Raw genomic sequence first — 57,671 nt, forward strand, 5'->3', positions numbered from 1 at the left:
TGGTGCAATTGTTACGATAGCTTCACTGCCAAGAGCAATTCCCATCGTTCATGCGTCAGGGGGATGCGCTACCATGCTGTCAGGCACATATAACCAGGCAAGCGGCTACAGAGGGTCCGGTTATTGCAGCGGCCAGATGACGCCTACTTCCAATGTTGTCGAAAAAGATATCGTTTTTGGTGGAGAGGAGCGGTTGGAAGAGCAAATTACGCATACTATCAAAGTAATTGATGGTGATCTGTACTTTGTCGTAACTGGATGTCAAGTTGAAATCATCGGTGATGATGTCGTAGGTGTGGCTAAACGTTTCAAGGATGGCAAGTATCCCGTGCTGGCTGCCAATACGCCGGGTTTTTTGGGTAATGGGTTTAAAGGCTATGAGGTGGTGCTGAGCGCCCTTGCTGCCGAGTTTATCGAACCCAAAGCCGTAAAGGCTGAAAAGACGGTCAACATTTTGGGGATTATGCCTGGACAGGATGTCTTTTATAGGGGCAATATCCGGGGAATTCAAAGGCTGTTAAAAAAATTAGGCATAAAAGCCAATACCTTTTTTGGGGATGGCGAAACCATTGAAAAAATAAAAAATTACGGGGATGCTGCTTTGACAATTGTATTCTCCGAGAAATATGGCATTGATACTGCTAAAGTTTTTGAAGAAAAGCACAATATTCCGTATGTTACTATTGATCTTCCGGTCGGTGAAACGAGAACTGATGCTTTTTTACATAAAATTGGCGAACGGCTGGGAATTGAACCGGCTATAGTTGAAGCGCTTATGGCTGAAGAAAAACAATATTATTACAGCTATATTGAGAGATTTTTAGATATTTACGGCGATATTGACCTGCAACGGTATGCGATAGTTTCGGCCGACAGCAATTATGCTTTTCCCTTGATCAGTTATTTGGCCGACGATTTGGGCTGGGTGCCGCAACTTGTGGTTATCAATGATGTTGAGGATGAGTTTAGCCAAAAGAAATATGAGAAAAAGTTTGAACAGTTAAGTTCTGAAACTAAACCCAAAGTCGTATTTGAACAACATGCCGGGCAATTGCTAAATCATATTCGGCAGAACTGGAAACCTAATAAAAACGACAAATACTATGATGCGCTTAGTCCGGCGTTTCTTGTCGGCAGCAGCCTTGAAGCCAGTACGGCGCAGAAGATTGGAGCCTCTTTCCTGCCAGTTTCTTTCCCGGTCACCAATCGGGCTATTCTGGACAGAGGCTACACTGGCTACCGGGGTGGATTAACGCTGGCCGAAGACCTTATTTCAGTACTTGTCAGCAATCGATAACAAGGAGGTATTACAATGTCTAAATTGACAGCAGATCTTACCTATGATTATTTATCAGCAGAGGCTGCTCCTACCAGAGAAGAACGAATTGAGGCCACATATGCTTTTGGTGGTTCTTGCACCACTCTTAAGCATGGCATGGGTCAGGGCTGCACCAAGTATAACAGCCGGAAGTTTGCCCAGGGCGGCGGCTGCCAGTTAAACTTAGCTTTGGGCATCGTCAGAACCTTCCAAAATTCAGTCATTATCATTCATGGTCCGCTGGGCTGCGCTTCTAATAATCTGGGTATTGCCGGCTATAGTAAAACCTTTAGAGTGCTAAAACAAAAACAAGGCACTGACAATGTCTGGATACATACCAATCTGGACGAAAATGATGTTATTGCCGGTGGTATTGATAAATTGCGTCAGGCAATATTGTATGCCGAGAAGGAATACCGTCCGGATGCCATTATCATCGGGAATAGTTGCGTACCAGGCATTATTGGTGATGATATTGATTCTTTAATAGATGAGCTTGACGGACAGCTTTCCGCCCGCGTGGTGCCTGTTCACTGCGAAGGCTTTAAAAGTAAATTTGTTGCTACCGGTTATGATTCGGCCTATCACGGTGTGTTAAAGAAATTGGTTGATCCCATAAAAAAACAAGACAGAATAAATCCTGATGATATTGCTTATACAACAGCAGAAGAGACCGAAAGGTATATCAACAGCAAGACGGTGAATTTGTTAAATGTCGGTTCTACTAGTTTTGGAGATGAATTTGAATTGTCACGGCTGCTCAAGGCACTGGGGCTCACTGTGCGGGTACTGCCGTTGTATGCAAGTATTGATGAAATCTCTCGTATCGGTGAAGCGGCGCTCAATGTCAGTATTTGTGCCACGCATGATGATTATCTGATCGGTCATCTGAAAGAACGGTTCGGTACCGATTATGTCATTGATACTCTGCCGATTGGAATTAAAAATACCAATCAGTGGCTGCGGGTTATTGCCCGTTTCTTCAAGCTTGAAGACGAAGCAGAAAAACTGATCGCCATTGAGACTGCCCAGTTGGAAGAAGCTCTTGTGCCATTTAAAAAAGAATTACAGGGCAAAACGGTATTTGTCGGTGGCGGTGAAACCCGGATTTTTACAACAGCCGAGTTTTATCAATCCTTAGGCATGAAGGTCTTGGGATTGAAACCTCATAATTTTGATCGCTTTGCTGTTCCCATGATTGATGATATTGATGACCAGGAAGCTGTCATCGACGTTGCGCCGGGACAACCGTCTGAAGAACTGGTCATACTTAACCGGCTCAAACCTGACCTCTATGTTGGACATGTGGGCGCTCCTGCCTGGGTGACAAAACTGGGTATTCCCAATATTCCTCTGTTTGGTCAGTCACTAAACTATATGGGCTATTCGGGAGCTTTTGAACTGGCAAGAAAAGCAGTGAAAAGCCTCAAAAATACAAACTTTCCTAAAAAAATAGCGGCCAATGTACCCTTGCCGTTCCGGCCAGAGTGGTATGCCAGCAATCCGTTTGACAATATCAAAGAAGCGCAACAAGGTTGATATTCTTGTACTAACTATATAAGGGGGAAGAAGAGTGTCGTATATTGTAGATAATCTAACAGAACTTATCGGCAACACGCCGCTTTTAAGGCCTAATTCTTTTTCTAGGCTGGCGAAGCTTAATGCTGAGCTGCTGCTTAAGCTCGAATATTTTAATCCGTTAGGCAGCGTAAAGGACAGAATCGCCAATTCCATGGTGGTGGATGCAGAGAAACAAGGCGCACTTAAGCCAGGCTCAGTGATTATTGAACCCACAAGCGGCAATACCGGTGTTGGATTGGCCTTCGTGGCGGCTGCCAGAGGCTATCGAATCATTCTTACTATGCCGGACACGATGAGTGTGGAACGGCGAACATTATTAAAAGCCCTTGGCGCCGAATTGGTACTGACACCTGGGGCGGATGGCATGAAAGGTGCTATCCGCAAAGCCGAAGAACTTTCCGTGCGAATTCCGGATGCGGTAATATTGCAGCAATTTAATAATCCTGCTAACCCGGCTATTCACCGGGAGACAACAGCTGAAGAAATATGGGCCGACACCAAAGGCAAAATTGACATATTTGTCGCCGGGGTGGGTACCGGCGGTACGGTTACCGGTGTGGGGGAAGCGCTAAAGGCCAAAAATCCGGCTGTTACAATTGTTGCGGTTGAACCAAATGATTCTCCAGTTTTGTCTGGCGGCAATCCTGGTCCGCATCAGATTCAGGGAATTGGCGCCGGCTTTGTGCCCAAGGTGTTTGACTATGAGGCCGTGGATGAAATCTTTAAAGTGAAAAACGAGGAAGCCATTGATACTGCCCGGGTACTGGCAAGAGTAGAGGGACTGCTTGTAGGTATTTCCTCCGGTGCTGCTGCGTTTGCCGCTGCCCAGATTGCCAGACGGCCGGAGAATGCGGGCAAAACGATTGTTGCCCTGCTGCCGGACACGGGCGAACGATATCTGTCAACTGTTCTTTTTAAAGAATTGCCTGATGAGGAAAGCAGGTACTGGCGTTAAAAAATATGTTTGGAGGGGAGTTCAGTGAGTGTTCTTGAGTTGGTAAAGCAACGGTATTCGGTGCGCAACTATGAAGCAAGGCCGGTAGAAGAAGAAAAGCTGCAAAAGATACTGGAAGCCGGGCGAGCTGCACCTTCGGCGAAAAATTTCCAACCCAGCCGTGTGATTGTTGTACGGGAAAAGGCTGGGCTGGAGAAGCTCAAAAAGGGGGCAAATGTGCATGGTGCGCCACTGGCAATCATAGTGGTTGGTGATCATGAAGCTGCCTGGAAACGGCCTTATGACAATAAAACCAGTGTAGATATTGATGCCAGTATTGTTACTGACCATATCGTATTGGCGGCAACTGAACTGGGGCTGGGAACGTTGTGGGTATGTTATTTTGATCCGGAGATTATTCGCCAAGAATTTAATATCCCGGCTCAGATTGAACCAATCAATATAATCGGAGTCGGCTATGCCGCCGGGGAAGCCAAGTCACCGGACCGGCATAACGAAACGCGCAAACCGTTAAATGAGTTTATCGTTTGGGAAAGCTATTGATCTACCCATAAGAAGCTGCGATTAAGAAAACAGAACATTATGTTTCAAAGTAACTCGCCGATTAGTCAGAAACTAAAGGCCTGTGCAGATTTGATTTGCACAGGCCGTTTGATTTAGGAGAGGGGCAGATAGCAATGAGTAAAGAAAATGAGAGAAAACATGGGTTTGACACCCTAGCGCTACATGCCGGACAAATACCTGACCCGGTGACAGGTGCTCGGGCAGTGCCCATTTATCAGAGCACCTCTTTTGTGCTAGGTGATACCGCGCGGGCTGCACGGCTTTTTTCACTTGATGAATTAGGTTATGCGTATACCCGGATGATAAATCCGACGCAAACTGTTTTTGAAGAAAGAGTAGCCGCCTTGGAAGGCGGCGTGGGGGCGTTGGCGGTTGCATCCGGACAGGCGGCCATTACGTATTCCATTCTGACCATTGCCCAGGCAGGGGATGAAATAGTATCTTCTGCGGCACTTTATGGCGGTACTTATAATTTATTTCATCATACGCTGCCCAAGCTGGGAATTAAGGTCCATTTTGTTGATCCTGGTGATCCGGAAAATTTTCGTCAGGCCATTACACCGGCAACCAAAGCGGTGTATGCTGAGATTATCGGCAATCCCAAACTGGATATTTTAGATGTGGAAAATGTCGCAAAAGTCGCTCACGAGCATACTATTCCGCTGATTATTGACAGTACGTTTGCCACACCTTATTTACATCGTCCATTTGAGTGGGGCGCCGATATTATTGTTCATTCCGCAACCAAATTCCTTGGCGGACACGGAACTTCCATCGGTGGCATTATTGTGGATTCAGGTAAATTTGACTGGAACAATGGAAAATTTCCCGGTTTAGTGGAACCTGATCCCAGCTATCATGGAATATCTTTTGTAGAAAAATTCGAGAACGCGGCATATATAACGAAAGCCCGGGTTACTTTGCTGCGCGATACCGGCGCGGCGGTTAGCCCGTTTAATGTCTTCCTATTTTTACAGGGACTGGAGACGCTGTCGGTGCGGCTGGAGCGCCATGTTGCCAATGCGAAAAAGGTGGCGGAGTTCTTGCAGGGACACAAGTATGTAACCTGGGTGAATTATCCGGGATTAGAGAGCAGTTCCTCATACCAAAAAGCGCAAAAGTATTTCCCAAAAGGCGCCGGGGCGATTCTTACGTTTGGCATTCAGGGAGGCTTGCAAGCGGGGACAAAATTCATTAATAATCTGGGGCTATTTTCTCATTTAGCCAATGTCGGCGACGCCAAGTCGCTGGTCATTCATCCCGCCAGCACTACCCATCAGCAACTAACGCCGGCACAGCAGGTGGCAAGCGGTGTCACGGAAGATCTGGTGAGGTTATCCATCGGTCTGGAAGACAGTGACGACCTGTTGTACTATCTCAATGAGGCGCTGGCAGTCAGCCAGAGAAGCTAGTGAATAAAGGGAGATGAATTGATGACTATTAATTTACAGGTTACGGCGGCAGGCAGCCGGGAAAATAGGCTGGGATCAATCACGGGCTATTCCGGGGATCTTCACGACCTCGTCCAGCAGACAAGATGCGGGACACTCAAGGAAAAGGAACGCTGCTTTAGTCAGTCAAGTTCTTGTGATGCCGGCTGCGCTCTGAATCAGCTTGCCAGCATCATCGACGTTGCGGTGATCAATCATGCACCTTCAGGCTGCACCGCCGGATCTTCCACGGTAATTGTCCATCATACACAGCTTGCGGCGAAACGGGGTATTGAATATGATACTGTTTTCCTCGGAACCGATATGGATGAATCGGATACAATCTTTGGTGCGATAACTGGCCTTAAAGAAATAATTATCGAAACCTATAACCGTTACAAACCTCAAGCCATTTTTGTGGGAACTTCCTGCGTTTCCGGCATTATCGGCGAAGATGTCGACAGTGTTATTACTGAGCTGCAAGCAGAACTGCCGATTCCGTTGGCGCCGGTTCATTGTGAAGGTTTCAAATCAAGAGTATGGGCATCCGGCTTTGATGCCGCCGATCATGCGGTGCTTACCAGCATAGTGAAGCCGCCGCAAAAAAAGAGTAATGTCATAAACTTTAAAAATTTTAATGAAAGTGCCAGAAAAGAAATTATTGAGATTTTTGCCAATTTTGGTGTTGAGCCATTTTTTTTATATGCTAATTCAACGGTGGAAGAACTTACCCACTTATCGGAAGCACTGGCTACCGTGTCAATCTGTGGAACATTGGGAACGTATTTGGGTAATGGTTTAGAACAAGAATACGGCGTACCTTATGTCAAGACCATCAATCCGTTAGGTATTGCCGGTTTCGAAGCATGGCTCAGGGAAATAGGCCGGGTAATCGGGAAAGCGGAGGAAGTAGAAGCCTATATCGAACAGGAACGAGCCTTCTATCTGCCTAAAATTGAAGCAGTAAAAAAAGAACTTACAGGACTGCGTGCCGTTCTGGGGATGGGCGCAAGCTTTGCTTTTCAGGTGTCCCGTGTTCTACAGGAGCTTGGTATCGAAGTAGTGTGGGTGGCTTCCTGGCATTTTGATGCGAAATATGATAATGGGGAGACGCCGCCCTATCTTGAACATTTGGTAAAAGAAAATCCCAATAATTTGAAAGTAAGTGTCAGCGATCAGCAAAACTTTGAAATTTTAAATATATTAAATACGCATAAACCGGATATTTATTTGGCCAGACACCCTGGCACAACCGTTTGGGCCATTAAGCAAGGGATTGCCGCTTTATTTCTTGGCGACGAATATAAGACTTTTGGCTACAGAGGGACCCTGGATTTTGCCAACACAATTCTTGATACAATCAGAAACAGAAGCTTTGAAAAAAATCTTGCCGCCCGGATTACGCTGCCCTATTCCGATTGGTGGTATAAACAGGATAATGCAGCCTTACTAAAGGAGGATGTGAAATAAATGCCGAAACTATTGGATCAACCTCGTTATAAGTGCGCCATGGCTGCGATGCAGACAGTGCAGGCAATTACCAAGGCCTTGCCCATATTGCACTCCGGTCCTGGCTGCGCTGATAAGCTGCAGGGAGGAAATTATGGAGGTTCGGGGCATTTTGCGCCCCGGATTTTTCCATGTACCAATCTTAATGAAAAAGACGTGGTTTTTGGCGGCTCTGAACGATTGCGGGAAACCATTGAAAATGCACTTAAGATTGTCAATGCCGACATGTATGTGGTAGTAAGCAGTTGTTCTTCGGAAATTATCGGCGACGATATGGAAGAAGTAATCCGCTCGTTTAAGGATGCGGAAAAGCCGGTAATTTTTGCTTCAACAGCAGGTTTTAAGGGAAATAATTTTATGGGACACGAGTGGGTTATTCAGGCCATTATTGAACAGTATTTAAAGCCGGCAGCGCATAAAACCAAAGGATTGGTGAATATCTGGGCCGGCGTTCCACAGCACGACCCCTTTTGGCATGGCAATTTAGTCGAGTTGGAAAATCTAATTGCCCAGCTTGGTTTAACTGCTAATACGATTTTTGGCTATGACCGGGGTATTAAAAATATTGATAGAATCCCGGAGGCGGAATTTAATTTGCTTGTATCCCCTTGGGTGGGCTTACATAGTGTGAAACTGTTACAGGAAAAATTCGGCACACCGTATTTGCATCTTCCCACCCTTCCTATTGGCTCTTTTGAAACCAGTAAGTTTTTACGGGCAGTCGGTGATTTTGCAGGTGTGGATAAACAAAAGGTCGAAGAGCTTATTACAGAGAATGAAAGAAAATATTACTATTATATTGAACGGTTTGCTGATGTATTTTTGGAAACCCGGGTTATGTCCAAACGGTTTGTTGTCGTGTCTGATGCTCAATATGCGCTAGCCATTACCAAATTCCTGGTCAATGATGTCGGTTTATTCCCTTCCAAACAATATATTACCGATAACACGCCAGATGAGTATCAGGAACAGATTAGAAAAGAATTTAAAGTATTAAACTATGGGATTGAAGCGGAAGTGGCATATCTTTCTGATGGTTATCTTATTCAGAATGAAATCAAAGATACCTATTTTACCGGCTATCCATTAATTATCGGTAGTTCCTGGGAAAAGAAAATAGCGCAAAAAACCCAGGCGCATTATTTGGCAGTATCCTGGCCTGTGAATGAAAGGCTGGTTATTAACAGTTCCTATGTGGGCTATGGCGGCGGACTAAAACTGCTTGAAGATATCTATTCGGTAGTGCTTACACGGTTTAATTAATAAGCTTTCTGTGGCAAGAGATGACGGCAGGTTTACTAGAGGAGTGAATGACAATGGTGCAGCAGGTATCTCCGGTTGTGTGCAAAAATTGCGCCGCCCGTCTTGCAAAATGGTGCTATGGAAAACACTGGTGGTTCCGGTTGATCCGGGAACCGTTGCTTTTAGGTATGCGGCTTTTGGCTAGGTGGCACAGGATTGATGCCCGGACTCATGTGGTACGCAATCCCGAATGCCACGGCTGCATACGTTTTATGAAAGCAGAACTGGAGGAAAAGTCGCCCCTGTTTTGTTTTCTCAATAAACATATCGGTAAAAGAGTCAATAAGCTTCGCGACTCCATGCTTGCCCCGGAAGAACTGGCTGAGGCGAAACGTTATGCCCGAGAGGCAATGGAGCAAAAAGTAAAGTGAACTCGTTTCAGCATAGCTGAAACATTGGGGATTCAGGTGGAGAGTCTATTCCACCTGAATTAACGCCGCCTGTAGAGGCGGGAGTCTTGACTCGCGTACTAAGATAAAGAAAGTATAAGTTTTTGAGAGTCGTGGAGGTCTTATAAAACAAGGGGTGCCAAATACGAAACCTGGAACAGGTGGCTGTACTGTTTGTGTCCAGTAACCCTCGTAACTCCCGTAACCCCTCGGCCTTTGCCGGAAAAAGCGTTCCGCAGGAGAAAAGCCGGGCGGTATTCCGTTAAAAAATCCGTACTGTTTGAGCGTAGCGAGTTTACGGATTTTAGGAATATCGTCCGGCTTTTCAGCTTTTGGAGGCTTAGGGGCTAGACTTTTTGTTTACTTTTGGGGCAATGCCAAAAGTAAAACCCCTCACCTTGTATTCTCCATTGACTCAACGTGAGACAATGGACCGCATTAGCGGTTTTTCTTACTTAATCACGATGCTTTGCCAGCAGCGTGGAATAAATGTCTTCAACAAGGTTGAGACCGCCGTTATAGCCTACATAGGTGTGATGCATAATCAGACGATCGATAATGGGCAAAGCGACACTAAGATGCAGTCCGCGGATATCTTTGGCAACATCAACCTCCCAAGAACTGGCGAGTAAGAGGGGAGTAGTTAAGGGGTTTATTGAACGAATTTTATCTTCGATTACGCCACTGTCTTGCGCAAAAGTAACATCAGAAGAAATTTCAGGACTAAGCTTTTTAAAATAATTTTCGACAATTCCCAGATATTCTTCCGGCACATCTTCGGTAATAAACTGGTGGATGGGAAAATAGCCAAGTTCATTTACCAGAAACTTGCTAAAAGCGAGAGCATAAGAAGCATCATTAATAGTATAGAAGCGTTTTGGTTGATTAAGCTGGTATTCTGTGAGTACATCGGACGCCCGTACCATGTAATGATAGAATTCGTTTTCATTTTGCAAAATAAATTCGTCCGTTTGCTTAGAAGCGGTACCGGCAAATTCAGCAACTGTCCGCAAAAAATTGGACGTTTCCTGGCCGCCAACCGGCAGCACCGGATAGTGGAGATACGGGGTCTGGAATTTCTCCTGTAACAATTCTGCTGTCTGAAGACCGACATAGGGTGAAATAACCAAATTGAATTCTGCCGCAGGAATGGCATTAAGGGCTTTGATGCCGCCGCTATTATAGCCAAATAGAATATTAGCTTTAAGGCCGATGCCTGCCAGCAGTTTTTTTAGTTCGTTTAGATCACCTTCCCAAAAGGGATCATGCCGCGGCACACTGGCAAATACGTTGACAAGTCCTTTTTCTTTTTTATCAGCGGGCTGTAAATGTTGCTCGATAATCGCTTGCAGCACAAGCTCATGCCCTTTGTAAGCATCCCCTTTGAAACCTGCTGTTTCCACATGGACAATAGGAACTCCCTGATCCCTGAATTCGCCTACAACACTGCTGACATCATCGCCAATGATATCAGCGGTGCATCCTGTCAGGACAACAAAGAAATCGCCATCCATAATTTTTAAGGTGCCTTCGATAACACTGCGCAGTTTATCGGTGCCGCCGAAAACTACGTCTTTCTCAATCATATTGGTGCAAGGTATGGCATCGGCACCGGCGTAGCCGGCACCCTGATGACCACCGGCATGAGAAAGGCCTCTATGCAGTTTTGAACCACAGCCCGGTCCGGCGTGTAAAATGGGGATCGCTCTTTCGATTGCTACAACAGTTTGCAGTGCGCCGAGGGCACAACCATGGCGTGGTCCTTGAATGATATCAGACATTTTTTTCTCCCCTTAAAAATGAATAGGTGTTTTGTTCGAGCCACCAGTCTGTATAAGGAAGTTTACTGTGTTTAGCCACATTTTTTATATAAGCGGGATTGGAGATGGCGTCGTCAATCGTTTGACCAAAGCGAATTAGGCCGTCATATAGCATTTCTGTTGGTTCATTACCGGCAAAAATCGAGGGAATACCCAGTTTGGCTGCCCAGACAGTTGTGATATGCCGGGAAATGGCGATGTCCGGTTTGTGTTTATTAATAGCATTAGCTACTTCAAAGGCTTGTTTGTTACAAACGCCAATATGAAAATTGCCATAATGCTTGAGGTCAAACTTAAGAAAATTCAGGCGCTCATCATCATTATCAAATTTCTGGTCATGGTGCCAGATGCAGGTTCCCGCAACCTCCATGCCCAAATCCTTAACAAGGGCAATGATGTTGTAGGCTAACGGGCCGCCTGCGGCAATAAAAGCTCTTTTACCAGTTAGCTTGCTGCGAAGCCGTTCAAGATCTTTGGCAATCTTTTCTTTTTCCGAAACGATAACTTTTTCAACTTCTGCTTCTTTATGGAACATCCGGCCAATTTCGCGCAGCATTTCATCAGAAGCCTTGATGCCAAACGGCGCAGGGGCTTTCACTTCCGGTACGCCAAAATGCTGTTCAAGGCCGGCGGCAAGATAGCTTCCCAGCGATTCGCAGTACTGTACTGTTGCTGCTGCTTCGGAGATGTGCTCAAGCTGATCAATTGTAGAAAGCGGGACAATGTGATTAGGGCGCAGGCCAAGCTGTTTAAAAACACTTTCAAAGAGAAAGCGGTGTTGAAAACTGATTACATTAATTAAATCCGGCTGCTTTTGGCGTGCCGGTTTGACGATTTTTCGGAGAATGCTGTGATTGGAGGAGTCAAAGCCTGTTGCCCAAATATTTGTCCGGAAGCCTTCACACAGAGTAGCGACAACTGGAATCCCCAGTTCTTCCTCCAGTTCGTCACAAATACCGGGAACATCGTCGCCGATAATGGCCGAAGCGCAGGTTGTTGTAACAAAAATAGCCTTAGGATTAAAGCGACGTTTGGCTTCTCGGATGGCTTTTTCCAGTTTGGCGCCACCACCGTAAATGGTATCTTTTTCATCAAGATTGGTATTGATATATTTGACATTATGGACGGGATAACCCATACGCCTGTTGCCTAGCCGGAAGGTAGCGTTACGGTAGGGAATATCACCGGCACAACCTGCAGGGCCATGCTCGACAACTGCCGCATCCTGAATCTGTGTAAACAGATTCATAACCTGGTCGGCGCTGCAAGAGCCACATTGTGTAAACGATCGCTCCCGGTTGGGAAAATCATTTCTACTGAGCAGATGGGCAGCATCTCCCTCATACCCGGTTAACGTTCGCAGTCTGGATTCCCGGAGTTCAACTGCCGGTTCATTTAAATTAATACTCATTGCTGTTCCTCCGTTTCTAATACTCATTAGTAAATCTTTTTTTATTGAACTGAAAATAAAAAAAGATCGAAAACTAAGCATATTTTAAAAATATCCTTAGCCTTCAATCTTTTAATGATCAGCTAATTTTACTATGGATGAAAACATCTGTGATTACGCCCAAAAAAAAGTCCGCAAGTGTTTTGAAATAATAGTACTACAGTAGTATTGGAACTGTCAATGGAAAATCTGGAATAAATATAACTTGAAGGAGCAGTAAGGTGTTGACTTTATGAAAAAAAGTGAAATAATTAAATAAAGTAAAAATAATCGGCTGATCAGAACAACTGAAGGCTAAGGATCTCGTTCTCTCAAACGGCTCCTTTGTCATTCAGTTGTTTTCATTTAGAATGAGTGAATATGTGCTGACTGCTTTGAATCAGTTTTATACATACATAAGCTACAGGCCTTGATAAGTACTATGCTTATGCACTAAATGAAAAAGGGAGGGTATTTAATGACTAGAAGCAACTACAAAATATTTTCCGAGGGCAGAATAGCCAACCTGCTTCTAAAAAACAGACTGGTACGTTCAGCAACCTGTGAATACAAAATGGAGGAAACCGGAAGAATTACTGACATTGTGCTTTCTGTCTATAAAAACCTGGCAGCTGGCGGTGTAGGACTGATTATTAGCAGTCTTATGGCAGTTGCGGCAAACGGTAAGGGTGTCAAAGACCAGATTTGTATTTACAGTGATGAATTTATTAATGATATAGCAAAAATTGCCGCTATTGTACATCAAATAGATACTGGTTGTGCCATTATTGCGCAGTTGTGTCATGCGGGAAGACAGGTGACTTATGACAATCAGGTTGCAGAGTGTGTCGGACCATCGGCAGTTGCATCACCCTTACTGGTGAAGACTGCACGGGAACTGACTAACCATGAGATTGAGAGAATTATTCACAATTTTGTCGAGGCAATCATTAGGGTGAAGTGCGCGGGATTTGATGGAGCACAGTTACATGCAGCGCATGGTTATTTATTGAGTTCCTTTCTTTCTCCCTATACCAATAAACGTACCGATGCCTATGGCGGTTCCATACAAAATCGCAGCCGGATCATCAAAGATATTGTGTCACTTGCAAGAAAAGAGGTGGGGAGTTTTCCCATACTCATAAAGGCAAATTGTGATGATCATGTTATGGGGGGAATTACGAAAGACGATTTTCCGGCTCTAGCAAAGGAACTTGCGTTAGCCGGTGTTGATGCTATCGAAGTGAGTGGCGGCATGTGGGATTGTCTTACCCGGTCTGAACACGAACTGGGCTTTAGATCTGTGCCATTGCCGGAATCTCGAACCGGAATTGATACCGTGGATAAGCAATCTTACTACTATGATTATATTGCACGAGTACATGCAGAGTTGCCACTGATCCTGGTCGGTGGCAACAGGAATGTTGAGTCAATGGAAAGACTGTTGCAGGCAGGAAAGGTTGACTTTTTGGCGTTAAGTCGTCCGCTAATTGCCGAGCCTGGTTTGCCCAACCGGTGGCGTGACGGAGTCGGCAGAGAGACAACCGCATGTGTCTCCTGTAATGCCTGTCTGGTTTTCAAAGAAGAGTACGGTTGTGCATTGCGAAGACTAGGACTGCAAAGAGAAGTTTTTGCTGAAAGGCTGGCAAAAGCTTGGCGTAATTCATTTAAATAAAGTAAAGCAGGGACTTGACTAACGGTTGATATCGCGATAACATAATAGAGATATGTGCTTGCTGATCAAATGAATCATTTGAAGGCCAAGAGCTTCTTTCGAGAAGAGTCTTGGCCTTTTTTAGTTATATTTTTATGTTTTAATAAAATAAATCTGAAACTGGAGGCAAAGAGAAATGACGATTAATTTAAGCACAGCTGTTGTGGAAAACCGCGAACAAAGGTTGGGCACGATTATTGCGTGGGATGGTGCAGCAAGCGACTTGTCAAAAGAATCGGCATATGCGCGTGGTTGTGAAGCAGGCTGCGGGGGACAGAGGCTTTGTGAACTTTCCGGTCCGTTTACGCAGGGGTCTGTTTGCAGTGAACAAATGGTAGAGTGTCAGGCAGGCAATGTTAGAGATGCAGTACTTATCCAGCATTCACCAATTGGCTGCGGTGCCGGACAGGTAATTTATAATTCCATATATCGCAATGGTCTGGCTATGAGAAAGCTGCCAGTGGAAAATCTACATATGCTTAGTACAAATCTCCAGGAAGGAGATATGATTTTTGGCGGTATTGAAAAATTAGAGCAGTCCATCCGTGATGCATGGGAGCGGCATCACCCCAAGGCCATTTTTATTGCTACTTCCTGCGCCACAGGAATTATCGGTGATGATGTTGAGAGTGTAGCCAAAAAGTTGGAAACGGAAATAGGTATTCCGGTAGTTCCACTGCACTGCGAGGGCTTTAAATCAAAGCATTGGAGTACCGGGTTTGATGCAACTCAGCATGGAATTATGCGGCAAATTGTTCGTAAAAAGCCGAAAAAAAGGCAGGATGATTTGGTTAATGTCATTTGTCTATGGGGATCAGATGTGTTTACTCCTATGTTGAAGGAACTGGGATTACGAGTAAATTATGTTGTTGATTTGGCGACAGTGGGAGAGCTGGAGCAGCTTTCCGAAGCCGCTGCTACCGTTGGTTTTTGCTATACATTGGCTTCTTATCTGGCAGCTGGTTTGGAACAAGAATTTGGTGTGCCGGAAGTGAAAGCGCCTCAGCCTTATGGTTTCGCCGGAACAGATGCTTGGCTAAGGGAATTGGCGCGAGTTACTCACCGGGAAGAACAGGCAGAAGCTTATATTGCCAAAGAACATGCCCGTATTGCTCCGCGGTTGGCTGAGCTGCGAGAGCAGCTAAAAGGTATAAAGGGGTATGTGGCGACAGGGTCGGCTTATGCACATGGTTTAATTGCGGTATTGCGGGAATTAGGCGTTGAGGTGAATGGGTCACTGGTTTTTCATCATGATCCTGTATATGATAGCCATGACCCCCGTCAGGATTCGCTGGCTCATCTGGTCGATCATTATGGGGAGGTCCCATCGTTTACCGTAAGTAATCGCCAGCAATATCAGTTTTTCGGATTATTGCAGCGAGTAAATCCAGATTTTATCATAATCAGGCATAATGGTTTGGCCCCGTTAGCTTCCCGACTAGGAATTCCGGCTGCTCCGCTGGGGGATGAACATCATGCGTTGGGGTATCAAGGAATCATTAATCTGGGGGAGACTATTTTGGAAATTCTGGCGCATAAGAAATTCCATCAAGATCTGGCCGCTCATGTCAAATTGCCGTATAAAAAAGAATGGCTGGATTTAAAAGATCCGTTTGCGCTGGTGAAAAAGGCAAATTCATTGGATACGGAGAGATTATAAGATGGCTAATACAGAAATAAACAATACTAAGGCAAAAACCTTTCCAATTGTGCAAAAAACTAATTCGATACAGCAAATCCGTTATGGCTGCTCGATTGCAGCCCTGCACAGTGCAGCGGCTATTCCTGGAGTCATTCCGATTACCCATTGCGGTCCCGGCTGCGTAGATAAGCAGTTTATGAATCTGGCTTTTTACAATGGCTTTCAGGGGGGCGGTTATGGCGGCGGTGCTGTTGTGCCAAGTACCAATGCGACGGAAAAAGAAGTTATTTTTGGCGGAGCTGAGCGGTTGCGAGAACTCATCGCTGCCTCGCTTAACGTGTTGGATGCTGACTTGTTTGTGGTTTTGACAGGCTGTATATCCGATTTAGTAGGGGACGATGTAGGTTCGGTAGTCAGTGAATTTCAACAACAAGGCGTTCCCATTGTGTTTGCCGAGACTGGCGGTTTTAAAGGCAATAACTTTATCGGACATGAACTGGTTACGCAGGCGATTATTGATCAGTATGTCGGGGACTATAACGGTACTCAAGAGAAAGGCACTGTCAATGTCTGGTCGCTGCTGCCGTACCACAATACATTTTGGCGCGGCGATCTTACGGAAATCAAGAGAATTCTTGAAGGGGTAGGGCTTAAGGTTAATATCCTTTTCGGCTATGAATCCGAAGGAATTTCCGAGTGGAAAAATATCCCTAAGGCGCAGTTTAATTTAGTGCTTTCACCTTGGTTGGGGCTTCAGACCGCTCAGCATTTAGAGGAAAAATATGGTCAGCCGTTTCTGCACATTCCAGTAATTCCTATTGGGGCTCAAGAGACAAGCGCCTTTCTCCGAAAAGTAGTAGGATTTTCCGGTCTTGATACTGCGCAAGCCGAACGGTTTATTGCGCAGGAAGAAAGAAGTTATTACAATTATTTAGAGAGTTTCGCCGACTTTTATGCGGAATATTGGTGGGGACTGCCAGCCAAGTTTGCTGTTGTTGGTGACAGTGCCTACAATCTTGCGTTGACTAAGTTTTTGGTTAATCAGTTAGGCATTATTCCAGGCAAACAAATTATTACGGAAAATCCGCCGGAGGAATACCGGGAGGCGATTCGTCAGCAGTATCAAACGATTGCTAAAGATGTTTCGACTGATGTTGAGTTTGAGGATGACAGTTATCTTATTCACCAGATTATCCGTCAGACTAAATTTGGTCACAAGCCACCTATTATCTTTGGTACCACGTGGGAACGTGATCTTGCCAAAGAATTGAAAGGTGCCATTGTGGAAGTAGGTTTTCCTGCCTCGTATGAAGTCGTTATATCCAGAGCCTACATCGGCTATCGTGGTGCGCTTACATTACTGGAAAAAATTTATACAACTACGGTAGGTGCCAGCGCGTGACATACTCCCCCCACCTAAGAGGTGGGGGCTTCTTGGGACGTACCAGCTAACGCTAGTATAATTGCCAAGCTATCCCCGTTTGCCCAACGGTTCTGTATCTTGGAAAAGCATCGCGGTGTTGCCTGGGTCAAGCATCCGCGTGCGGAGCACAGTCCTTATCGGACCTTGGCGGAGAAGTATTTGCCGAAAGGCGCCGGCTCATTGCTTACTTTTGGCTTCAACGGGAGCGAACAACAGCCAGCCAAGTTTATTGATGCACTAAAATTATTCAGTTATCAGGCTAAAAAATTCCACTATGATTGCGGCAGAACCGTTAAATCATAGTGGTTTGAAAAAAGGGGGGATATTACCAACCCGGACTATCGCTTTGAAATTTGGATATTGGTAATTAAGAAAAACTTCTAATGGAAGAAAGTATTGATGAATATTTCCATATGGCATAGAATTTGATTAGAACTATGAGCAACTGACTAGTCAATTACTAGAGGCTGCATTCCGAAGTTGCGGAATGCAGCCTTTGTATTTTATTTCTGTGGAAATGAGGATTGAAGATGCTTAAAGAAGTAAGGGAAGTTCGCTTTAATGAATTCGAACAACTGCTAAATCTATATAAATATTTAAATCCGGATGATCCAGAACTGCCTATTGATAAACAGCTTACACAATTGTGAAAGGAAATTTTAGATGATCCCAACCACTTTTGTTTAGTCATTGAGGAAGATAATACAATTGTTTCGACATGTGTTTTGAATATCATAAAAAATTTGACAAGGGGAGCCAGGCCTTACGCCCTTATAGAAAACGTAGTGACTCATCAGGATTATCAAAACAAAGGATACGCAACTGCGATTTTAAGAAAGGCTAATGAAATAGCCAAAGAAAAAAACTGTTATAAGGTAATGCTGATGACGAGCAGCAAAGAGGAAAGTACATTGCGCTTCTATGATAAGGTGGGGCTGGTGTTCGGTTAGGACTAAAACGTTGGATTGACATTGAACGATTCCGTTGGTATTATCCAAGGCAGAGTAGTTTGCTTATCTGCGTTCCGTACTGCTAATATGTATTTTGTTCAGGAGGTTAGTGCATGGAAGATAAAATTATAGCTGATTTGAAAAAAAGTTATGCGATAACTTCCAATGAGATTACTCCGGTAACAGGTGGATTGATGAATCTGAAATGGAAGATTACCACTGACAAAGGTGAACTATTGGTCAAACAATACAGCACTAAGCGGTTTCGAAGAGAGCAAATTGACTGGATCGAATCCTCGTTGCATCGTCAGATTATTCTTAAAAAAAGGGGAGTTCCCTGCCCGTTTCTTTGGCAGCGCGAAGGCCGTGTGATTCGTTGGCTGGATGACGAAACAGCCTATATGGTCATGGATTTTCACTCAGGAAAGACAGAAACCTCCGACACAATTACAATAATGCAAATGCGTAGTCTCGGTAGCACCTGTGCTGTAATGCACAGGGCATTTTCACAATTGCCGATGCATTCGGTTGAAAGCCTACCCGTTTTTGGTGGTTATACGATAGACTTATTATGGGAAAACTTTAACTCCCGTATGACGAACTGTTCGCCGGAAGCTCACGTTGAATACCGAAAAGCCTTGCTTGCGCAGGAGCCAATTTTGAAGCAACTTAGACCCGAATTTTTTGATAAGTTTCCCAAAGGATTTGCCCATGAGGATTTTCAACCCGGTAATATCCTATTTGATGCGGATTGCGTATCTGCCGTCATTGATTTCGACCGTAATTGCTACAGTTATATTTGGCATGACATAGGAAGGGCCATACTGTCTTTTGCTTTGGAAGGCAATACAATAAGCATTCGAAAGATATATGCTTTCCTTGAAGGCTATACACAGCATTCAGCGTTGACTTTGCATAATATAGCGGACGCTTTGCGGCTTTCATGGTGTATTGAAACACCGTGGTGGATACAGCCGAATTTTTTCGGTGAATGCGATAAAATCCCAAAGCGTTTCAAAGATGAAATGCTTTGGCTGACGGAACACTGGTTTGAGATAGATTCAATATTATGTTTATAAGCAAACTATCTCTTAGTCTCTACTTGACAGCATCTTACGAAAAAGCGGGATTTATGCGCGGCGATAAAACCGGATTTATCATAAGGCTATGAATAAAAGACGTTTGCGAGGAGAGAAACAAATGAAAATTCGCGGGATAATCTTTGACCTGGACGGTACGCTGCTTAATTCACTGCCGGTGTGCTATAGCGGTTTTCGCAGCACTTTGCGGAAGTTTCTTGGCCGTGAATACTCGGATACCGAGATACACGCATTGTTTGGACCAAGTGAAGAGGGGGTGCTGAAAAAACTGCTGCCTAATCAGTGGGAGGAAAGCCTGCAATATTATTTGGCGGCTTACGATAGCGCCCATACGGAATATGCCAAGCCCTTTCCCGGAGTGGAAGCCGCTTTAGCGCTGCTAAAAGAACGGAATGTCCGGCTGGCCATTGTTTCCGGCAAAGGGGCCGGCACGATGGCGATCTCCCTGCGGCATTCGGGCTTGGGCAAGTTTTTCGAGGTGGTGCAAACCGGCTCGGAACATGGCGCGGATAAACCGGCTCACATAAAGAAGGTGATTGACCTATGGCACTATAGACCCGAGGACGTTGCGTATATCGGAGATACCGCGTATGATATCCAAGCAGCGCAGGCGGTGGGGACGGCTGCAATTGGCGCTGTTTGGGGGAATACGGCCAGCACGCAGCAGGTTAAGGCCATGAACCCAGAACTGGTTTTTAGCTCGGTGGAGGAGTTTCTTACATGGATCGAGGCTGGCTTTCCGGAAGGCAAGAGTTAGAAGAATGGTCAGTTTGTTTTCGGCATAATAGTAGGAAAGAGTAAGATGGAGGCTACAAGTGATGACTACTATGCGGGGTGATAAGGTATCGTTGCAAGCATTGCATGTGGATGATGCGGACAAGATTGCTGAATAGTGAAGGCATTGGGAGATGGTATTGTGGATGAGAATAAATCGGAAAATCTAACAATTACTAAGCAGCAAGCCTGCCGGTTTATTCTTGCTCATCAAGGTTTATGGCCTCCTTATGAGCTCGCGGGCAAGTCCGGTATACTCAGTTATATTCGCCGTGTTGGCTGTATTCAGTTTGATCCGTTGAACATAGTCGGCCATAACCAGGAGTTGGCACTGCAGGCGCGTATTAGTGACTTTAGGCCTGCAGTGCTGCAGGAACTACTGTATAAGGATCGCAAGCTATTAGACGGCTGGGACAAGAACATGTCTATCTACTGTACAGAGGACTGGCCATATTTTTTACGTAACAGGGAAAAAGCGCAGCATAGCCGTCATAACAATTCCCAACTGATATCCGTGCTGCCTCAGGTGCGCAAAGAAATCGAGGAACGCGGACCTTTGTCTTCTAATGACCTGGATTATAATCAGACAGTGGATTGGCCCTGGGCGCCAACAAGATTATCACGGGCGGCATTAGAGAGTATGTACTTCCGGGGGGAATTGATTATTCATCATAAGTCCCACACCCGCAAAATATATGATCTAGCCAGCCGCCATCTTCCGGCAGAATTGCTTCAGGCACCTGATCCGAATGAGACCGAAGAGCAATATCACGACTGGTATGTTTTTAGGCGTATTGGGAGTATTGGACTATTATGGAACAAGTCCGGTGATGCATGGCTTGGGATTTCGGGAATCAAAAGCAGGGAGCGCAATGAAGCATTGGCGCGACTACTCAAACAGGGAAAAGTGATTGCAGTACAGGTGGAAGGTATAAAACCTGTGCTGTACATGAGAAGCATGGATAAGCCTTGGTTGGACAATATTTTGCAGCAGGAAGATTCATCGAACCGTGCTTCTGTACTTGCACCCTTGGATAATTTGCTGTGGGATCGACAACTGGTAAAGGAATTATTCAATTTTGATTATCGATGGGAAGTTTACAAGCCAGTTAGTGAACGGAATTATGGCTATTATGTGCTGCCGGTTTTATATGGCGAGCATTTTGTAGCCCGGTTTGAACCTGGCAGAGACAAACAAAGTGGAGCTCTGATTATCAAAAATTGGTGGTGGGAGCCTGGCGTATATCAATCAGATAAAATGTGCTCGGAAATACTCCATTGTTTTAAAAGATTTGCCGGTTATTTGGATGCTGATTACATTAAGGTTGATGATAGGAATTTGAAAAGTTTAGATTGGCTGAAGATTACACACTAATAAGAAAAAAGTTAGGCAATAGAATTCGCGGAAGAGAAGACCCGCTAATATAATTTTTGGATGTTTGATGAACACGCCCTGGTGACGCGAGCAAACACATGACCTAATTGTTAGTTATTGACAATACAATGATGTCCAAGTAAAATACAATTATTAATATATCCACAGATTGACAATAGCTTTATTAACATTGTAGCTGATCAGTAAAGTACTGAAGGCAAAGGCACTGCGAAACAGAACCTTTGCCTTCTTATTTTCTTTGTTTGGTTATGAGACGGAATGTAATTTGCGCTACAGAAAGAAAAGGGGGATGCTATTAATGAAGGAACAGATTGTTCGCAAAATTATTGATCTTGCCGGGTCTTTGTCATCAAACCGCTGGCGGTCCGGCGACGACTTATTAGCGTATTTTGATGAACCCTTAGTAGGTTTTGCCAGCGTTAATGACCCATTATTCCTAAAATATAAACAGGATATCGGTGAATTTTACCTTACGCCGCAAGAACTTTTTGAAGAGGAATTTGGTAGCGGCGCATTATCTGCCGGTACGATAATCAGTGTTATTCTGCCGGTCAGTGAAGTTCTGCTGCAAAGCAACCGCGGGCAAAGCGGCTTTCCGTCCCGGGAATGGGCGCAATTGAGCGCTTATGGCGGACAATATGCCGCCGAGTTAAGGAGTTCAGTTATTGCTTATATGAATCAGTTAGGGCACAGAGCCATCGCACCGGTACTAAGCCTGAAATGGAAAACCTTGCAGGTTCCTTCCAACGCACATACAACCAATTGGTCTGAACGGCACGCAGCTTATGCTGCCGGACTGGGGACCTTTAGTCTGGCAGGGGCGTTGATTAGCAAACGGGGCATTGCCCATCGCACGTTTAGCGTTATTACCGATTGGGAGCTTGAACCTGACAAAAGACCTTATACCGGACTGTATGACTACTGCTTATATTATAATTCAGACAGCTGCGGCGCCTGTGTCAGCCGCTGCTCCGGCGGCGCCATTACAGCGCGTGGGTATAACAATGAATTGTGTTACCGGCACAATCGTTCCCCTCAATATATGGCATTGCGGGCGGAATATGGCGTTGAAAAGACCGGCTGCAGCCTTTGCCAGACGAAAGTACCGTGTGAAAAATCTATACCTGTACAGAAAAGAAGTGACCGCGGGCTTGTAGGAGACTAAGGGACGGTGGTTGTGCCTTAGTCGCGTCTTGTCCTTAACTCAAATCAAGATGGTATCACTGTCCCCTAGTCTTACCTGGCGAACGATTGCGAGGAATGGTTATGTTGAAATTAGTTAAACCCTCTGTGGAGTACACAAAGCAGATTGCGGAATATAGAGCGGAATTTCCTATTGAACGCGAAAGGGTCACCTATGACCCGAGCAGAATACCCGGTACGGATTATCTTGAGAATTACGACAATGTGCTTGACTGGCTCGCATTTTGCGAAAGTATGGCTGACAAATTAACTTGGCATATGACCGTCCGTGAAAGCGACAGCAGACTTGTCGGCTTCGTTGTGTTTCGTCACAAGCTCGAATACGATGATGACGATATAGAATTTGCCTCGAACTTCGGCTATTCAATTCGTCCAAGCGAACGCGGCAAAGGATACGCAAAAGAGCAGTTGCGGCTTGGCTTACAGAAAGCAATAGCATTCGGGCTTGATAAAGTACGAATTATTTGTCGTGATATAAACATTGGCAGCAATAAAACAATTCTTGCCAATGGCGGTATTTACGTTGACACGATTCACGGCGAGGAGTCGGGCTTGCATGTTAATCGTTATGATATTCAGATGAGTATCTGATGTTGATTTGCCGTAGGAGACTAAGGACGGTGGTTGTGTCTTATTCGCGTCGTCCTTAACTCAAATCAAGATGGTACCACCGTCCCCTAGTCTTATCTAGGAGCGGTTAATATCCGGTATGAATTAAATGATTGCCTGAAAAATAGAGGAGGGCATATCTGACCTGTCCCCCTCGTATCCCCCTAACGATTACTGCCTCGCACAGGGGGGAGTTAAGGATACTCAAGCTGGAGTATCGTTCCTTTTTATTGTTGACATCGAAATAGAAAAATACTAGAATGAAAAGAAAATTAATTCGGAAAAGAAGGCAGAAAAATGAGTGATACCAATTTTAACAGAGAAACCGCATTTTCGCTTTTATCGGAATATGTTAAAAGCGAGAGCCTCATTAGGCATGCTTTGACTGTTGAAGCTGTGATGCAGCATTTTGCGGAAAAGTTTAATGAGGACGAAGAAAAATGGGGTATCGTGGGGCTGCTTCATGATATTGATTTTGAAATGTATCCTGATGAACATTGCTTTAAAACCAGAACCATTCTTGAGCCAAGAAACTTGCCGGAAGAATATATCCGGGCCATTGAAAGCCATGGTTATAAATTGGTCAACGAAGTAGAGCCAATTACAAATATGGAGAAAGTACTATATACCATTGATGAGCTGACTGGCCTGATTTCGGCTACTGCACTTATGCGCCCCAGCAAAAGTGTGCTGGATCTTACCGTTAAGTCTGTCAAGAAAAAATGGAAGCAAAGCAGTTTTGCGGCAGGGGTTAACCGTGCGGTAATTGAAGAAGGCGCAAATATGCTAGGCATGAGTTTAGAAGAAGTTATGGAAGAAACTATTTTAGCGATGCGCAAGGTTGCAGATGAAATCGATCTGCACGGGTCTGTCGCATAGGATAAGTGAATATTGACAAGCGAAGGCGCAGATAGTAAACTAATATATTACTAGTAGCTAACTTGAAAACAAGGGGCTGTCGCACTAAGATTAATTGAAGAGCAGTATCATAAGTTAAACATAGATATGTCAATAGTATATTGACAATAGTGCTATCCTAATATATAATCGGGTTAAAATAATTGCTGACTGGTTTTAGAACTAGAGGCTGTGACTCCAACATGGGGTGCAGTCTCTTTTTGTTTATTTAATAAGAGCATTGGAATGTACGGTCGGATATTGTTAATGTGGGTCATTATTGTTTATAGTGCTCGGCTGTACTGGAACCCAATGTTCTCATCGGTACAAATACCCGGTATGGACCAACAGCTAATCCTAAATGAGGGGCAAACAACAGTTAACGGGGTTTTATAAGTTTTGCGTAACGGCGAGTTTGATTAATGAAATAGGTGGATTAACAAAGTAACCCACCCCTTCCCGAACCGTACAAGCGACTTTCACCGCATACGGCTCTCCATATTCCAAATAAAATTATCGTCGGTTGAGTTGATTGAGTTGGAAGCTGTTAGCATCAACCCTGGCAAAGCAATCCCGGCACAGCGGTATCTGCCGCCGATTAATTGCAAGCATGACGGTGATAATCGGTGAATAGGGCTTGACGAGTTTCTTTTTCGTTTTCCTGTGATACATGCTGACATGATGATGCGGATTGCCGCAAATGTAGCAAGCCCGGGAAAGCGGATTTATCAAATTGTAGGCAGGTAGTTGAAAAGATTCGACAGCCGACTTAATGGTAGCAAAGAAACTCTTTTGTCGTGCAAATGATTTGTACAGAGCCAAACTGACCGAACGGGCGTAACCCTTGGCGTTTTCATAATTCACAGTGAGTGCCTTACCATAGCGAGCAAACACTTTCTTGAGGCTGATGTCAAACTTGCGAGCTAGGGTTTTAGCGATGGAAAACTGCCCAACGTATTGGATACGCCAGCCTTCAAAGAAATTGCAGCAACCGCGCTGCTGAGTTAGCAATCCTCGCAAAACTTGGTTACCATATTTGATGATATCTTCCGGAAGTTCTTGAAGTAGCCGGGTGATGCCGATAGGATAGCCAATTGCAGTGCACATACCGTTATGGCGCAGTTTGTTCAAGATACCCTCTGTATTCATATGGACACAGAGGGATGAATCAAAAGGGCGGATTTGAAACTTACTATGTTTGCCATAGCCCTTGCGGATAATATAACCCAGAAAAGCTACGTCATGATCAGCGGAATGTGTAATTTTAGTTTTCTCGTCGCTTAACCGGAGACAGAGTTTGTTTTGGAGGAAATCCTTGAGTTGTTGCTTTAAATTCACTGCATACGCTTTAGGGGTAATCAGGCCAATCAGAAAATCATCCGCATAGCGCACATACTTTATCCTGCGAAAATGAGGGTCATATCTGTCTGTAGATGGGAGGTTGTTCATTTCGTTTAACAAGGCATTAATTATCTTCGAATCGCAGCCATTGTTGACTGCTTTCTTGTACTGATACCTAGCCTTGGCGTATTGAGGATTTTGCCTGCGGTAGTCCCCCAGAGTATCACGCTTGATGACGGACTCCATAAATCGATCCAGTTTATCAAGATAGATGTTGCAGAGAATGGGGCTACAGCAAGAGCCCTGAGCGTTTCCGGTTTTATTCCTGTGATAACTATGCTGCATATCGAAATAACCGGCCTTGAGAACTTTATTAATGAGGCGGATAAAGCGTTCATCGTTAATCCGTTCTCGAAGTATGGACTCCAGTGTGCGATGGTCGATTTCATCAAAACAAGCGGTAATGTCGCCCTCAAGGAACCAAATGGTACCGTTCCAAGTTTCTACCTCGGCGATGGCACTTTGTGTAGAATGTTTTGGCCGGAATCCATGCGAGAGGTCAGAAAAGGTAGGCTCGTAGATACATTCTAAGATAATGCGGATGGCCTCCTGAACAAGCTTGTCCTTACCGTTGGGAAAACTTAGCTTGCGCATTTTCCCGTTACTCTTTGGTATCATCATGGTTTTGTTTGGCTGAGGCTGATAGGACTCAGTGCGCATGGCAGCAATCAGTTCCGTAAGCCACTCTTGGCAAAAACCGTGCAAAGAAGTGCCATCAGAGCCGGATGTCTCCGCACCATCATTAGATTTAACGGAATTGTAGGCAATGATGTACAAATCCTCATCATAAAATAGTCGATATAGATCACTGTTGACATACTCATGATTGGCGGCGTTTCGACGACGATAACCTTCCAATTTCTGCATGAGTTTCGATTGCTCCATTCAAAGCAACTCCTTTCAAAATAGGAACTTGGAATACTGCCCCCCTTCACCATATGCATTCCATTACAGAAGGCCATTAGGCTACTATTAGGGCTCTCTGCCATATACCGAAGGGTACTTAGGCAGGTCACGTTTGACAGCTCCATATAGATCCATACGTAGGTATCCAGTTGGTCGTTACCCTGCTTACCACAGGTGTGTCAATGGGCCTGCTTATTTCCAATCTTTCTTATATTGGAGATACCCATTAATACCGGTATGTCCGGCAGCGTCCTTGGCCACAGACCCGGATTCAGCCCCAAAGGCTTTACCATATATGGCCTGACTCGCCAGGCTACTCGACAGCAGGCGCTGTCTAATCCTGACTTTGCCGACATGCTGTTGTCCCCCAGAGGCTTTCGCATGAGGTTAGTCGGTTGTCTTACATCGCAACGCAGGAGCGATGATTTCTGTGAAATATATATATATGAAGCGCACAACGTGCGCACAGAAAGAAGGAGAACTATGAGCAGCTTACTGGAATTGAGAAACATTGGCAAGAGTTATGACGGCGATGTCATTTTATCAAATGTTTGGTTTACTCTGAACAGAGGAACGGCGATAGCCATTGTCGGACATTCCGGTGGTGGTAAAACTACCCTGTTATCGATAATGGGGCTGTTACAGAAACCGACCTCAGGGCAAATATTGATAGATGGTCAAGAGATTGATAGTTTTGATGCCCATAGGATGGCTAAACTGCGAGGGCAGTATTTGAGCTTTGTTTTCCAAAGAGCTAGATTAATTAATTCGTTGACTGCTTTGGAAAACGTTATGGCACCGGCTTGGTTTATTCGAAGCGGGGAAAATGTGGAGCAGCAGGCAAAAGCTTTGCTGGAGCAATTTGGTTTGTCGCATCGTCTGTACCATAAACCACAGGAACTTAGCCTTGGCCAGTTGCGCCGGATTTCGCTTGCAAGAGCACTTTTACTAAAACCTTCTATTTTATTGGCTGACGAACCAACCAATGATTTAGATCCGGCCTTAGCCAAGGAAGTTGCCCAATGCCTGTTGCAAGCGCGGCAGAGTGGGATAGGAGTGGTTATTGTTACCCACGATGTAGGTTTGGCAGCACAAGCAGATGAGATTTTTCGTCTGGAAGCAGGGACACTACAGTCGGTAGCATATCAGTAATGATAGCTAGGGCTGAATGTATTTAAACTAGCGTTAGCTGGTACGTCCCAAGAAGCCCCCGCCTCTTAGGTGGGGGGAGTATGTCACATCAATTTCCTCCCAAAAGCAGAGCCGCTTCCTTGTATTCAAGGAAACGGCTTTGTTTTTTATATAAAATCCTTTGAGTTCGAAATATGAAAGTATCTTGAATTTCCCCAATACTCAAATGAGTAGTATTCACCTGAAAAATTAAAAATAGTCTCAGACATGGGGGTTATGATACAGTCATTAGGAGAAGTTCATGAATAACCTCTGCTAGTTTGTGTGCAATTGGTGAAAGGTCGTCGTCCACATCAAAAACAGCGTTTCTCCGAAAGGGTCTGGGAGTGGTAATTGGCGCTTGGGCAGTTGCCAGGCGAGCCAAAAGCATATGTCGTCTAACTGTCGTAAGTGACCAAATTATGGGTACGTTGGCGCCGCCGGACAGATTTATTAGGGTGCCTGATGGTTGATTTTTAGTGGTGCCGGTGATAGCATGTAAGTTTATATAACCAGTACTGATATCGCCTGCTACGCGCGGTTTGCGGGTTTTTACCGGGAAGAGGACAAGGCGTGGTGTAATTGGGAGAGGCTGCATAATAGATTGGTGAGTGGCGTCGGTTATGATTCTTTTCAATGAGCTAAGGTCGATTGCTTGATAGGAGGCCAACCGGCGGAGGATTGTTGGTATACGCACTCCAGTTGTTATGCGTTCCCCCTCGGTAGTTAGAATAACGGTGCTATCACCTTCAGCGCTGTAACATGGTATTATGGCAGCAATAAGATGATGCGCCGGAAGTTGCTCAAACATGATCAACTGCAACTCCTTTTAATTAAATTTCGGAACACCTGTTCCGATTTTATTTTACTATATATAAATGTATCCGTTAACAATGGAACTTTAGCGTGCATCTGGGATATGTCAAAATGGTAAGAGCCCAGAATCTCTTGATAGGCGTAAGGCGACCCACCTGGTAGTTGTTAACTGCAGGCGTACCTTTTGTTTGACGGGGAAACGTCTCAAACTCCCATTTGTCTTGTTGGCTACCCCATGATGTATCAGGGGTTTGGCAAATCCCGTCAACGACATTTTTGCGGTATAATTTTCGAGACCATACATTCTTTTTCTAAAAGTTGTCAAAATTGTTCACCCTCTTTAGATTATTTTGGCTCCATATTTTACATGATAACTGATACAAAACTAATTATTTCATCAATAACAGATATGTAATGAATATGAATTGATGTTTTTGTTTGTTTTATATCGTTTATTATCAGGTAATACTGTATGTTTCTATATCAAAATCAATATTCCTGCTAAATTTTAGATAAATTTATATTTTTTTCCATAAATTTTATATAAAATCAATTTGTAACGAAATTTTCCGATGTATTTGTCAATCGTCTTCCGCCTCTCCCTGCTATGAATGGCAAATAAGAAAAGTCTTAGGCGTTCAATCCAGGGAAAGTTAACCTTTTCCTCTGGATAAAAATGAAGGAGGCGTGCTGAAACTTTACATTTCAACACGCCCCCGCTTAGAACTTGTGACTGAAGCCAATACCGACACCTTTAAGAGCAGACAGATCGTCTTGCTTGTAGGATTTGTAACCAACATGGAGTGAAGTCTGGTAATCCAGGTTATACTGCACGCCTGCCTGCCATTCATTGGCATAGTCGCTGTGGGTTGCAGAGAGATAACCATCAAGTTTGCGAGTCAGCTTGACATTGGCGCCAATGCCGCAAAAAAGCCTGTCAGTACCTTCCGTGTAATTTCTATTGCCGGCAATCAAGCGAATGGTTTTATCCAATCTATACTGGATATAGGCGTCAAACATGTCACCATCAGGAAAGCTTGCTGGTAACATATTTACTTCAAAACCCAGGACTACTTTAGGTGTTAGTGCGTGCTCCAGGTAGAAAGAGTGATCCTTTTGGGAGTAGGGATCCAGGTGATCCAGGTAGTAATAGTTATAGCCGACAACACTCTGCCCGTCCTGTAAATCAGTAATGGGGGCAGCAAAAGCAGTACTGGCAGTAAGCATAGTAGCGGCAATAAGCGTTACAATTTTCTTGTTCATGAGAGTTTCCCTCCTATCTTATATAGTGCCGCCTAATATCCGAATGCTATTTCTGGCATTTTCAACAAATTGGATATCTTGCGGTGCGGCATTGGCAATAAAACTGCGGTAGGTATCAATTGCCTTTTGATATAAGCGCTGCTCTTCATAGGCCTGACCTTTGTTAAAATAAGGCTTGGCATATTTGGGGTCGATTTTGATTGCGGCATCAAAATCCCCAATGGCCAAAGCATATTGTTCTTGCTTTAGATAAATCCAGCCGCGATCCAAGTAAGCGGCTGCATACTTGGGATTAAGTTCAATCGCTTTATTTAAATCGGTAATGGCCAACTCTTTTTGCTGGTTAAATAAATAGGCTTCACCGCGTCTTAAATAAGCCACCGCATCCCTAGGATCTTCTGCAATAATTTTAGTCATTTTCGTTATTGTCAGGTCCTGACTGTCGGTGCTTTGATTAGCCGCAAAGGCCACCATTGCATTGCAAAATAAAAACATACTTATCATACAAACTACCAAGCGTTTCAAGTATATTTCTCCTTCCATGGCGCTGTCCGAAGCGAGCTTGCCTAGTTTCTGTCACAACCCGGAATACAGAGCCGGCTATGAAATACTAGCGGGCTCTGTAATTTTAGAGCTGGTAAACCGAGTTGGTCACAAATACATTGCATTATCCAATGTAATTAGGACGCTTGCCGGCTTATTTGCTGTTCTTAGCCTTCAACAGCTGTTGAAGCTGCTCTTGCAGTTGTTTAATTTGCTCTTGCTGTTGGTCTTGCTGCTTTTGGGTTTGATCCTGCTGTTGTTTAACCTGGTCTTGCAGCTGCAGGATTGTTACTTGCAGAGCCGTAACACTGCTGTTATCCTCAGCGGCTGCCGCTGCTGTTTTGCCGGAATACTTCAGTTTCCAGGCAACTCCCAGCCGTCCCATTTTTTCGCTGCCGCAGGTGGCCATACCAAGATTCAGCATCAACGATTCGCTGGGATAGTAACTCGCCCCTAAGGCTACTGCGCGCTTATTGTGGTAACCGCCGCTGCTGGCGAGCAGTTGGAGGGGCGCTTTGGGGTCATAAGGCATTGGCGTTAGGCCGCTGATTGCCGCCGCCAGGGCGCCCACCTTATTGAGCCGCTGGTCAACTCGCTCCAATTGCCGCACATTTACCGCGTCGGTGTCCTCGGTACCGTCGGCGACATTGGTGATCTGCCGTTCATTTCCAGCCGAACCGACCGATACGGTGTTGGCCCGGGTAGCCTGGGAACCGTATCCCAGAGCAACACTGTTGGTGCCAGAGGCAGCAGCTCCCGCCCCAATGGCTGTGCTGTAATCAACACTAGCATTAGCCATATTTCCGAAAGCGCTGCTGCTAACGCCGCTGGCGCTCGAAGCGTAGCCCATGGTAGTACTGTTAGTCCCGGTGGCAGTAGCACTTTGCCCGACAGCAATACTCCCGTCTCCTGTGGCTGAGGCAGATAGCCCTATAGCAATAGAACCAGCGCCGGAGGCAGAGGAATTGCCGCCAATTGCGATAGCTTGACTACCACTGGCCGTGGCGCTATAGCCGATAGCCACAGATTCACTACCACTGGCAGTAGCGGTATAGCCTAGTGCAGTAGCCCCGTCAGCGGCGCTAGCCTTATAACCGATAGCTACCGCAGAAGCGCCGGCTGTGGCCGAAGAACCGACAGCGGTTGATTCTTTAGATCCGGTGCTGGCATTCTCGCCTACGGTTGTGTTGCCTACGTCTGTGGCTGTGCTGCTGTCGTAGCCGTTACTTGTGGCGCCGTCTCCGGCGATGTAATCACTGGCAGAAACCGGGACTGCGGCAGACGAAATTACGAGAAAAGTCAAAGTAATCACCATTGATTTTAAATAGTCACCCTTGTTCATCAAACATTGCCTCCTGTTGTTATTTTTTATTACAACCAGTCCGCTTTACCGAAATTAGTGAAAGCTATATTTTCAACTCGGATTTGCTTGCGTATTCAGCAGTCGTTTAATTTGGTCTTGCAGTTGTTTGATCTGGTCTTGCTGTTGGTCTTGCTGCTTTTGGTTTTGGTTTTGCTGTTGTTTAAGTTGGGCCTGCAGTTGGCGGGCTGTTGCCTGCAGCGCTGTTACCGTGGTGTCACCGCCTGTGGCAGCCGTTGCTTTTTTACTGGCACGTCCCCATTTCCATTCCAGTCCCAGCTGTCCCATTTTTTCACTGGCGCAGAAGGCCATGCCTAATTTCAACAGGAACTTTTCGTGGGCATAAAAACCCACCCCAACGGCTGCCGCCCAGCGGCCATTGTAGTTGCCGCCGCCGGCGAGCAGTTGGAGGGGCGCTTTGGGGTCATGCGGCATCGGCCTCAGGCCGCTGATTGCCGCTGACATGGCGCCCACCTTGTCGAGCTTTTGGCCGAATTGATTCAGTTGCCGCACAGTTATTACATCAGTGCTTTCAATACCGTCAGCGACATTGGTAAGCTGACGTTCATTTCCGGACGAACCGACCGATACGGTGTTGGTCCGGTCAGCAACAGATCCTGCGCCCAGCGCCACGCTGTTGGTGGCGTTGGCACTAGCTCCGGTTCCGATGGCCGTGCTTTGCGTAGCAGTAGCTGCAGCGCCGTACCCGTAAGCGGTGCTTCTATACGCAGCTTGCGCCCCGGTGCCAGCGACAGCGCTGAGACTCCCAGTGGTCTCGGCATCTTTCCCAAGCAAAGTAGTATCCGACCAGACTGTGTTGGTGCCCGCTCCTATAGTAACACTTTCGCTCCCGGAAGTGGAAGCTGATGCGCCAATTGTGACATCCTTATAGGTGGTGGAGGAATTATTACCGATAGCTACATCAAAATTACCCAAGGCAGCAGCGGAAGAGCCCAACGCTGTTGTAGTACTTTCGCTGTTAGCCTTATAGCCTACAGCCGCAGCCCATACAGCGCTGGTTGTCGAAGTACCAATAGCGGTTCCCTGCCAAAGGCTAGTGCTGGCATTCTCGCCAATGGCGGTGTTATCCCACAACCCGGAACTGGCATTGTCGCCTGCTGCGTAACTGGCGGAAACCGGGACGGCGGCAGACGAAGCTAAAAGAAAAACAAAAGTAATAACCGCTGATTTTAGATAGTTAATCTTTCTCATCAATCATTGCTCCTTATTGTTATTTTTACTGCAACCGGCCCCCTTTGTGGATTATTTACAGCTAGATGCTTAAAACCGGTCAAAATTTCAACGTTTGGCCGACCTCTATATACCGGCCGGGGGCCAGCAGGTAAGCTCCCTGGTAAAACTTCTTATCAAGCAGATTGGTGGCTTTGATATAGTACTCTCTGTTGGCGATCTCTTTGCTGACTTTCATATCCACCGTACGGTGCGCCGGTACTGTCCAGGTTGTTGCCGTTCTAAAGTCGCCGCTGCCATTGCCGTTGCCGGTGGAGTATACCGAGTAGTAGGAGCCAAGATAATTCAGTGACAAATAGGCATTAAGACCGTTTTTGCCGGTATAGATAAAGCCAAAGGAATATTTGCGATAAGGAATATCAGAAACCTGGCGCCAGGCAGCAGGGTCCCAGGCATTGGTGTAGGAATAACTAAGGAATCCTTTGACCTGTTTGCCGATGGGGTAGCTGCCTTCGATCTCAAAGCCATGCATTTGGACGTAGGGGATGTTGTAATAGAGTAGATCGCCTTGGTTACCGGCATCATCCAGATTTTCCTGTCCTTTGATCATATTGGTAATGTTTTTTCTGAAATAAGTACAGTCCAGCTTCAGGCCGAAAGGAAAGGTGTGTGTCAGTCCAATCTCCCGGTTAATGGCTTCTTCCGGCAATAGATGGTCACTGGTAGTTGTTTGATGCCAAGTTCCGTCAGGCCATAGATACCATTCTTCTGATAAAATTCTATCCCAAGGATAGTAGTAAGGATAAGGTTCGCCGGTAATCGGGTTTGCATCCAGCCAATACTGAGTGCCAAACGCACCATAAACTCCGCCGGGGTGCAGAGCTTCGGTGACATTGGGATAACGGTAGGTTTCACTGAAAGAGCCATGCAACGTTGTTCGATTAGTCATCGCATAGCTAAAACTGGCTTCCGGCTTAGTGGGGCTGTCTTTATCTGAAAAATACTGCTTCTCTGCATCGCCATAGTGATGAGTGTCTCCATTAGCGTTTAGTTGCTCGTGTCTGATCCCAAAACTGACTGCCAGTTTTGGGCCAAGATTGAGGTTATCCTGCAAATAAAGGCTTCGGTTGGTATACCTGTAAGTGGAAGTGGCATTTGACTGGGTATAGGTCTTGTTACCCTGACTATCTGTTGTAGTAGTAACTACTTCATTAGTCCATTCCTTATGGGACCTTGATTCATGGTTAAAGCCCCAGATAATGGTGTTATCCTGGCCGGTTTTGATCGTATCTTGTAATTCCAGGCCGTCTACCCAGCCGTCCGATTTCTCGTAAATCCAGGTACTGTGCGCAGTTTCCCAATTCCCATATGTGCCGTACCCTTTGAGAATAGAATATTCATTAGTGCGGTACAATTTCAGGCTCAGATTGTTGTTATCACTAAGCTTCCGATCATAGATCGCGGCGAGATACTTGCTTCGCCACGGCATATACTCAAAGTCGTGTCCATTTCTAAAAAGACCTGACTGCGTTGGACCAGTTGAATTTTTTATGGCAATAATCTCGCCGGTTTCCGGGTCAATACGGTTGGGGATTTGATTGCGCTTGACCGTATACGAACTCAAGATCGTCAGGGAAGAAAAACGGTTTAAATCAAAGTCGAACTTGGCGTTATAATGGTTTTCGTCACCCTGGGAGTGAGCGGTGTAGCCATCAGTGCGCTCTCGCTTGACATTCAATAAATAACTGAGACTGCCAATCCTGCCGGAAGTAGAGGCAGCCAGGCTCTGATCCCGGTGACTGCCGGTAGTAACAGTCACCGACGAACCGCTTGTGCTGCTGGCTTTCTTGGTGGTGATAAGGATGACCCCACCGGGCGCGTTTATGCCGTACATAACCGGTGCCGCCCCTTTGATCACCTCGATTTTCTCAATATTTTCCGCCGCAATGGTACTCAAATCCACCTTGCCGTCGACCACCGAACTGAGCGGCACGCCATCGACAAAGACCCGCGTGTTTTCGGCGTCACTGCCGCGGAACATGGCAAGGGCTTTGCCTTGCGCACTATTGCTGCTTACCGTCACCCCTGGCACATCCTTCAAAGCCTCAGCCGCGTTGCGCGCTCCCTGGGCTTGGATCTGCTCCGCGTTAATCACGGTGACCTTTGCTGGCGGCAGTTCCTTGATTTTGTCGGCGGTTACGACTACCTCTTCCACATCCACATCGCCGGTGGCCTCTTCGGCGCTGGCTGTCGGCATAAACCCGGAATATACCAGCAGGCAGCTCGCGATAACTGCAAGCTTGCTTTTATTCATTAGCTCCTCTCCCTTTTGCGTGGCAGGGCTGGCAGCAGGAGGTGATCCTTCTGCCGGTCCTGACTCACTCGCTTATTTTCCGCATTGCTTTTGGTGTCACCATTGTCCTGCTCTGGCTTGTCCGGACGGAAGACTGTCCTTCCATCAACCGGACGGGATCGGCAGGGCTCAATAACAAACCTCCTTTCACTGGGATTTATCACCTTCCAGTTTCGGATTGTGAATAAGTTAGGATACTTCTCGACTATATCATTGGTAAATATTAAGAGTATTGGTAAATGATAATATCATTGGAAATAGATTAATTATTAGGGTTAATTTGGTATATATCACATTAAAATACAATATAATACATAACTTAACAGTAGTCAACGATTTTCTACGTTTAGTTCTGTTTAATTCTGTTAATTCTGTTTATTTTATAATAGACCTCGAATTTTTCTATAAAAATCTTTGTTATCAATAAAAAGAAACAACAGGGGCATACTGCGCCGCTTTAGCGGCAGTATGCTCCTGTTGTTTAGAATCGCCTTCCTATTCACTTCACGATAGGCACTTGGGGGTATTCAATAGATTCTTTAAGGTTTTCCCTAAAACACAGATAAGGATATTTTTCTATTATCGCTTGGATATTGTGGGGAAGCGTCTGATCAATCGTAATAAAATCAAATTCAAAGGCTCTTCCTGTACGACCGTACAGATCCACTCCATTGCTGATGCAATGTTTGATGTGATCAGCCGAATAGGCATTGGCGGTTGATTCGACAATTGAATTTAATTTTTCCAGAATTCTTTCGATGCCGCCTAAATAAGAGAAATGCCAGCCGCCGTTGCTAATCCGGGGGAAAACATTGCGGTAGTTTCTAAACAGCTGCGGTACGGCAAGATATTTCGCTTTGGTTATTGTCGTGCCATGCCATTTCTCCTTGCATTGGCAATTGACAAAATAGTAGTATAAGGTTTGCTCTAAGGCGAGCGGCGTTATATCCAATAACCCCGTGCCGTACTGGGTAAGCAAGCTTTCAGGAACTGTTATGAGCTGTTCGATGTTTTGCCGGCAATCATCAGTACATAGTTCTACACTACTGTTATTATCGGTCAGTAATTTTATGGCGGCAGGAGCGGGGATTTCATCGATATCAGATATCAATATCAGATCTTCCGGACTGCTGCTTGTTAACCCCCGGGTAATGCAATTACGCTGGTAGTTTTCCAGTTCCCACTCATTACTAGGGCAATCCGGCATGTCCTCTACTTTGACATAAATGATTTTATCAAGATAGTCTTGCAACAATGCGGTATTTTTTTCAAAAGTAAAAGCTTTTTTGTTATTCTTATGGGTTTTATTGGCTTCCACCACCACAAAATAATCAACAACATCGTGTAATAAATTAAGACGCAGTTCCAGTAATTCAATCTCGTTAAAATAAGTAAAACAATCGTAAATTTTCATTAGTACCACCTCCTAGAATCCATCAGTCATCAATAAATACTTTTTTGAATTTAGCCATAACCGCCGCAGGGCTATACTGCTGTGAATAGGCATCCCAATTTTTTTGCGGCTCTTTAGTAAAATTACTTAGTATGTTCTCCAATTGTTCATAGTCGGCGTAATAGAGTCCTTTACTTCCCAGAATATCGATATGACAACGTTCCCGGATGAAATCGGCATTGCAGGTTATGACAGGTTTATTGAAAATGGAAAACTCGCCGCAAGTCAAGCCAAAACTTTCGCCCTGACAGCGGGCATGTAACATAGCATCACAGGTTTTAATGAATTTTGCCTTGTAATCCAGTTCGGCCGCACCTTCCAGAAAGATGATGTTGTTCAGTTTGCTGCCAAAGTTTTCCGTGTTCATAAACAGAAAGTAGATGTCCGGATTTTTCGCGGCAACTGTGCCTACCAAATCCTTGACAAAAGGAATGTCAAACGTCTCCCAGCCGCCGTAACGGCCAAACACAGTTGCGTTTTCAGGAATATTCAATTCCTGGCGCAAATTCCCGGCAACATCCGGCAAATGGACAATGTGCGGCACATAAGGAATTGCACCGCCGGTTATTGTCTGGCTTAACCATTCCGATATATAGGCATATACCTCGCCATGCGGATCATAGTGTATAAATACGGCGTGGACGCAGTTTTTGATTCCTGGCAACAATAGACCGTCATTTTCCCCTGACTTCAGGGCATAAAAAATGTCTGCTTTTTCGTCCTTAGCCAACTGTTGTAGCTGCGGCAGTGTATCATAATAAAACACCTGGAATCGCTGCTGGAATTTCTCCACTACCAGCGGATGATGCGGGTGCGGCCCCGCGCGTTTGACGGCAATAATGGATTCATTATGCAACAGTTCCTCATTATAGTGGGCGTAATCAAACAGCGCAACCTCTGTACCGCGCAACGACAATTGATTTGTATGGAATAAGATTTTCATAAGTTCCTCCTTCAGATATATTGATAGTTATAAACCTTCCTTGATTAAAGATGGTTTAAACCGGCAAATATACTTTCATAACGATTTATCTTTACAGTTGGCGAGTTTAAACTTTAAGGGCAACAGTGTGTGAAACAATAACTAAAGTCCATGTTAAAGCAGCCGTTATAGTTATAATGGAAGTGTTAGCAACCATACTATGTGGAGGAAGCAAGTTCGTTTTTCCGGTAGCAACAATTGCAAGCGTTCTTTGCAAAACCCCATTGAAAAAATAGCATGCCGGGAATGTTAGTGGGTGTAAGGAGCTCTTACGGTGTAAGATTCCATAGGAAAGGAGGGAATACCCTAATGACAACTACCGCAAGAAATAATTTCCTAGCAACGGTTTCAAGTGTAGTCCAAGATGCTACTGTGACTAAAGTCAATCTCCTCACAACTACCACTCCGTCAGCCTGGACAGCACTGATTACACGTACGTCTGCTGACAAATTCTCGATTGGTCAAACTGTTTATGGCATGGCCAATCCTGTTGATATCTGGTTATCTAAATAAGTAAAGGTTTCATATAAAACCGGCATCTGCATTCCTGCGGATGCCGGTTTTATAACTGTATCAGAATTTACATTCGGGGTAGTGCTAACAGCCGATTTACCTGCGGTTTAGTCAAAAAAGTAATAAATTAATAGTAATCCGGTTTAAAAAAAGGAATGTATTGAATATCAATTAGTGTAAGCAGCTCCTTACATTGATAAAAAGTAAATCAGAAGGGAGGGTCACATAATGACTTATAGTATACCAACGGGAAATCTGCTCAAAGGAGTAATTTCTACTATTACCAAGGACACCGTTACCGGTGAAGTAATCTACACTCCAGCCGATTTTGCAGTAGGTACTTCATTACAAGCGATTATTCCGTACACAACCGCTTTTGCCACCGGCGACACCGTTACTTGCATGGTTAAAGCAACCGCAACGTCGCTGCTTAGTTATCCTATTTAATCAACGCCCCTGTTTTACAGTTAGCGCAATAAGGTTAGTGATGAAAACCGGCAGTTCCGCAGTTATGCGGCTGCCGGCTTTTATTATGTGTAAGCATACACTAAAAACGGGTTGAAAAAGGCATGATTCATGAATGTATTTTGTAAACTTACTATTTATATAAACTGCAGAAAGCAGGTGGAACAGCATGCGGGAAAACCAAGCCGCAATGTGGCGGCAACCGTCCTGGCAAGCGCAAAATCTCGCACAGGCTCGAGAATTGTACCAAGCGGCAATAACCTATATTAATTGCGGCCAGGACGCTGAAGCCATCCGCTGTCTCAGGGAAGCAATAGCTATCTGGCCAAAGGATGTGAACGTGTATTGCCTGCTGGGAAATGTCCTTAACAGACAGGGGCGGTCAGCAGACGCTATTCACTGCTATCAACAGGGCTTGGCCATTTGCCCTGACAGTGCCGCAACCTGGTATAACCTGGGGACCGCCTTGCTCGCAGTGCCAAGGCTGTCTGAAGCCGTCCGGGCGTTACGGCAGGCCATTGCGCTCCAGCCGGATTTTGCCGGCGCCTATATTAATCTGGGCTATGCCTTGGAAGAACAGGGCCTGTCCGAAGAGGCCCTGCAATGCTACCAACAGGGATTGGCAAGCTGCCCTGACAGTGCTGATTTATGGTACAACCTGGGAGCGGCCTTGCTCGCAGTGCCAAGACTGTCTGAGGCCATTGTAGCGTTGCGGCAGGCCATCGCGCTTCAGCCGGATTTTCTTTATGCCTATATTTGCCTGGGAAATGCCCTGAAAGAACAGGATCTGCCGGAGGAAGCCATTCGCTGCTACCAACAGGGGCTGGCGATTTATCCTGGTAATGCTGAATTGTGGTACAACCTGGGGACCGACCTGCTCGCAGAGGCAAGACTGCCTGAGGCCGTCCAGGCGCTGCAACAGGCCATCGCGCTCCAACCGGATTTTGACGATGCCTATACAAATCTGGGAAATGCCCTTGAAGAACAGGGCCTGTCCCAGGGCGCCGTTCGCTGCTACCAACAAGGGTTGGCTGTTTGTTCTGATAATGTCCAACTATGGTATAACCTGGGGACCCTTTTTACCGAACTGCAAAGACTGCCTGAGGCCGTCAAAGCGTTGCAACAGGCTGTCGCACTCCAACCGGATTTTGCTGATGCTTATGCTAATCTGGGAAACGCACTACAATCCCAGGGAAAGCCTGAAGACGCCATCGCCGCTTATGACCGTGCTATCGCGCTGAAGACTGATAAGCTGGAACTATATTGCGACCGCTCTCTGGCTATCCTGCTCAGCGGCGATCTGGCCCGCGGCTTTGCTGAATTCAGGTGGCGCACAAAGGTTGACCGGTACCGTCATGCTTATGAATGGTGGGATGACCAGCCGCAATGGCGCGGCGAAAATTTTACCGGCAAACGCCTGCTGGTTTATGATGAACAAGGCTTCGGCGATGTCCTGCAATTTTGCCGGTACCTGCCGCTGGTCAAAGCCCGGGGCGGCAGCGTGCAATTCTCGACCAAGCAGCCGCTGCTGCACCTGTTTGCAAATTTTCCCGGAATTGATGAACTTGTAGAACATACTGCCGCCGCCATTGCCCGGACCCAGTTTGACCTGGTTGTGCCCCTGCTGAGTCTGCCCCATATTTTGGGCACAACACTACGCACTATTCCGGCGAGCGTTCCCTATCTGACAGTCGAACATAGCTGTGTAGCGGCATGGAAGAACAAAGTGAATGGTCGGGAATCAGACCTGCGGGTAGGATTAGTATGGGCCGGCAATCCGGGAAACATCCCCGGGCGTATCCGCACCTGCGGCCTCAAAGCGATGTCTATGTTAGCAGACATACCTGGCGTGACTTACTACAGTTTGCAAACAGGCGAGGCGGCCAGCGAGGCCAATACGCCGCCGCCCGGGATGTGCCTCATTGACCTGACAGACGATATTGCCGATTTTGCCGATACCGCTGCGCTGATTATGAACCTCGACCTTGTACTATCAGTCGATACCGCCGCCGCCCATTTAGCGGGCGCACTGAGCAAGCCTGTCTGGACGCTGCTGCCGTCGGCCGGCGACTGGCGGTGGTTATTGGCCAGGAACGACACTCCCTGGTATCCGACCATGCGTCTGTTCCGCCAGAGTGCTCCTGGCGACTGGAGCGGTGTCATGACGGCAGTCGCTCAGGAGTTAAGAACACTGGCGGCAGCGAAAGCTGGTGTAACAGCATGAGCGAAAACCAAGCCGGAATGCAGCAACAACTGCCCGTACAAGCCGACCTGGATCAGGCCGATGCTCAAACACATTACAAATTAGGCTGCACCTTGCAGGAGCAAGGCCGGTTAACAGATGCTCTCACTAGCTTCTGCTACGCCTTAGCTCTTAACCCCGATTATAGTCAGGCGTTGTGCAACTTAGGTGTTATTCTGCACAAGCTGGGGCGGTCTGGTGAAGCGATACAATGTTTTCAGAAGGCACTGGCGTTGGAGCCTGATTCTGCGAACTCTGCCAAAGCCATTTTATGGTATAACCTGGGGAGCATCCTGCTTGAAGTGCCAAGACTGCCTGAGGCTGTCGCAGCGCTGCGGCAAGCCATTACGCTTCAGCCGGATTTGGCCGAGGCCTATACGCATTTGGGAAATGGTCTGCTCATGCTACAAAGACCGTCTGAGGCCGTGGCAGTGCTGCAACAGGCCATCGCGCTTAAGCCAGATTTTGCCGGCGCCTATAATAATCTGGGAAATGCACTGCAGGCCCAGGGAAAGGCAGCGGACGCCATTGCCGCCTATAATCGTGCTAGCGCGCTGAATCCTGCTGATCCAGATGTATATAATAACCGCGCGCAGGCTATCCTGCTCAGCGGCAATCTGGCCCGCGGCTTTGCTGAATATGAATGGCGGACAAAACTTAACTGGCTGCGTCATTTTTATGAATGGTTTGAGGACAAACCGCGCTGGCAGGGGGAAAATTTTGCCGGCAAACGTCTGCTGGTTTATGATGAGCAAGGCTGTGGGGACGCCATCCAGTTTAGCCGCTACCTGCCGCTGGTCAAAGCCCGGGGCGGTATTGTGCAATTTTCCACCAAACAGCCATTATTGCGCTTATTTGCTAAGTTCATCGGAATTGATGAACTGGTAGAACATAATGAAGCAGCCATTGTCCGGACAGAATCTGACCTGACTGTGCCTTTAATGAGTCTGCCTCACATTTTTGGCACAACACTGCCTACCATCCCGGCGAACATTCCCTATCTAGCTGCCGACCAGAACTGCGTGGCTGCATGGAGCGCTAAAATGAACAGTCCGGCAGCAAACTTGCGGGTAGGCTTAGTCTGGGCCGGTAATCCGGCAAACATTTCCGGGCAAATCCGCACCTGCGGCCTGCAAGCGATGTCGCCGCTGGCCTGCATACCTGGCGTGACTTTCTACAGTCTGCAAAAAGGCGAGGCGGGCCAAGAGGCACATACGCCTCCGTCCGGCATGCGCCTCATTGACCTGACGGACGCTATTGACGATTTTGCCGATAGCGCCGCGCTGATTATGAACCTCGACCTTGTTATATCGGTCGATACCGCCGTAGCCCATCTGGCAGGCGCACTGGGCAAGCCTGTCTGGACGCTGCTGCCTGCGGCTGGTGAATGGCGGTGGTTATTGGATAGAAGCGATACTCCCTGGTATCCGACCATGCGCCTGTTCCGTCAGAGAGCTCCGGGCGATTGGGGCGGCGTAATGACAACGGTAACTCAGGAGTTAAGAAAGTGGAAAGAGATGTGAGATTATGAGTGAAAACCAATCTGAAGCCCTGCGGCAACTTTCGCGGGAAAAAATGCGCTGGCATGGTGAGAATTTTTCCGGCAAGCGCCTGCTGGTTCAGTGTGAACAAGGTTTGAGAGACAGCCTGCAGTTTTGTCGTTATTTGCCGCTGGTCAAAGCCCGGGGCGGTATTGTGCAGCTCTCGGTCCAGCAGCCATTGCTGCGCTTATTCGCTAATTTACCCGGAGTTGATGAACTGATTGAACATACTGCGGCAACATTTGCCCAGGCGCAATTTGACCTAACGGTGCCAATGATGAATCTGCCCTATATTTTGGGGACAACATTACACACTATTCCGGCGAGTGTTCCGTATCTAACTGTTGAACAGCGCAGCATTGACATCTGGCATAACAAGATTAATTGTTCCGCCTCACACCTCCGGGTAGGATTAGCCTGGGGCGGAAATCAGGTAACCATTCTCGGACAAAGCCGCACCTGCGGCCTCAACGCGATGGTTCCGCTGGCGCGGATACCTAGTGTGACTTTTTATGGTTTGCAAAAAGACGCGACAACCAACGCGGCCAACACACCGCCGCCTGGGATGCGGCTCGTTGACTTGACAGCGGAGATTGCTGATTTTGCCGATACCGCCGCGCTGATTATGAATCTTGACCTTGTTATCGCAGTCGATACCGCCGCCGCCCATTTGGCAGGCGCGCTGGGCAAGCCGGTCTGGACGCTGTTAGCGGCAGTCGGTGAATGGCGATGGTTATTAACCGGAAACGACACCCCGTGGTATCCGACTATGCGTCTGTTTCGCCAGACCAATCCGGGCGATTGGAGCGGCGTAATGGCAGCAGTTGAGCAGGAGCTAAGAGCACTGTTGTCAGCAACAGCAAAATAAGTAAGGGAATTACCCTATCCTATGCCTGGAAGGCAGGTGAACAGTATGAATGAAAGCCCAGCAGAAGCGCAGCAACAGCTGTTGCTGGGAAATGTCCATAAAAAGCAGGGGCTGTTAGAGGACGCCATGCAATGCTATCAGGCAGGAGTAACGCTTTGCTCCGGTAGTGCCGAGCTATGGTTTGCCCTGGGAACCACCCTGCTTGAATTGTCAAGACTGCCTGAGGCCGTTGCAGCCTTGCAACAAGCGATTGCGCTCCAACCGGATTCTGCCGGCGTATATATGAATCTAGGCAATGCCTTTAATGAACAGGGCTGCACTGAGGACGCCATTCAATGCTTTCAAAGAGGGTTAACTATCTGTCCTGGCAGTGCCGCTTTATGGTTTAACCTTGGGATTGCCTTTAGCTCATCGTCAAGACTGTCTGAGGCTATGGCAGCCTTCCAGCAGGCCATCACGCTTCAACCTGATTTTCCGAATGCCTATCTTTGTCTGGGCAGTGTCCTGAAAGAGCAGGGGCTATCTGAGGCTGCCGTGCAATGTTATCAAAAAGGGTTAACTGTTTGCCCTGGCGATGCCCAATTATGGCATAACCTGGGAACAACTCTGCTCGAACTGCGAAGACTTTCTGAGGCCGTGGCAGCATTGCAACAGGCCATCGCACTTAAGCCTGATTTGGCCGCAGCTTATAACAATTTGGGCAATGCCTTGCTCAAATTGCAAAGACTGTCTGAGGCTGTCCCGATGTTACAACAGGCCATCGCGCTTAAACCGGATTATACGGATGCCTATATTAATTTGGGTTTTGCACTACAGTTTCAAGGAGAGATTGAAGAGGCCATTGATTTTTATAACCATGCTGTAACGCTAAATCCTACAAATCCGGAAGTATACAATAACCGCGCTCAGGCTATCCTGCTAAGCGGTAACCTGGTCCGCGGCTTTGCTGAATATGAGTATCGTACTAAACTTAACCGGTGCCGCCATTCTTATGAATGGTTTACTAACAAACCACGCTGGCAGGGTGAAATTTTTGCCGGCAAACGCCTGCTGGTTTATGATGAACAAGGCTGCGGGGACGTTATCCAGTTTAGCCGCTACCTGCCGCTAGTCAAAGCCCGGGGCGGGTTTGTCCAATTTTCAACCCCAAAGCCGCTATTGCGCCTGTTTACTAATTTTCCCGGAGTTGATGAACTAATCGAACATACTGCGGCAGCAATTGTCCGAACACAATTTGACCTAGCGGTGCCTCTGCTAAGTTTGCCCCACATTTTCGCCACAACATTACGCACTATCCCGGCGGGCGTTCCTTATCTGACTGCCGATTCGCACTCAATTGTTGTATGGCATCGTAAAATGAATTGTTCCGGAACAAACTTGCGAATAGGATTAGTCTGGGGCAGTAATCCGGCATACGCCTTTGCACATATCCGCGACTGCGGCCTCAAAGCGATGTCACCACTGGCCGGCATACCTGGCGTGACTTTCTACAGTTTGCAAAAAGGTGAAGCGGCCCAACAGGCTAATACGCCGCCGGCCAGTATGCAGCTCATTAACCTGACAGACGATATTGCCGATTTTGCTGATACCGCCGCCCTGATTATGAATCTTGATCTTGTTGTATCAGTCGATACAGCCGTAGTCCATTTGGCAGGCGCGCTGGGCAAGCCGGTCTGGACGCTGCTGCCGTCAGCCTGTGATTGGCGGTGGTTATTGCTCAGAAACGACACCCCCTGGTATCCGACCATGCGCCTGTTCCGCCAGAGCACTCCGGGCAACTGGGGCAGCGTAATGACAGCAGTCGCCCGGGAGTTAAGCGCGTGGCAGGCAGGGGGAACAGTATGAGCGAAAACCAATCTGAAGCGCTGCGACAACTATCGCAAGGAAAGACCCTTACAGGGCAAGGGCTGCCGGAGGACGCTGTTCAATACTACCAAGAAGCAGTAGTGCTTTGTCCTGACAATGCCGATTTATGGTACCAATTGGGAACTACCCTGCTTGCATTGCAAAAGCTGTCTGAGGCCGCTCAAGCATTGCAACAGGCAATTGCGCTTAAACCGGATTTTGCCAAGGCCTATAATAATCTGGGCGGCGCTCTCAAAAAACAGGGTCTGTACGAGGACGCCATTCAATGGTACGAAAAGGGGTTGGCGCTTTGCCCTGAACGTGCCCAATTGTGGTATAATCTGGGAACTACTCTGCTCGCAGTGCCAAGACTGTCCGAGGCTGCCCGGGCGCTGCAACAGGCTATTACGCTCCAACCGGATTTGGCCAGGGCTTATACTAATCTGGGAAATGTTCTGCTTAAAATGCGAAAACTGTCTGAGGCCGTCAAAGTACTGCAACAGGCAATTGAACTCCAACCGGATTGTGCTGAGGCTTATAATAATTTGGGTTTTGCACTTCAGTCCCAGGGAAAGGTTGCAGACGCCATCGCTGCTTTTGACCGCGCTATTGCGCTGAATCCTACAGATCCGGAGGTATATAATAACCGTGCCCAGGCTATCCTGCTCAGCGGCAATCTGGCCTGCGGCTTTGCTGAATATGAATGGCGTACTAAAGTCAACCGGTACCGACGTTTTTATGAAGGGTTTGATAGCCGACCACGCTGGGGTGGTGAAAATTTTGCCGGCAAGTGCCTGCTGGTTTATGATGAGCAAGGCTTCGGGGACGCTATCCAATTTTGCCGGTACCTGCCGTTGGTCAAAGCCCGGGGTGGCAGCGTGCAATTCTCGATAAAACAGCCGCTGCTCCGCCTGTTTGCTAACTTTTACGGAATTGATGAACTAATCGAACAAACGGCGGCAGCAATTTCCCGGACACAATTTGACCTTACAGTGCCTCTGATGAGTCTGCCCCATATTTTCGACACAACCTTACACACTATTCCGGCAAGCGTTCCTTATCTGACTGTTGATCAGCACTCTATTGCTGCCTGGCGCAGCAAAATGAATTGCTCCGGCACAAACCTCCGGATAGGATTAGCCTGGGCCGGTAATCCGGAAAACATCCCCGGACAAATCCGCACCTGCGGCCTCAAGGCGATGTCTCCCCTGGCCGGAATACCAGGCACGACTTTCTACAGCTTGCAAAAAGGGGAGGCGGCCAAGGAGGCCAATACACCGCCACCTGGTATGCACCTCATTGACCTGACAGACGATATTGCTGACTTTGTCGATACTGCTGCATTGATTATGAACCTCGACCTGGTTGTGTCTGTCGATACAGCCGTAGCCCATTTGGCAGGCGCGCTGGGCAAGCCGGTCTGGACGCTGCTGCCGTCAGATGGTGAATGGCGGTGGTTATTGGACAGAAGCGATACTCCCTGGTATCCGACCATGCGCCTGTTCCGTCAGAGTACCCCGGGCGACTGGAACGGCGTAATGACAGCGGTAGCTCAGGAGGTAAGGATGCTGGCAGTGAAAGCAGGTGAAACATCATGAATGAAAACCAATCCAAAGCGCAGCAACAGCTGCTGTTGGGAAATGTCCGTAAAGAGCAGGGGATGCTGGAGGCTGCCATTCAATGCTACCAGGAAGGGTTAATTCTTTGCCCCGGTAATGCCGAATTATGGTTTAACTTAGCGAGCACTTTTCTCGCTTTGCGAAGACTGTCTGAAGCCGTTGAAGCCTTTCAACAGGTACTCATGCTCAGACCCGATATAGTCGGCGCCTATAACAATCTGGGCGGCGCCCTTATCGAGTTGTCAAGACTGCCTGAGGCCATTGAGGTGCTGCAACAGGCAATTGCGCTTCAACCAAATTTTGCCGAGGCCTATTCTAATCTGGGAAATGCCCTGCTCAAATTGCACAAGCCGCTTGAGGCCGCAGCAGTGTTGCAGCAGGCCATCACGTTAAAACCGGATTTTGCCGAGGCTTATATTAGTCTGGGAAATGCTCTTCTCAAATTACAGCGACCGTCTGAGGCCGTTGAAGTGTTGCAACAGGCAATCGCTTTCCAACCGGATTTGTTCGGTGCCTATATTAATCTTGGCAATGCGCTGCAGTCCCAGGGGAAGGCTGAAGACGCTATCTTTGCTTATAACCGTGCTATAACGCTGAAGCCTGCAGATCCGAGGGGATATAATAACCGCGCTCAGGCTATCTTGCTCAGCGGCGACCTGGCCCGTGGCTTTGCTGAATATGAATGGCGCACTAAAGTCAACCGGTACCGGCATTTTTATGAAGGGTTTGATAGTCGGCCGCGCTGGGATGGTGAAAATTTTGCCGGCAAGCGTTTGCTGGTTTATGATGAACAAGGCTTTGGCGACACCCTGCAATTTTGCCGTTACCTGCCGCTGGTCAAAGCCAGGGGCGGTATTGTGCAATTCTCGACCAAACAGCCGCTGCTCCGACTGTTTACTAACTTACCCGGAATTGATGAACTAATCGAACAAAGTGGGGCAGCAATTGCTAAGACACAATTTGACCTAACTGTGCCCCTGCTAAGTCTGCCCCATATTTTCGGCACAACCTTACAGACTATTCCGGCGGGCATTCCTTATCTGACTGTCGGTCAGCACTCTATTGCTGCCTGGCGCAGCAAAATGAATTGCTCCGGCACAAACCTCCGGGTAGGATTATCCTGGGCCGGTGATCCGGCAAACATCCCCGGACAAAGCCGCACCTGCGGCCTCAAGGCGATGTCTCCTTTGACCGGAATACCGGGCACGACTTTCTACAGCTTGCAAACAGGCGCGGCGGCCAAGGAGGCCAATACACCGCCACCAGGTATGCAGCTCATTGACTTGACAGCCGATATTGCCGATTTTGCCGATACTGCCGCATTGATTATGAACCTTGACCTGGTTGTATCTGTCGATACGGCTGTAGCCCATTTAGCAGGCGGGCTGGGTAAGCCGGTCTGGACGCTGCTGCCGTCAGATGGTGAATGGCGGTGGTTATTAGCCAGAAGCGATACTCCCTGGTATCCGACTATGCGCCTGTTCCGCCAGAGCACTCCGGGCGACTGGAACGTTGTAATGACAGTGGTTGCTCAGGAATTAAGGCTGCTATCATAGCATGAAAACTATTATCAGTAAGGTTAGTGGTATAAAACAGATGAATGCAAGCAACCATGAAGCCGCCTTCAGCCCATGATTGAAATCAGTGGGCTGAAGGCGGCTTTGCTGCTATAGTAGAAATTTTTTTAAAACTTACCAAAACGTGGCAGGAATTTTGTTATTGATGTAGAATCCTGTAAAAAAATACCTAATAAAACAAATACAAGCAATACTAACCTGGGGTATATTTACGGTTTAGTATATTTTAGTTTGTTTTAATTTATTTTTTATGAAGCATTATCTTAGTGCACGAGTCAAGACTCTCGCCTGTATAGGCGGCGTTAGTTCAGGTGGAGTAGACTTCCACCTGAACTCCTTATGTTTCAGCTTTGCTGAACCGAGTTCACTGCGTATCACGTGATGCACTCCTCCACCTAAGAGGCGAGGGCTAATAACAGTTAACGAATGTTTATAAGAAATATTACTCAATCGGTGAATTTGCGGAATTAATTAGCGTAACCCAATAAACCCTTAGAAATTGGGATAAGGTTGGTAAACTAAAACCCAGTCATAGAGGAAAAAGTGGGTACAGGTATTACTCCTAACAACAACTCCAATATTATTTAGGGTTTAAAGGCGAAACTCCAGCCATAAGAAAAGTTGTAGGATATTGCAGAGTATCGAGTAATAAACAAAAAGGATGACCTTGAGCGTCAAGTAGAAAGGTTACAAGGCAGGAGAGCTAATAAAGCCAAGAAGATGATAAAGGAGTTACTGGAGAATGATAACGGCACTGAAAGTTAGGCTTGAACCTAATAATAAGCAAATGTCTAAATTATTTCAGAGTGCTGGCACAGCCCGATGGGCATATAATTGGACACTTGCAAAGCAAGAAGAAAATTATAAAAACGGCGGTAAGTTTATAAACGACAGGGAGTTAAGAAAAGAATTAACTATTTTAAAACAGACAAGAGAATTAAATTGGCTTAATACCTATAGCAACAATATAACAAAACAAGCTATAAAAGATGCCTGTGATGCGTATTATAAGTATTTTAAAGGATTAGCTGAAAAACCCAAGTTTAAAAGAAGAAAGAAAAGCCAGCCAAAATTCTATCAAGATACAGACAAGATAAAATTTAAAAATGGCAAGGTGCGACTTGAAAAGATAGGTTGGATTAAGCTCTCTGAGAAAAACAGGATACCTGAGAATGCTAAATATACTAATCCAAGAGTAACATTTGATGGTGTACACTGGTACGTATCGGTAGGTATCGAAATACAATCTGAGTCTGTTGACTTGACGGGTGAAAGTATTGGGATTGACGTTGGTATTAAGTATTTAGCGGTTTGCTCCCAAATTGAGAAGCCATATAAAAACATCAATAAAAGTAAGAAAATTAAAAGACTGGAAAAGAAATTGCGCAGGTTGCAGCGCAAAGTATCAAATAAATATGATAAAAACAAGAAAGGAGAGCGTTACGTTAAAACAGGCAACATTATAAAGCTTGAAAATAACATTAGAAAGTTGCATAAACGTCTTGATAATATCAGAACCAACTACAGGCATGAAGTAACTACCGAAATAGCGAAAACCAAGCCAGCGAGGATAGTTATGGAAAGTCTGAATATCAGTGGAATGATGAAAAATAAGCATTTATCCAAAGCTATACAGCAACAAGGACTCTACGAATTTGGCAGGTTTATTCAGTATAAAGCAGAGCGACAGGGTACTGAATTTATAGAAGCCGACAAATGGTATCCATCATCAAAGACCTGTTCAGTATGTGGGCATGTAAAAGCCAAACTGTCACTTTCTGAAAGGGAATTTCGATGTGAGTGCTGTGGTGCTGTAATAGACCGAGATAAGAACGCAAGTATTAATTTATCAAGATATGAAGTATCATAAGACACTTAACGTATTATGGTGCTGTGTACCGTGAGTTACACGGGAATTTAAGCCTCGGGAGCATCATATCAAACGATAGTAGGTACGCCGAGGTCGGATGCGATGAATGAGGAAGTAAACATAAACTTTTATAATGTTTTTATGGGGTTTTATAAGTTTTGCGTAACGGCTTCTTGTTCGTAGTGACGACTAATGCTGATATAATCACCAAGCTATCCTTTGTTGGACCAATGGTTCATATGTAAATTAGGCTATACCTACTATTCGGTAGCCCTCATTGTGGATAGTGAGTGCAGCATTGCATATTAGACTGACGGTGGGGTGATAGAGCATGAGAGCGAGAGCAGCGTGTGACAAATGTCAAAGTCGGACCTAACTAGTGAACTCGTTCACTAAAGCTGAACATCAGATCTTCAATGAATTGAGTAAATTCTATCAGCTGAAATCAAAGAAAGGAGGTTAGACATGTATTGCGTTACCGAGTACCACCCCTATTTTAAAACAACTGGAATTTCTCTGTTTCTGCATGGTGCCCTGCTTGTTGCCCTGCTTGTGTTAAGACCATTTGCCGCCGAGCCACCGCCGGTCATAACCGCAGTTGAGATTGTGTCAGTTATCGAACCAGAAGTGCCAGAGCCAGCGGCTGCTGTCAGCGAAGCGTCTCCCCCGCCGGCACCACCGGCAATGGCGCAGCCCATTCCCCAGACTCCGGCCCCTGCCCAACCCCTGCCCCCTACGGTGCCGGATGAATGGAAGAGTACAACCCCAACCGCACAACCTGTTTTTGCCGGAGCAACGGCTGCTGCAAGTGAACCAAGCGCTTTTGCCTTTGCGGCCACCGGAATACCTGGAGGAAGCGGCACGGTGGCGACGGCAACCGGCAGCGGGACCCAAGTGGGGTCAAAGGGGAATGGTAGTGGAGAACGAACGCGCGGTTCCCTTACTTACGCCCCGAAACCACGTTACCCGCAGGCCGCCAGGCGCGATGGCTGGGAAGGTAATGTACTGCTGCATGTCCAGGTTGAAACAGATGGATCAGTTACCGTGCTTTCGGTACTTGAGGGCGGTCGCTCTGATATCGAGGAATCTGCCGTGGAAACAGTAAATAACTGGCGGTATTCACCTGCCCGTGACGAGAATGGCGAACCGATAGTTGTTTATAAAGACATACGCATCAAATTTAATCTCAAGGATGTGGAATAAGCAAACCATACCAATCAATTTTACGAAAGGATGATAGTAATGTCTGAACTTCTCAAAGGAGGCTGGATGATGCTGCCCTTGGCGCTGTGCTCCATCATTGCAGTCGCCATCATCATCGAACGTTATTTCTTCTTTAAACGCATGGGAAAGGCAGCTATAGCCGAAGAGGTGCTTGAGCTGGTTAATTACGGGCGCATTGACGATGCCCTGAGCCTAACAAAAAATTCATCATTGCCACTGGCAAAGGTGATGGCAGCCGGTATAACTCACCAGCTTGATGCCGCCAAAGCTATGGAATCGGCTGGAATTACCGAGTGCTCTGTTATGAAACGAGGTTTATCGGTACTTGATACCATTGTTACACTCTCTCCCCTGCTTGGCCTCCTGGGCACCATAATCGGCATGATCAACTCGTTCCAGATTATGGCCTTGGTCGGTACGGGACAACCCCATGCTGTTACCGGCGGAGTTGCTGAAGCGCTTATCGCCACCGCAACCGGTATAACTGTGGCAGTAATCGCTCTAATACCTTATAACTACTTTGTAGCCCGCATCGAGCGGGAAACCGAGGTAATTGAACACTATGCAACCCGGCTTGAAATGGCGCTGACCACGCAATCGCAGGAGTGATGACAATGAAAATAGCACGAAAACCAATGAAGAAGGCTCGCATCGAGATTATCCCGATGATCGACACGATGTTTTTCCTGTTAGTGTTTTTTATGCTGGCTACCCTCTCAATGACAAACCAATCCGGCCTGCCGGTAAATCTCCCCCAGGCCAACGGTGTACAAGATGAAACAAAGCAGGTAGTGACGCTGACACTAACCCAGGATGGAAATATCTTTTATGATAAGCAACAAATCAACTCGCCAGCCGAAGCCGTGTCGCGTCTTACTCAACAAAACAAACGCGATCTGCTGCCGGCGGTAATAATTAATGCCGACCGCGGTGTTGAACATGGTCGCGTGGTTGAACTACTGGACGCCGTCCGTCAAAGCGGCATAATAAAGGTTGCCATAGCGGTAAAACCATCAGGTGATAGTACGGTAAACCACATGTGATTTGCAGGCTAGCGATAACGAAAAACCATATAAAGCGGGGCTGTGGATAACTTATTTCTAAGTTTTTCCACAGCCCCGCTTTAATTACTGTTCAGTTAAAATTAACGGTCCGTTAGCTGTGATAGCAATCGTGTGTTCATATTGAGCAGAGAGTGTACCATCAACAGTTCTTGCTGTCCAGCCGTTTCGATCTATTTGGCACTGCCATGTGCCGGTGTTAACCATTGGCTCTATCGTTATGACCATGCCTTCCTGCAAGCGGAGTCCTTTGCCCGGTTTACCATAGTGGAGAACAACCGGGTCTTCATGAATCGTTCGTCCGATGCCATGGCCGCAAAAATCTCTAACAATGGAGAAGCCTGCGGTTTTCACACAGGTTTGTATAGCATGGCCAATATCCCCTAGCCGGCTTCCAGCCTGTGCTTGTTCAATGCCTTTGTACATAGATTCTTTAGTGATTTGCAACAGGCGTTTTGCCTCAGCAGAAATATTGCCGACTGAATAAGTCCAAGCTGAGTCGGCAAGGGCGCCGTTTAAGTTAACAACAAAGTCAATTGTTACAATATCGCCGTCTTGCAGTGGTTTGCTATTAGGAAATCCATGACAAATTTGATCGTTAACAGAGGCACAGGTAGCATATTTATAACCCAGATAACCTTTTTGCTCAGGCGAAGCGTTCCGGTTTGCTAAATAATCTTCAACAAACTTATCAATTTCTAATGTGGCAATACCCGGCTTGATAATTTTTCTGATTTCCTGGTGACAACAAGCCAGCATTTTACCTGCTTCATGCATCATTTTTATTTCCCGCTCGCTTTTTAATTCAATCATACGAGGTATTCCTCCTCAATCAGCATAATTTTAATAAATTTTTCGAGATTAATGAAATTATATATATATGTATATTATATGGATTTAAAAATTTTAAACGACCTCCTTTGCTTCTATAGATTGGTTGGCGAAACCACATTTATAAAGACAAAGGAGGCCTTTTTTCAGTTGTGATTATCCCTAAAAAAGGGGTTGAAAAACACATGAGTTATGAATGTTTCTATTAGACGTCCTAGTTACCGCTTGATCATTGGAACAAACGGTATTATGGGAAATTCGATGAGAAGAGAGGGAGCGTATTATGGGAACTGTTGCTATCGGCATGCCTGTTTATAATGGGGCGAAGTACATACAGTCAACCTTGCAATCGTTGCTAAATCAGACTTTTTCCGATTTTAGCATTCTTATCTGCGATGATGGTTCGACAGATGGAACGTTAGACATCTGTCATGCTTTTGCGGCCAAGGATAAGCGCATTAAAATTATCAACAATGAGACCCGGCTGGGTGGGGCCAGGAATTTCAATAAAACGTTTGACTTATCTGATGGAGAGTTTTTTATGTGGGCAAGCCAGGATGACATTTTTCACCCGGACTATATTGCCAAGTGCTTAAAAAAACTCAAAGAATCGCCTGATTGTATCCTGGCGCTCAGTGAAATCGATTTTATTGATGAATATGGCAATAGTCGCGGCGCTGTTGATTACAGCAATATTGGCACCGCAGGGATGCCTGTGGAAATGCGCATCCGGGAAGTTTTCCGCAGAGTAGGCTGGTGGGCTATTTACGGTATTATCCGGCCTGAAATGCTGCGCCAAACCAAAATGTACCGGGGTGAGTTTGCGGGCGATGTTGTTTTAATTGTCGACATGTTATTGCAGGGGAATATGGCCAAAGTAGAAGAACCTTTATTTTTCTATCGCTTGCCACTGAATCCGGGAACAGTGGAACAAAATTTGCAGAGTATTGACCATACAAAAAAGTTGCCTGATAAACCATATACTGCTTTTTTGCAGTCGGTAATCAGATGCATTGCCGAATCAGACCACAGTATAGAAGACAAGTTAAAAACGATTAATGTCTTAATTTGGACGATAGCGAACGAGAACGGGTTTATTAATGAAAAGTTAATTTATGAAAATATGTCCGACTATGTTTCTTTAGCACTGAGGAAAAATTTATGTCTTATGAATTCCTGATTGTTGGCAAAAATGGGAGGTGAATAAAAGGTGGCAAAAAAATACGATTTAGCTGTTGCTTACCGGATATATCCAGGAGTATCAAAAGTTCCACCGGTATTTAGTGATGATAAGTATATGTTATCTGAGCTATGTTTAAAGTCATTTAAAGAATCCTTAGGGTCACTTAAGGTAAAGTTGTGGGTGCTGTTAGATAATTGTCCAGCCAAATATACAGAGTTATTTAGAAAATATTTTGATGATGACTGCCTGGAATTGATTCAATTACCAGGAGAAGGCAATGCTGCTACCTTTAATCTGCAGCTACACATACTACTGGGACAAAAATATAGTGAATATGTTTATTTTGCGGAAGATGACTATCTATATTTACCTAATCAGCTGGAAAACATGGTTGAATTTATAAGATCTGACAGAGACGTGGATTTTGTTACACCTTATGATCATTTGGATTATTATACGATAAGCTTGCATGACCATCAAAGGACGGTTAAAGCTTTTGGCAACAGACATTGGATGACCGCCGCCTCTACTTGTTTAACTTTTCTTACTACGAAAACTACATTACTTGACTCCTGTGCTATTTTTAATACCTATGTCCAGGGAAATTCGGATGCCGCTCTGTGGCTGAGTCTGACAAAATGCAAAATGTTTGATCTCGCAACCTGCTTAAAATATTTTTCCAAGGACTGGATTGCTTACCATTATCGACTAGCCTGGCATTGGTGCTGGTGGCAGTTACTATTTGGGCGCACCTATAAATTATGGGTGCCAATACCTACCAGTGCGATTCATATGGAAAACCAGTTCTTATCACCTACTATTGACTGGAATGAGTATCTTAAGCAGGAAGCAGCAAAACTGGCCAATGAATTAGGTCAGCAGACAACCTCAACTAAGATATAAATCCGGATACGGCAAAGAAGGGTGGGGAGAAATAATGAATATTTGTGTTATTGGGACAGGCTATGTTGGTTTGGTAACAGGAACATGCTTTGCTGAAATGGGCAATAAGGTTTGGTGTGTGGATGTTGATACAGAAAAAATCGCTAGACTTAAGTCTGGTATATTGCCAATTTATGAGCCGGGATTAAAAGAGCTGGTTATGAAAAATGTTGCTGAAGAACGGCTTGCTTTTTCCACTCAATTGGAAGAAGGACTAAAAGATGCTGTAGTTTGTTTTATTGCCGTTGGTACACCGCCAGGGGAAGATGGCTCAGCTGATGTTTCCTATGTTTTAGATGCTGCCAGCAACATTGGTGCGACTATGAATAAATATCTGATAGTCGTAAATAAGTCTACTGTGCCTGTTGGCACTGCCGATAAGGTGAAAAATATTATCAAACAGCAATTGACAGTACGAGCTCAGGCTGACTTAGAATTTGATGTTGTATCAAATCCGGAATTTCTTAAAGAAGGGGCGGCAGTGGCAGACTTTATGCGTCCTGATCGAGTTGTTATTGGTACAGATAATGTGCGAACCGCAGAACTGATGAAGCAGCTATATGAGCCCTTTAGCCGCAATCAGCAGCCAATTTTAATTATGGACATTAAATCAGCCGAGATCACTAAATATGCGGCAAACGCCATGTTGGCAACCCGCATCAGCTTTATGAATGAGATTGCCCAGTTATGCGATAAAGTCGGCGGCGATATTGCCAATGTACGTTTGGGAATTGGTTCAGACAGCCGTATTGGTATGCAGTTTTTATATGCCGGTTCGGGGTATGGCGGGTCATGCTTTCCCAAAGACGTAAAAGAGCTTGTAAGTACAGGTTGTAAGAACGGAATAGCAATGGATGTTGTAAGTGCTGTTGAAGCTGTGAATGAGCGTCAGAAATATTACCTGGTGGATATGGTGAAAAAACGGTTTGGTGAGGCTTTAAATGGCAGAAGGTTTGCCCTTTGGGGTCTGGCCTTCAAACCCCAGACAGATGATATGCGCGAAGCTCCTTCGATCACGATAATCAAATCATTAATTGACATGGGGGCAACCATTCAGGCCTATGATCCGGAAGCCATTGAACAGGCGAAAACAGTTCTTGGGGATTATGCGGCAAGTATTACCTATAGTAAAGATATGCTGGAAGCAGTACAAAATGCAGATGCGTTGCTAGTGGTTACCGAGTGGCGGCAGTTCCGGCAGCCTGACTTTGTGGAGATAAAAAGCAAAATGAACCAGCCGGTTATCTTTGACGGCCGGAATCAGTATCGAACTGAACAGATGGCGAGGCTCGGGTTCGAGTATTACTGCATAGGGAGAAGCTGCTATGTGCAATAAGCGAATTCTGGTTACCGGTGGCGCCGGCTTTATCGGCGCTCATTTATGTGCAAAGTTATTGCAGCAGGGCCATGAAGTCATTTGCCTGGATAATTATTTTACCGGCGCGAAAGCCAATGTGAGCAGCCTGTTAAACAATTCCCGCTTTGAGCTGGTAAGACATGATGTAACGTTACCGCTGCACTTCGAAGTAGATGAGATATATAATCTGGCCTGCCCGGCGAGTCCGGTACATTACCAGTATAACCCGGCCAAAACAACACAAACCAGTGTCTTAGGGGCAATCCATGTTCTTGAACTGGCGCGTTTTCTGAAAGCCAAGGTCTTACAGGCATCTACCTCAGAAGTATATGGCGATCCTGCCATTCACCCTCAAGACGAAAGTTATTGGGGTAATGTAAATCCGATTGGTCCCCGTAGTTGCTATGATGAGGGCAAACGCTGTGCGGAAACGTTGTTTTTTGATTATCATCGTCAGTATGGCGTAAATAGTAAGGTTATCCGCATTTTTAACACCTATGGACCATTGATGAATTTAGCCGACGGCCGGGTGGTGAGCAATTTTATTGTTCAAGCTTTGCAAGGCCAGGATATCACTATTTATGGCAACGGGACACAAACAAGGTCTTTTTGTTATGTGGATGATCTTGTTGAAGGAATGATTCGCATGATGGCGACAGAAAGCGGCTGCAGCGGTCCGGTTAATTTAGGGAATCCTTGTGAGTTGACGATGCTTAAATTAGCCGAAAATGTACTTAGGTTAACTGGTTCTAAATCAAAGCTGGTGTTTAAATCCTTGCCTCAGGATGATCCCAGACAACGTCATCCGAATATTGAATTAGCTAAATCAAAGCTTGCCTGGGAGCCTAAAGTGGCTTTGGAAGAGGGCTTGCAAAAGACAATTGCTTATTTTCGCAAGGTATTAGCATTTCGCAGTTTCAGAGAGGAGCGATTGTTTTGAATACCACTCTCCTTAGGCTCATTACCAAGCTGCAGAATCGTAAGATTATGGTCATCGGCGACATGGTAGCTGATGTCTATGTTGAGGGGAAAATATCCCGCATTTCGCGGGAAGCGCCTGTGCTTATTTTGGAGCACATGGCAGAAACTG

At 46.0% G+C, this 57,671-nt stretch carries 50 protein-coding genes and 1 pseudogene (2 of these 51 running past the window's edge); 38 read left to right on the top strand and 13 right to left on the bottom strand.

Annotated features, from left to right (window positions below; translation table 11 throughout):
- From SALPA_RS17365 to SALPA_RS17400, 8 genes are all read left to right on the top strand, one after another.
- On the top strand, nt 1-1,297 hold the 3' portion of the coding sequence (locus SALPA_RS17365) for a nitrogenase component 1 (protein ID WP_145096771.1). The gene continues 44 nt to the left of window position 1, outside the view; only the last 1,297 of its 1,341 coding nucleotides appear in the window; its start codon lies beyond the left edge, outside the window; its stop codon occupies nt 1,295-1,297.
- Nucleotides 1,298-1,312: 15 nt separating this feature from the next.
- Nucleotides 1,313-2,857, top strand: a complete 1,545-nt coding sequence (locus SALPA_RS17370; RefSeq protein ID WP_094606718.1) for a nitrogenase component 1 — start codon at nt 1,313-1,315, stop codon at nt 2,855-2,857.
- Between the two features lie 34 nt (nt 2,858-2,891).
- Nucleotides 2,892-3,854 carry a cysteine synthase A gene (gene cysK / locus SALPA_RS17375; protein ID WP_145096774.1) on the top strand — a complete coding sequence of 321 codons (963 nt, stop codon included), beginning with the start codon at nt 2,892-2,894 and terminating at the stop codon, nt 3,852-3,854.
- A 24-nt stretch (nt 3,855-3,878) separates the two neighbouring features.
- On the top strand, nt 3,879-4,397 hold the full coding sequence (locus tag SALPA_RS17380) for a nitroreductase family protein (RefSeq protein WP_145096777.1): 519 nt from the start codon (nt 3,879-3,881) through the stop codon (nt 4,395-4,397).
- A 134-nt stretch (nt 4,398-4,531) separates the two neighbouring features.
- Nucleotides 4,532-5,830 (top strand): O-acetylhomoserine aminocarboxypropyltransferase/cysteine synthase family protein, encoded by a 1,299-nt coding sequence (locus SALPA_RS17385; protein ID WP_145096780.1) that lies wholly within the window; start codon nt 4,532-4,534, stop codon nt 5,828-5,830.
- Nucleotides 5,831-5,851: 21 nt separating this feature from the next.
- Nucleotides 5,852-7,318, top strand: a complete 1,467-nt coding sequence (locus tag SALPA_RS17390) for a nitrogenase component 1 (protein ID WP_145096783.1) — start codon at nt 5,852-5,854, stop codon at nt 7,316-7,318.
- A complete protein-coding gene (locus SALPA_RS17395) occupies nt 7,319-8,620 on the top strand; it encodes a nitrogenase component 1 (protein ID WP_145096786.1) in 1,302 nt (433 codons plus the stop codon).
- 53 nt (nt 8,621-8,673) lie between these two features.
- Nucleotides 8,674-9,030 carry a nitroreductase gene (locus SALPA_RS17400; RefSeq protein WP_145096789.1) on the top strand — a complete coding sequence of 119 codons (357 nt, stop codon included), beginning with the start codon at nt 8,674-8,676 and terminating at the stop codon, nt 9,028-9,030.
- A gap of 473 nt (nt 9,031-9,503) precedes the next feature.
- Here SALPA_RS17400 and SALPA_RS17405 read toward each other — a convergent pair whose 3' ends face one another.
- Together SALPA_RS17405 and SALPA_RS17410 are read right to left on the bottom strand one after the other, a co-directional pair.
- Entirely contained in the window at nt 9,504-10,829 is a 1,326-nt protein-coding gene (locus SALPA_RS17405) for a nitrogenase component 1 (RefSeq protein ID WP_145096791.1), read from the bottom strand.
- Nucleotides 10,822-12,279: a nitrogenase component 1 gene (locus SALPA_RS17410; protein WP_145096794.1), complete on the bottom strand. Its 1,458-nt coding sequence runs from the start codon at nt 12,277-12,279 to the stop codon at nt 10,822-10,824. Before SALPA_RS17410 ends, SALPA_RS17405 begins: the two co-directional genes overlap by 8 nt.
- 496 nt (nt 12,280-12,775) lie before the next feature.
- Between SALPA_RS17410 and SALPA_RS17415 the strand changes: the two genes are divergently transcribed.
- The 11 genes from SALPA_RS17415 (at nt 12,776) to SALPA_RS17465 (ending at nt 23,987) form a co-directional block, all read left to right on the top strand.
- Nucleotides 12,776-13,972 (top strand): NADH:flavin oxidoreductase, encoded by a 1,197-nt coding sequence (locus tag SALPA_RS17415; protein ID WP_186451108.1) that lies wholly within the window; start codon nt 12,776-12,778, stop codon nt 13,970-13,972.
- Nucleotides 13,973-14,147: 175 nt separating this feature from the next.
- Nucleotides 14,148-15,671: a nitrogenase component 1 gene (locus SALPA_RS17420; RefSeq protein ID WP_145096800.1), complete on the top strand. Its 1,524-nt coding sequence runs from the start codon at nt 14,148-14,150 to the stop codon at nt 15,669-15,671.
- A gap of 1 nt (nt 15,672) precedes the next feature.
- Entirely contained in the window at nt 15,673-17,055 is a 1,383-nt protein-coding gene (locus tag SALPA_RS17425; protein ID WP_145096803.1) for a nitrogenase component 1, read from the top strand.
- 21 nt (nt 17,056-17,076) lie between these two features.
- Nucleotides 17,077-17,379 carry a PLP-dependent transferase gene (locus SALPA_RS17430; RefSeq protein ID WP_145096806.1) on the top strand — a complete coding sequence of 101 codons (303 nt, stop codon included), beginning with the start codon at nt 17,077-17,079 and terminating at the stop codon, nt 17,377-17,379.
- Between the two features lie 353 nt (nt 17,380-17,732).
- Nucleotides 17,733-18,026 carry a GNAT family N-acetyltransferase gene (locus SALPA_RS17435; RefSeq protein ID WP_222428187.1) on the top strand — a complete coding sequence of 98 codons (294 nt, stop codon included), beginning with the start codon at nt 17,733-17,735 and terminating at the stop codon, nt 18,024-18,026.
- 113 nt (nt 18,027-18,139) lie between these two features.
- Nucleotides 18,140-19,105: a phosphotransferase gene (locus SALPA_RS17440; RefSeq protein WP_145096809.1), complete on the top strand. Its 966-nt coding sequence runs from the start codon at nt 18,140-18,142 to the stop codon at nt 19,103-19,105.
- An 88-nt stretch (nt 19,106-19,193) separates the two neighbouring features.
- On the top strand, nt 19,194-19,883 hold the full coding sequence (locus tag SALPA_RS17445) for an HAD family hydrolase (RefSeq protein ID WP_222428031.1): 690 nt from the start codon (nt 19,194-19,196) through the stop codon (nt 19,881-19,883).
- 159 nt (nt 19,884-20,042) lie between these two features.
- Nucleotides 20,043-21,275 carry a winged helix-turn-helix domain-containing protein gene (locus SALPA_RS17450; RefSeq protein ID WP_145096814.1) on the top strand — a complete coding sequence of 411 codons (1,233 nt, stop codon included), beginning with the start codon at nt 20,043-20,045 and terminating at the stop codon, nt 21,273-21,275.
- A 319-nt stretch (nt 21,276-21,594) separates the two neighbouring features.
- Nucleotides 21,595-22,461, top strand: a complete 867-nt coding sequence (locus SALPA_RS17455; RefSeq protein WP_145096817.1) for an epoxyqueuosine reductase — start codon at nt 21,595-21,597, stop codon at nt 22,459-22,461.
- 101 nt (nt 22,462-22,562) lie between these two features.
- The gene (locus SALPA_RS17460) at nt 22,563-23,090 is read left to right on the top strand and encodes a GNAT family N-acetyltransferase (RefSeq protein ID WP_186451109.1); all 528 of its coding nucleotides are present in this window, start codon (nt 22,563-22,565) and stop codon (nt 23,088-23,090) included.
- A gap of 315 nt (nt 23,091-23,405) precedes the next feature.
- Complete coding sequence (locus SALPA_RS17465) at nt 23,406-23,987, top strand: HD domain-containing protein (protein WP_145096822.1); 582 nt, start codon at nt 23,406-23,408, stop codon at nt 23,985-23,987.
- Between the two features lie 531 nt (nt 23,988-24,518).
- On the opposite strand, the gene SALPA_RS17470 is transcribed toward SALPA_RS17465, so the two are convergent.
- A complete protein-coding gene (locus SALPA_RS17470; protein WP_145096825.1) occupies nt 24,519-26,291 on the bottom strand; it encodes a reverse transcriptase/maturase family protein in 1,773 nt (590 codons plus the stop codon).
- Nucleotides 26,292-26,491: 200 nt separating this feature from the next.
- Complete coding sequence (locus SALPA_RS29110; RefSeq protein ID WP_186451110.1) at nt 26,492-26,668, bottom strand: hypothetical protein; 177 nt, start codon at nt 26,666-26,668, stop codon at nt 26,492-26,494.
- 127 nt (nt 26,669-26,795) lie between these two features.
- Between SALPA_RS29110 and SALPA_RS17475 the strand changes: the two genes are divergently transcribed.
- Nucleotides 26,796-27,464: an ABC transporter ATP-binding protein gene (locus SALPA_RS17475; RefSeq protein WP_145096828.1), complete on the top strand. Its 669-nt coding sequence runs from the start codon at nt 26,796-26,798 to the stop codon at nt 27,462-27,464.
- Nucleotides 27,465-27,717: 253 nt separating this feature from the next.
- On the opposite strand, the gene SALPA_RS17480 is transcribed toward SALPA_RS17475, so the two are convergent.
- The 8 genes from SALPA_RS17480 to SALPA_RS17515 form a co-directional block, all read right to left on the bottom strand.
- Nucleotides 27,718-28,293: a hypothetical protein gene (locus SALPA_RS17480; RefSeq protein ID WP_145096831.1), complete on the bottom strand. Its 576-nt coding sequence runs from the start codon at nt 28,291-28,293 to the stop codon at nt 27,718-27,720.
- A gap of 725 nt (nt 28,294-29,018) precedes the next feature.
- Nucleotides 29,019-29,561, bottom strand: a complete 543-nt coding sequence (locus SALPA_RS17485) for a hypothetical protein (RefSeq protein WP_145096834.1) — start codon at nt 29,559-29,561, stop codon at nt 29,019-29,021.
- Nucleotides 29,562-29,579: 18 nt separating this feature from the next.
- A complete protein-coding gene (locus SALPA_RS17490) occupies nt 29,580-30,086 on the bottom strand; it encodes a tetratricopeptide repeat protein (RefSeq protein ID WP_186451111.1) in 507 nt (168 codons plus the stop codon).
- A 172-nt stretch (nt 30,087-30,258) separates the two neighbouring features.
- Entirely contained in the window at nt 30,259-31,446 is a 1,188-nt protein-coding gene (locus SALPA_RS17495) for a YadA-like family protein (RefSeq protein WP_145096841.1), read from the bottom strand.
- A gap of 72 nt (nt 31,447-31,518) precedes the next feature.
- On the bottom strand, nt 31,519-32,676 hold the full coding sequence (locus SALPA_RS32450; RefSeq protein ID WP_145096844.1) for a YadA-like family protein: 1,158 nt from the start codon (nt 32,674-32,676) through the stop codon (nt 31,519-31,521).
- Between the two features lie 79 nt (nt 32,677-32,755).
- Nucleotides 32,756-34,969 carry a TonB-dependent receptor gene (locus SALPA_RS17505; RefSeq protein ID WP_145096847.1) on the bottom strand — a complete coding sequence of 738 codons (2,214 nt, stop codon included), beginning with the start codon at nt 34,967-34,969 and terminating at the stop codon, nt 32,756-32,758.
- A 538-nt stretch (nt 34,970-35,507) separates the two neighbouring features.
- On the bottom strand, nt 35,508-36,422 hold the full coding sequence (locus tag SALPA_RS17510) for a hypothetical protein (protein ID WP_145096850.1): 915 nt from the start codon (nt 36,420-36,422) through the stop codon (nt 35,508-35,510).
- A gap of 22 nt (nt 36,423-36,444) precedes the next feature.
- On the bottom strand, nt 36,445-37,404 hold the full coding sequence (locus tag SALPA_RS17515) for a glycosyltransferase (RefSeq protein ID WP_145096853.1): 960 nt from the start codon (nt 37,402-37,404) through the stop codon (nt 36,445-36,447).
- A gap of 348 nt (nt 37,405-37,752) precedes the next feature.
- On the opposite strand from SALPA_RS17515, the gene SALPA_RS17520 reads away from it, so the two are divergent.
- The 13 genes and pseudogenes from SALPA_RS17520 to SALPA_RS17580 all read left to right on the top strand — a co-directional run bounded on the left by SALPA_RS17520 (nt 37,753) and on the right by SALPA_RS17580 (nt 52,250).
- A complete protein-coding gene (locus SALPA_RS17520) occupies nt 37,753-37,956 on the top strand; it encodes a TOBE domain-containing protein (protein ID WP_145096856.1) in 204 nt (67 codons plus the stop codon).
- A gap of 228 nt (nt 37,957-38,184) precedes the next feature.
- A complete protein-coding gene (locus tag SALPA_RS17525; protein WP_145096859.1) occupies nt 38,185-38,403 on the top strand; it encodes a hypothetical protein in 219 nt (72 codons plus the stop codon).
- 187 nt (nt 38,404-38,590) lie between these two features.
- Entirely contained in the window at nt 38,591-40,645 is a 2,055-nt protein-coding gene (locus tag SALPA_RS17530; RefSeq protein WP_145096862.1) for a tetratricopeptide repeat protein, read from the top strand.
- Complete coding sequence (locus SALPA_RS17535) at nt 40,642-42,186, top strand: tetratricopeptide repeat protein (protein ID WP_145096865.1); 1,545 nt, start codon at nt 40,642-40,644, stop codon at nt 42,184-42,186. The genes SALPA_RS17530 and SALPA_RS17535 overlap by 4 nt, the downstream gene beginning before the upstream one ends.
- Nucleotides 42,187-42,190: 4 nt before the next feature.
- On the top strand, nt 42,191-43,072 hold the full coding sequence (locus tag SALPA_RS17540) for a glycosyltransferase family 9 protein (protein WP_145096868.1): 882 nt from the start codon (nt 42,191-42,193) through the stop codon (nt 43,070-43,072).
- Between the two features lie 45 nt (nt 43,073-43,117).
- Nucleotides 43,118-44,917, top strand: coding sequence for a tetratricopeptide repeat protein (locus SALPA_RS17545; RefSeq protein WP_186451112.1), 1,800 nt, complete (start codon nt 43,118-43,120; stop codon nt 44,915-44,917).
- Nucleotides 44,914-46,515: a tetratricopeptide repeat protein gene (locus SALPA_RS17550; RefSeq protein WP_145096874.1), complete on the top strand. Its 1,602-nt coding sequence runs from the start codon at nt 44,914-44,916 to the stop codon at nt 46,513-46,515. Before SALPA_RS17545 ends, SALPA_RS17550 begins: the two co-directional genes overlap by 4 nt.
- Nucleotides 46,512-48,092 (top strand): tetratricopeptide repeat protein, encoded by a 1,581-nt coding sequence (locus tag SALPA_RS17555; protein ID WP_145096877.1) that lies wholly within the window; start codon nt 46,512-46,514, stop codon nt 48,090-48,092. Before SALPA_RS17550 ends, SALPA_RS17555 begins: the two co-directional genes overlap by 4 nt.
- Nucleotides 48,093-48,634: 542 nt before the next feature.
- A pseudogene (locus SALPA_RS33285) lies at nt 48,635-48,679 on the top strand (hypothetical protein); the annotation flags it as partial.
- A gap of 176 nt (nt 48,680-48,855) precedes the next feature.
- The gene (locus tag SALPA_RS17565) at nt 48,856-49,983 is read left to right on the top strand and encodes an RNA-guided endonuclease TnpB family protein (RefSeq protein ID WP_145096880.1); all 1,128 of its coding nucleotides are present in this window, start codon (nt 48,856-48,858) and stop codon (nt 49,981-49,983) included.
- Between the two features lie 465 nt (nt 49,984-50,448).
- Complete coding sequence (locus SALPA_RS17570; protein WP_145096883.1) at nt 50,449-51,186, top strand: energy transducer TonB; 738 nt, start codon at nt 50,449-50,451, stop codon at nt 51,184-51,186.
- A gap of 39 nt (nt 51,187-51,225) precedes the next feature.
- Nucleotides 51,226-51,816 (top strand): MotA/TolQ/ExbB proton channel family protein, encoded by a 591-nt coding sequence (locus tag SALPA_RS17575; protein WP_186451113.1) that lies wholly within the window; start codon nt 51,226-51,228, stop codon nt 51,814-51,816.
- A gap of 5 nt (nt 51,817-51,821) precedes the next feature.
- Nucleotides 51,822-52,250, top strand: coding sequence for a biopolymer transporter ExbD (locus SALPA_RS17580; protein ID WP_186451114.1), 429 nt, complete (start codon nt 51,822-51,824; stop codon nt 52,248-52,250).
- 84 nt (nt 52,251-52,334) lie between these two features.
- Here SALPA_RS17580 and map read toward each other — a convergent pair whose 3' ends face one another.
- Entirely contained in the window at nt 52,335-53,081 is a 747-nt protein-coding gene (gene map / locus SALPA_RS17585; RefSeq protein WP_145096891.1) for a type I methionyl aminopeptidase, read from the bottom strand.
- A 301-nt stretch (nt 53,082-53,382) separates the two neighbouring features.
- Here map and SALPA_RS17590 point away from each other — a divergent pair, with 301 nt between their 5' ends.
- The 5 genes in view from SALPA_RS17590 to SALPA_RS17610 are tightly spaced (at most 34 nt apart) and all read left to right on the top strand, a layout consistent with a single transcriptional unit that may run on beyond the window.
- Nucleotides 53,383-54,279 carry a glycosyltransferase gene (locus SALPA_RS17590; protein WP_145096894.1) on the top strand — a complete coding sequence of 299 codons (897 nt, stop codon included), beginning with the start codon at nt 53,383-53,385 and terminating at the stop codon, nt 54,277-54,279.
- Nucleotides 54,280-54,309: 30 nt separating this feature from the next.
- The gene (locus tag SALPA_RS17595; RefSeq protein WP_186451115.1) at nt 54,310-55,185 is read left to right on the top strand and encodes a glycosyltransferase; all 876 of its coding nucleotides are present in this window, start codon (nt 54,310-54,312) and stop codon (nt 55,183-55,185) included.
- Between the two features lie 34 nt (nt 55,186-55,219).
- Nucleotides 55,220-56,560 (top strand): UDP-glucose/GDP-mannose dehydrogenase family protein, encoded by a 1,341-nt coding sequence (locus tag SALPA_RS17600; RefSeq protein WP_145096897.1) that lies wholly within the window; start codon nt 55,220-55,222, stop codon nt 56,558-56,560.
- On the top strand, nt 56,550-57,521 hold the full coding sequence (locus SALPA_RS17605) for a UDP-glucuronic acid decarboxylase family protein (RefSeq protein WP_145096900.1): 972 nt from the start codon (nt 56,550-56,552) through the stop codon (nt 57,519-57,521). Before SALPA_RS17600 ends, SALPA_RS17605 begins: the two co-directional genes overlap by 11 nt.
- Nucleotides 57,518-57,671: the 5' portion of a bifunctional heptose 7-phosphate kinase/heptose 1-phosphate adenyltransferase gene (locus SALPA_RS17610; RefSeq protein ID WP_145096903.1), read on the top strand. Its footprint extends 851 nt past the window's final position; only the first 154 of its 1,005 coding nucleotides appear in the window; it begins with the start codon at nt 57,518-57,520; its stop codon lies beyond the right edge, outside the window. The genes SALPA_RS17605 and SALPA_RS17610 overlap by 4 nt, the downstream gene beginning before the upstream one ends.

The sequence above is a fragment of the Sporomusa sp. KB1 genome (assembly GCF_007830295.1).
Lineage (GTDB): Bacteria > Bacillota > Negativicutes > Sporomusales > Sporomusaceae > Sporomusa.

What these genes read in the sequence shown, in the direction of transcription:
- SALPA_RS17525 (WP_145096859.1), top strand. Translation starts at nt 38,185, where the DNA reads ATGACTTATAGTATACCAACGGGAAATCTGCTCAAAGGAGTAATTTCT.
- SALPA_RS17570 (WP_145096883.1), top strand. Translation starts at nt 50,449, where the DNA reads ATGTATTGCGTTACCGAGTACCACCCCTATTTTAAAACAACTGGAATT.
- SALPA_RS17475 (WP_145096828.1), top strand. Translation starts at nt 26,796, where the DNA reads ATGAGCAGCTTACTGGAATTGAGAAACATTGGCAAGAGTTATGACGGC.
- SALPA_RS17445 (WP_222428031.1), top strand. Translation starts at nt 19,194, where the DNA reads ATGAATAAAAGACGTTTGCGAGGAGAGAAACAAATGAAAATTCGCGGG.
- SALPA_RS17555 (WP_145096877.1), top strand. Translation starts at nt 46,512, where the DNA reads ATGAATGAAAACCAATCCAAAGCGCAGCAACAGCTGCTGTTGGGAAAT.
- SALPA_RS32450 (WP_145096844.1), bottom strand. Translation starts at nt 32,676, where the DNA reads ATGAGAAAGATTAACTATCTAAAATCAGCGGTTATTACTTTTGTTTTT.
- SALPA_RS17405 (WP_145096791.1), bottom strand. Translation starts at nt 10,829, where the DNA reads ATGTCTGATATCATTCAAGGACCACGCCATGGTTGTGCCCTCGGCGCA.
- SALPA_RS17410 (WP_145096794.1), bottom strand. Translation starts at nt 12,279, where the DNA reads ATGAGTATTAATTTAAATGAACCGGCAGTTGAACTCCGGGAATCCAGA.
- SALPA_RS17600 (WP_145096897.1), top strand. Translation starts at nt 55,220, where the DNA reads ATGAATATTTGTGTTATTGGGACAGGCTATGTTGGTTTGGTAACAGGA.
- SALPA_RS17480 (WP_145096831.1), bottom strand. Translation starts at nt 28,293, where the DNA reads ATGTTTGAGCAACTTCCGGCGCATCATCTTATTGCTGCCATAATACCA.
- SALPA_RS17520 (WP_145096856.1), top strand. Translation starts at nt 37,753, where the DNA reads ATGACAACTACCGCAAGAAATAATTTCCTAGCAACGGTTTCAAGTGTA.
- SALPA_RS17420 (WP_145096800.1), top strand. Translation starts at nt 14,148, where the DNA reads ATGACGATTAATTTAAGCACAGCTGTTGTGGAAAACCGCGAACAAAGG.
- SALPA_RS17550 (WP_145096874.1), top strand. Translation starts at nt 44,914, where the DNA reads ATGAGCGAAAACCAATCTGAAGCGCTGCGACAACTATCGCAAGGAAAG.
- SALPA_RS17395 (WP_145096786.1), top strand. Translation starts at nt 7,319, where the DNA reads ATGCCGAAACTATTGGATCAACCTCGTTATAAGTGCGCCATGGCTGCG.
- SALPA_RS17460 (WP_186451109.1), top strand. Translation starts at nt 22,563, where the DNA reads ATGTTGAAATTAGTTAAACCCTCTGTGGAGTACACAAAGCAGATTGCG.
- SALPA_RS17575 (WP_186451113.1), top strand. Translation starts at nt 51,226, where the DNA reads ATGTCTGAACTTCTCAAAGGAGGCTGGATGATGCTGCCCTTGGCGCTG.
- SALPA_RS29110 (WP_186451110.1), bottom strand. Translation starts at nt 26,668, where the DNA reads ATGTCGGCAAAGTCAGGATTAGACAGCGCCTGCTGTCGAGTAGCCTGG.
- SALPA_RS17580 (WP_186451114.1), top strand. Translation starts at nt 51,822, where the DNA reads ATGAAAATAGCACGAAAACCAATGAAGAAGGCTCGCATCGAGATTATC.
- SALPA_RS17545 (WP_186451112.1), top strand. Translation starts at nt 43,118, where the DNA reads ATGAATGAAAGCCCAGCAGAAGCGCAGCAACAGCTGTTGCTGGGAAAT.
- SALPA_RS17510 (WP_145096850.1), bottom strand. Translation starts at nt 36,422, where the DNA reads ATGAAAATTTACGATTGTTTTACTTATTTTAACGAGATTGAATTACTG.
- SALPA_RS17440 (WP_145096809.1), top strand. Translation starts at nt 18,140, where the DNA reads ATGGAAGATAAAATTATAGCTGATTTGAAAAAAAGTTATGCGATAACT.
- SALPA_RS17385 (WP_145096780.1), top strand. Translation starts at nt 4,532, where the DNA reads ATGAGTAAAGAAAATGAGAGAAAACATGGGTTTGACACCCTAGCGCTA.
- SALPA_RS17605 (WP_145096900.1), top strand. Translation starts at nt 56,550, where the DNA reads ATGTGCAATAAGCGAATTCTGGTTACCGGTGGCGCCGGCTTTATCGGC.
- SALPA_RS17495 (WP_145096841.1), bottom strand. Translation starts at nt 31,446, where the DNA reads ATGAACAAGGGTGACTATTTAAAATCAATGGTGATTACTTTGACTTTT.
- SALPA_RS17590 (WP_145096894.1), top strand. Translation starts at nt 53,383, where the DNA reads ATGGGAACTGTTGCTATCGGCATGCCTGTTTATAATGGGGCGAAGTAC.
- SALPA_RS17505 (WP_145096847.1), bottom strand. Translation starts at nt 34,969, where the DNA reads ATGAATAAAAGCAAGCTTGCAGTTATCGCGAGCTGCCTGCTGGTATAT.
- SALPA_RS17515 (WP_145096853.1), bottom strand. Translation starts at nt 37,404, where the DNA reads ATGAAAATCTTATTCCATACAAATCAATTGTCGTTGCGCGGTACAGAG.
- SALPA_RS17400 (WP_145096789.1), top strand. Translation starts at nt 8,674, where the DNA reads ATGGTGCAGCAGGTATCTCCGGTTGTGTGCAAAAATTGCGCCGCCCGT.
- SALPA_RS17425 (WP_145096803.1), top strand. Translation starts at nt 15,673, where the DNA reads ATGGCTAATACAGAAATAAACAATACTAAGGCAAAAACCTTTCCAATT.
- SALPA_RS17565 (WP_145096880.1), top strand. Translation starts at nt 48,856, where the DNA reads ATGATAACGGCACTGAAAGTTAGGCTTGAACCTAATAATAAGCAAATG.
- SALPA_RS17470 (WP_145096825.1), bottom strand. Translation starts at nt 26,291, where the DNA reads ATGGAGCAATCGAAACTCATGCAGAAATTGGAAGGTTATCGTCGTCGA.
- SALPA_RS17530 (WP_145096862.1), top strand. Translation starts at nt 38,591, where the DNA reads ATGCGGGAAAACCAAGCCGCAATGTGGCGGCAACCGTCCTGGCAAGCG.
- SALPA_RS17370 (WP_094606718.1), top strand. Translation starts at nt 1,313, where the DNA reads ATGTCTAAATTGACAGCAGATCTTACCTATGATTATTTATCAGCAGAG.
- SALPA_RS17390 (WP_145096783.1), top strand. Translation starts at nt 5,852, where the DNA reads ATGACTATTAATTTACAGGTTACGGCGGCAGGCAGCCGGGAAAATAGG.
- SALPA_RS17540 (WP_145096868.1), top strand. Translation starts at nt 42,191, where the DNA reads ATGAGTGAAAACCAATCTGAAGCCCTGCGGCAACTTTCGCGGGAAAAA.
- SALPA_RS17455 (WP_145096817.1), top strand. Translation starts at nt 21,595, where the DNA reads ATGAAGGAACAGATTGTTCGCAAAATTATTGATCTTGCCGGGTCTTTG.
- map (WP_145096891.1), bottom strand. Translation starts at nt 53,081, where the DNA reads ATGATTGAATTAAAAAGCGAGCGGGAAATAAAAATGATGCATGAAGCA.
- SALPA_RS17485 (WP_145096834.1), bottom strand. Translation starts at nt 29,561, where the DNA reads ATGAACAAGAAAATTGTAACGCTTATTGCCGCTACTATGCTTACTGCC.
- SALPA_RS17535 (WP_145096865.1), top strand. Translation starts at nt 40,642, where the DNA reads ATGAGCGAAAACCAAGCCGGAATGCAGCAACAACTGCCCGTACAAGCC.
- SALPA_RS17415 (WP_186451108.1), top strand. Translation starts at nt 12,776, where the DNA reads ATGACTAGAAGCAACTACAAAATATTTTCCGAGGGCAGAATAGCCAAC.
- SALPA_RS17465 (WP_145096822.1), top strand. Translation starts at nt 23,406, where the DNA reads ATGAGTGATACCAATTTTAACAGAGAAACCGCATTTTCGCTTTTATCG.